The following is a 54,580-nucleotide window of genomic DNA, read 5'->3' as shown; positions in this document are numbered from 1 at the left end:
TAATGGCCTTCGACCGGGCCGAGATAGGGCATCTGCACTTCGAGGCAGCGCTTGTAATCGATCTCGTCGGCTTCGACGATGCCGGCAGTTGGGTTTTCCAGCGCCCAGACCATGCCGGCGAGAACGGCTGAAGTGACCTGCAGGCCGGTGGCGTTCTGATAGGGCGCGATGCGGCGCGTTTCTTCGAGCGACAGGCGCGAGCCGTACCAGTAGGCGTTCTTCTCATGGCCGTAGAGCAGGACGCCGAGTTCGTCGATGCCGTCCTCCAGTTCGTCCTCGTCGAGAACGTGGTGGACCGGCTGCGGCGTGCCGCCATTGCCGAACATTTCATGCAGCGAGAGCACCGCGTCGTTGGCCGGATGGTAGGCATAGTGGCAGGTCGGGCGGAAGGTCACTTCGCCGTCCTTGTCGCGAACCGTGAAGTAGTCGGCGATCGAGATCGACTCGTTGTGGGTGACGAGGAAGCCGTATTGCGGGCCGGGCGTCGGGCACCAGGTGCGCACGCGGGTATTGGCGCCCGGCTGCTCCAGATAGATGGCCGCCTTGTTCCCCTTCTTGTGCTTCTTGGCGTTCTTCGGCATCCACTCTTCATGCGTGCCCCAGCCGAGTTCGGCCGGCTGCATGCCCTCGGAGATGAAGCCTTCGACCGACCAGGTGTTCCAGAAGACGTTGAGCGGCTTCGGGTGCTTGGTGCGCTGGGTGTCGCGCTCGGCGATGTGGACGCCCTTGACGCCGAGCTTCTTCATCAGCTTGGCCCAGCCTTCGCGATCGTGCTGGTCCGGTTCGTCGAACTTCAGGCCGGTGTCGTTGGCGAGGTTGACGAGCGCCTGCTTGACGAACCAGGAGACCATGCCCGGATTGGCGCCGCAGGTGGAGACGGCGGTGGCGCCGCCCGGGTTCTTCGCCTTTTCCTTGCGCACCGTTTCGCGCAGCGCATAGTTGGTGCGGTCGGCATTGCTCATGCCCTTGTCGAAATAGAAGCCGAGCCAGGGTTCGACGACGGTGTCGACATAGAGCACGTCATGCTTGCGGCAGAGCTTGATCAGGTCGAGCGAGGAGGTGTCGACCGAGAGGTTGACGCAGAAACCCTGGCCTTTGCCTTCCGTCAAGAGCGGCTTCAGCAGCTCCTTGTAATTGTCCTTGGTGACATATTCCTTGATGTGGCGGACGCCGTGCTTCTTCAGGATCTCCATGTCCGAGGGCTCTTCGCGCGGGTCGATGACGACCATCCGGCTCTTGTCGAATTTGAAGTGGCGCTCGATCAGGGGCAGGGTGCCGCGACCGATGGAGCCAAAGCCGATCATCACGATCGGACCGGTAATTTCGGCATATACCGGATAGTTCTGTTCCGTCATTCTTTTCTCCTGTGGAAGGGGACGAAGGCGTTCAGCCCGAAGAATTCTTTTGAAATTGCCGCAGAAATTGCGAGGTGACCGGCTCTAACCATAAAACCGCGTCACAATAAAGAGTGTTGAGGGGGAAAGCTCAAATATCGGGCGGGTGAGAGGTCAACGAGATCGTCTGGTCGACTCCTGCCAAATCAGCGTTTGAGGATTTCCAGTCCTTCGACCGTCGTCGTCACGGCAAGTTCGATGATGTCGTATGCGGCGACGCCGTGGAGGGTGAAAGGATCGGCGGCGACATAGGCTTCGATCGCGGCGCGGTCGCCGATTGCGAGGATCGCGCCGCCGGTGCGCGGCACCTTGCGGCCGGAGGCGAGGAACCAGCCCTTGGCGTAACCTTCCTTCACCCAGGCCATGTGCGGCTCCATGTGTTTGTCGGCTTCCTCGTTGGATTTGCGGTAGGTGAGGGAGAGGATGAACATGATCAGTTCCTGATGAGATTGGCGCGGATCAGGCCGCGCAGCGAGTTGCCGAGGTAAAGCGTGCCGGCGTCGAGATCGGCAAGGCTGAGGCGGCCGACGCGGGCCTTGCGCGCGCAGATGAGTTCGGTGCGCAGCACGCCGGCGAGCAGGCCGCAAGAAATGGGCGGGGTGCGCAGCATGCCCTTGCCATCATCGAAGAAGATCGAGGTGATGGTGCCCTCGCAGATTTCGCCGCGCTCGTTGAAGAGGATGACTTCATCGGCCTCGGCAGGGGTGTATTCGGCGCGCGCGGCCTCGTAGGCGGCACGGCGCGTGGTCTTGTAGCGCACCAGCCTGTCGGCGGAGTTCAGACGGGTCTCGGCGAGACGGACGGTCCAGATGGTGTCGGGCGGCAGCGGAACGAAGGCGGCGCTCGTCACCTCGATGCGGCCTTGGGCGTCGAAGGTCAGGCGGACGCGCAGCGGACCGGTGGCGCCTGCAACGGCTTCGTCAAGCCTTGCCACGGCATCGATCGGCTGCGGGAAGCCAAGGCGGCGGGCGGAGCGGGAAAGCCGGGCGAGATGCAGCCGCAGGCGGATAAAGCCGTCGCCGGGCTGCCAGCGCAGCGTCTCGATCAGCGAAAAATCGTTCATCGCGCGATCCATTGATCGCCGACGGCGAAGCGGGCCTTGAGCAGGCATTCCTCATATTCGGCCTCGGCGGTGGAATCGAAGACGATTCCGCCGCCGACATTGAAGACGGCCCGGCCGCCGTCAAAAAGCGTGATGGTGCGGATGGCGACGGAAAACCGCATGGCGCCGCTCGGCGAAATCATGCCGATCGCGCCGCAATAGGCGTCGCGCGGTCCATCTTCCAGCGCGTGGAGGATTTCCATCGCGCGGATTTTCGGCGCGCCGGTGATCGAGCCGCAGGGAAAGAGGGCGGAAAAGATGTCGCGGATCGAAAGACCAGGGATGAGCCTGGCCTGCACATGGCTGACCATCTGGTGGACGGTCGGATAGGTCTCGATGTCGAAGAGCTTCGGCACGTCGAGCGTGCCGACCTCCGTAATGCGGGAGATATCGTTGCGCAGCAGATCGACGATCATGCGGTTTTCGGCCTGCGTCTTGATATCGCGGCGCATGGCCTCGACGATTTCGGCATCCTCAGTGGCGGTGGCGCCGCGTTTCGCCGTGCCCTTCATCGGATGGGTCTCGATCCAGCCCTCTTCGTCGGTGCGGAAGAACAGTTCGGGTGAACGCGACAGGATGAGCGGACCGCCGAGATCGATCAGAGCGCCGTATTTGACCGGCTGGCGCTCGATCAGCGACCAGAAGGCGGCAAGGGGATCGCCATTCCAGCGGGCCTCGACCGGCATGGTAAGGTTCGCCTGATAGGCATCGCCGAGCCGCAGGTGCTCGTGAAGACGGTCGAAACGCTCTTTATATAAGGGGAAATCCCAGGCCGCCTTGGGGACGGTGAGAAATTCTTCGTTTTCGAGGCGCTGTTTCGGTTGGGCGAGCGGGTGTGTATCTGCCTGTGGCGCGTGGAAGACGCCGAAGCAGAGCAGCGGGGTTTCGCGGTCCTCAGGGGTGAAGGAGGCGAGTTTCTCCTCGAAGAGATATCCGGCCTCGTAGGCGATATAGCCGGCAAGCCATTTGCCCTCGGCCTTGGCCTCTTCCATCCTGACAAGGCCGGCAAAGAACTCGGCGCGCGTTCGCGCGACGATGATCTCGGCCGGTTCGGCGAAAAGCATCACCTGGCCTGATGTGTCGTCGTGGAAGAGAATATAGGGTTGATCGGCCACGCAACGCTTTCGGTTTGTTCTGCTCCTCATTGCTCAGATGCGATTGGGAGCGTCAGATATTTTCCATCTTCTCCCCTCGGGGAGAAGATGCCCGAAGGGCAGGGTTGGAGCGAAGCGACGTCCTGAACGTATGCGAAGGAGAGGTTCTGCCGTGTGGCTCCCTCATCCGCCTACCGGCACCTTCTCCCCGAGGGGAGAAGGGACTCGCCTCTCTCAGACCTTATCCAAAGCCTCCAATTCGTCGATCAGCCCTTCGATCATCGACAGGCCCTGGCTCCAGAACGACGGATCGGTGGCGTCGAGGCCGAAAGGCTTCAACAGCTCCGAGTGATGCTTGGTGCCGCCGGCCTTCAGCAGTTCGAAATACTTCTCCTGAAAACCCTTCTCGGCCTTCTGGTAGACGGCGTAGAGCGAATTCACCAGGCAATCGCCGAAGGCATAGGCGTAGACATAAAAGGGCGAGTGGATGAAATGGGGGATATAGGCCCAATAGGTCTCGTAGCCTTCAGAAATGCTGATCGCCGGCCCCAGGCTTTCGGATTGGACGGAGAGCCAGAGTTCGCCGATGTCGTCGGCGGTGAGTTCACCAGCCTTGCGGGCGGTGTGCAGCTTGCGCTCGAATTCGTAGAAGGCGATCTGGCGCACCACCGTGTTGATCATGTCCTCGACCTTCTGGGCGAGCATCGCCTTGCGCTCGCGCTTGTCGCCGGTCTTTTCCAGAAGCGCGCGGAAGGTCAGCATTTCGCCGAAGACCGACGCGGTCTCGGCAAGCGTCAGCGGCGTCTGGCACATCAGCGCCCCTTGCGCGCCGGCGAGAACCTGGTGCACGCCATGGCCGAGTTCATGGGCAAGCGTCATAACGTCGCGCGGCTTGCCCATGTAATTGACGAGCACATAGGGGTGGGCCGAGGGAACCGTCGGATGGGCGAAGGCGCCGGGCGCCTTGCCGGGGCGGACCGGGGCGTCGATCCACTGCTCGTCGAAGAAGCGCCGGGCGATATCAGCCATCTCGGGGGCGAAATTGCCATAGGCCGAAAGCACCGTATCCTTCGCCTCGGGCCAGGGAATAACGGCGCTGGAGGTTTCCGGAAGGGGGGCGTTGCGGTCCCAGAAATTCATCTGTTCCATGCCGAGCCATTTCGCCTTCATCTTGTAATAGCGGTGCGAAAGGCGGGGATAGGCTTCACGCACGGCCGCAGCCAGCGCATCGACGACCTCGCGCTCGACGCGGTTTGCGAGATGCCTGGAGTCGGCGATATCCTCGAAGCCGCGCCAGCGGTCGGAGATATCCTTGTCCTTGGCAAGCGTATTGGTGATCAGCGTGAAGATGCGGATATTCGCCTTGAAGGTTGCCGCTAGCGCCATGGCCGCCTTGCGGCGCACTTCGGGATCCTTCTCCTGCAGCATGTTCAGTGCCACCTCGAGCGGCACTTTTTCGCCATCGATTTCATAGCGCAGTTCCGCCATGGTTTCGTCGAAGAGGCGGTTGAAGGCGGCCGCCGATGTCATCGACTTTTCGAGGAAGAGCTGTTCCAGCCGGTCGTCGAGCTGGTAGGGCTTGTCTTTCCGCAGATCGACCAGCCAGGGACGGTAGTGGCCGGCGACGGGGTCTTTGGCCATGCTGGCATCGATCACCGCGTCGTCGATGCGGTTGAGTTCGAGCGCGAAGAACAAGAGGTGGCCGGAAAATTCGGTGATCTTGGTCTGCACGTCGCCGTAGAGCTTGCCATTGGCCGGATCGGTGGTGTCGGAGAAATAGGTGAGGCCGGCAAAGGAGCCGAGGCGGCCCATGATATCGTCCAGCGCCTCATATTCCTTCAGCGCGGCGCCGATGCCTTCGTCGCCGGTTTTCGTCGCCGCCTCGGCGAGTTTGCCCTTCCATTTTTCTTCAAAGGCGATCGCCGCCTTGCCGGCCTTTTCCATGTCGGCGACGAAGGCGGTCGAAGTGGCGGAGGGATAAAGATCCTGCAGCTTCCAGACCGGCAGATCGCCGAGCGCCGGATCGGAGGGCCCGGCTGGCGCTGCTGCCGACAAAAGAAGGCGGGCGTGCGGGAGCTCGATTTTCATGGGGCAATTCCTCTCCACTTTCATAACAGGTCTGCTTGAATAAGCGCGAGAAGGCCCGGCATCAAGGGCCTTTCGGCGCAAGAAAGGCGTCGGTTCGGCACGAAAATGACCCGTTCCAATCGTTAAAATGCAATTGTTTCTCAAAACTGGATGTTCAAGCCTTGCTGTCAGAGTGCGCTTCATGGTTTCGCATGAAGTGAGGCGACAATGACCGGTTACAATGAGCTCAAGGGAGTAGGGCAAATCCTCGTGGTCGAGGACGACCCGGTGCAGCGCCGCCTGCTCAAGAACGCAATCGAGCGTCACGGCCATGTCGTGCACCAGGCGGAAAACGGCCGTATCGGTCTGGAAATGGTCAAGCGCGACAGCGGCCTTTTCAACGTCATCGTGCTCGACCTGATGATGCCGGAGATGACCGGCCTCGAATTCCTCGACGCGCTTCACGAATTCGGCACCCAGATCCCCGTCATCGTGCAGACGGGCCAAGGCGGCATCGAGACCGTGGTGCAGGCAATGCGCGCCGGCGCCTTCGATTTCGTCGTCAAGCCGGTCTCGCCCGAACGCATCGCCACCTCGATCTCGAACGCGATGAAGCTCGACCAGCGCGAGGTGAAGGCGCGGGCCGGACGCCGGTCGCGCTCGGGCTCGGTCGGCTTCGACGACATCGTATCGGCAAGCCCGGCGATGCTCCGCGTCATCGATCTCGCCCAGCGGGCGGCGCAATCCAACATTCCGGTCGTGCTCGAAGGTGAATCCGGCGTCGGCAAGGAGCTGGTGGCGCGTGCCATCCAGTCCGGCGGCGACCGTTCGAACAAACCCTTCGTCACGGTCAATTGCGGGGCGATCCCGCACAATCTCGTCGAGAGCATCCTCTTCGGCCACGAGAAGGGCGCGTTTACCGGCGCGACCGAGCGCCATATCGGCAAATTCATGGAAGCCGACGGCGGCACCATCTTCCTCGATGAGATCGGCGACCTGCCGCTCGAGGTGCAGGTGAAGCTGTTGCGCGCCGTGCAGCAGGGCGAGATCGAGACCGTCGGCGCGCGCACTGCGCATAAGGTCAATGTCCGGCTGATCTCGGCGACCAACAAGGATCTGATCGAGGAGGTCAAGAACGGCCATTTCCGCGAGGATCTCTATTATCGCCTCAACGTCTTCCCAATCACCATTCCGGCGTTGCGCAAGCGCAAGGAGGACATTCCGCATCTGGTGCGGGTCTTTGCAGACCGCTTCTCCAGCGAGCAGAAGAACGGCCGCCGCATGACGGTGAATTCAGGCGCGCTGGCGCTGCTGACTGCCTATGACTGGCCGGGTAATATCCGCCAGCTCGAAAACGCGATCTTCCGCGCGGTCGTTCTGGCCGAAGGGCCGGAGCTGACCGAGGGGGATTTCCCGCAGATCGCCGCCCAGCTTCCGGAATACGAAGTCGTGGATCACCTGGCGCTGGTTGCCGACAATACCGGCCTCGATCCCGACGACAGCTATGGTGAGGAGTTCAGGGCGTCGATCTCGGGAGAGGTGCACCACCGTCTGTCCGAAACTTCCGAAAACGCCATCGCCAGCGTCAATCCCGCCGGCGACGTGCGCAAGCTTGCCGATGTCGAGGAGGAACTCATCCGATTCGCGCTCAAATTCTATCGCGGGCAAATGAGTCAAGTGGCGCGCAAACTTGGCATCGGCCGATCCACACTTTATCGCAAGCTCAAAGATTACGGCATAGACCCCGATAATCCCCAGAAAGATGCGGCTTAAGGGCTTTTTGTTAAGACTAAGGCAACCACGATTTGTTACTGATCATAAACCACTTGTTAGTGGCTCGTTCACTATGTAAAGAAAAGGTTGATCATGTGTGGCATTTTTGCCATCGTGTGACCGCATTTGACAGTCATCTGAGACAGTACGGGACATTGTCTGTCTGACGGGGATCGAGTTGCCGAATCTGAATGGGAATTACAAGCCTTGGCGCTTGAGCTGGCGTTTGTGCGCCGACATCTGCGGAAAGGCAGCAAGGACGGCAGCGGCCGCCCTTCTTGCGCTCGCGGTTTCCTCACCGGTATTCGTCAGTACCCCTTCTGAAGCAGCGGGCGACACCCGCAGCCTCAAGCTCTATTTCATCCATACCGGCGAAAAGGCCGTCATCACCTACAAGCGCAACGGCAAGTTCGACCCCAAGGGTTTGGAGCAACTGAACCGCTTCCTGCGCGACTGGCGCAAGAACCAGCCGACGAAGATGGATCCGCGGCTGTTCGACCTGATCTGGGAAGTCTATCGTCAGAGCGGTTCGAGGGATTATATCAACGTCGTCTGCGGTTTCCGTTCGCCGGGTACCAACGAGATGCTGCGCGGCCGTTCGCGCAATTCGGGCGTCGCCGAAAAGAGCCAGCATATGCTCGGCAAGGCAATGGACTTCTTCATTCCGGACGTCAAGCTCGCGACATTGCGTGGGATCGGCATGAAGATGCAGGTCGGCGGCGTCGGCTTCTATCCGAAATCGGGTTCGCCCTTCGTGCATATGGATGTCGGCGGCGTTCGCGCCTGGCCGCGCATGAGCCGCGACGAGCTGGTCCGGCTTTTCCCGAACGGCAACACCATTCATATTCCGGCTGACGGCAAGCCGCTGCCGGGCTATCAGCAGGCGATGGCCGACTATAAGCGCCGCGTCAGCGGCACGCAGATCGAGATCGCCAGCGCTTCCGAATCGGCGCCGAAACACAAGACGCTGTTTGCTGCGCTGTTTGGCGGCGGAGCGGACGAGCAGGAAGACGATTCGGACGATTCGACGCCCGTTGCCGTCGCCAAGGCGACGCCGCCGAAGGCCGAGCCGGCGCCTGCCGAGCCGCAGCAGACCGAAGTCGCCGATCTGAACGCGCCGGTGCCCCAGGTTCGCCCGGCATTCAGCAACCAGCCTGCCGGCAGCGACGTGGCGAGTGCGCTCATCGCGCCGCCTTCGGGTAACGCCGCGCAGCAGGCTCTTGCAGCGGCCCTTCCTGCCGACCAGGCCCAGCCGCAGCAGTTTGCCGATCTCAGCGCCTATAGCATTCCGGTTCCCTCGCTTCTCGGCCCGCGCCGCGCGCCTGGCGACGCCGAGGTTGCGTCGCTGACGGGCGATAACGGTCTGCCGGTTCCGACGCCGATCGAACGCCCTGCCGTTGCCGAGAACCTTCTTGCCGCGGCCGATGCCGATCCGGAAGCCGAGGCCGACGAAGCCGATCAGGATGCCCTGTCTCCCGCCGTCGCCGATGCGCTCGAGCAGCAGCGGAACGAGGGGGAAAGTCAGATCGCGTCGAAGGCGCCTGAGATGACGGTGGAGCAGGCGATCAATGCTGCGATGACGCAAAAGCCACCTGCCGCAAAGCCGCCGCTCGAACTCGCAGCCTTGGCGCCGATGACCAAATCAGCAAGCTTTGGCGACGGCTTCGACGAACCGGCCGCCGAAAGCGCCGTGACCCAGGCACTTCCTGCCAAGGGCCGTCGCCCGACTCAGAAGGAAGCCGCCGCAGCCGATGCCGGCCGCACCACGGTTCGTACCGAGCCGAAGCTGACGGAAAAGATGATCTCGCAATGGGCACTGACCAATGCCCGCCTCGAAATGGCCTCCAAGCAGGTCAAGGCGCCGCGTTTCGTCAGCCAGACTATGCGCGCCCAGCCGACCGCCGTCTATGCCGAGGGCTTCAACGTCAAGACCGCTTCGGTCGATCCTGCCCGCTTCAGCGGCACGGCTGTGAACTTCATGGAAGTGCGCAAGTTCAACACGAACTGAGCCTGCGGAACATCGAAGTATCGGAAGCTGCCGATGCGATCTGCAGCCACTAGCCAATTGTGGATTCCATCGACGCAACGCGCCCGGCCCACTCGGGGAGGCACATTGCGGCCATTGTCCTTGCCGAAACTATCCTCCTGAAGCATTCTGCACGCTCTATCCGCTCGAGGATCGAAGGGAGAGAGTGTCGTGACAGAGCGTGCTTTGCCAGCCGCGTCGGTGATTGGACGTGCGCACCGATCTGACGCTGAAGCCTTGTCCAACTTCGCGGTACGACTATTCCGCGATACCTACAGCGACGACACAGCAGCATCCGATCTCGAATCCTATATCGACGAGCATTTCAGCACGGAACGCCAGGCGGTCGAGATCGACGATCCTTCAGCCGCCGTTTTTGTCGCGATGGCCGATGATCTGATCATTGGATATGCGTATGTCGTCGTGCGCTCAGCCGATGGACGCTCTGCTCTTCTCAATCGAATTTACGTCGATGCCAGGTGGAGGGGACGCGGATTGGCTGGCGATCTTCTCGACCCCGTTGTCGGCGAGGCCGGGCAGCGTGGCGTTACACACTTGAAGCTGACGGTGTTCGAACGGAATAGTCGAGCCTTGGCATTCTACAAGCGGGTCGGATTTGCTGCGATAGGCAGCACGACATTCATGGTTGGCGAGGACCCGCAGACTGATATCGTGATGCAATTGGACCTGATCGGACGGCTTAACGGCGGATCAGCCTGAGAAAGAAAAGCCGCCGGAAGGTCCGACGGCTTTATCGATATCGGCGATGTAGCGGATCAGCCTTCCGGCGGCGATTCGATCATGCCGAGTGCGTGCAGGTAGGTGTCGAGGATGGCTTCCTCTTCCATGCGCTCCTGCTCGTCCTTCTTGCGCAGCGCCACGACCTTCTTCAGGATCTTGGTATCGAAGCCCATTCCCTTGGCTTCGCCATAGACGTCCTTGATGTCGTCGGCGATGGTCTTCTTTTCTTCTTCCAGCCGTTCAATGCGCTCGATGAAAGCGCGAAGCTGGTCGCGGGCGACGCCATGAGCATCAGACATCGTGTTCTCCTGGTTGGGGATGATCAATTTTGAAGGCACGTGACTGCCGCGAAGCGGCGTCACGGTCAAGCCCGTTGTCGGCTGCCTAAGCTATTTGTGTGGGTTGTTCAGTTCAAAAGCAGCCTTTTGCACAGGCGAGGCTTCGTTCTGGTGAAGATTCTTCCAATCCTCATAAGGCATGCCGTAGACCATCTGGCGCGATTCGTCCCTGGTCATCGGGACACCTTCGGCCTCGGCGGCTTCGCGATACCAGTTCGACAGGCAGTTGCGGCAAAAGCCGGCCAGGTTCATCAGGTCGATATTCTGAACGTCGCTGCGGTCCCGAAGATGTGCGAGGAGGCGGCGGAAGGCGGCGGCCTCGAATTCGGTCTGCTGTTTCTTGCTGAGCGTGCTCATCTCGCTCTCCTTTCTACCAATCGGGGCCAATCCTTCAATAAGGACCCGTGCGCGAGAGATGGACGTCGTATTCGTGCAAGGTCGGATCGGCATTCATCGCCGCAAAGATCGGCGCCAGGCGTTCGGCCCATGCTGAGATGCCGCCCTCGTCTGCGATCAGATCCTGGCGCACCTCGAGCAGCGTATGCGGGATGCCTGTCATCATGCAGTGGCGGTACATGGTATCGCCCTTCAGCGCGCCGTCATAGGGTTCGTTGTCGCCGACGATGAGATCGGGATCGGCGCGCAGCAGGTCGAGCAGCGGGCCGACGGCGCGGTGATCGCTGTCCCAGAGCACGGCGGCGTGCCAGGGGCGGGGAACGCCCTTCCAGGCCGGCGTGAAGGAATGCAGCGACAGCACCAGCGGCGCCCGGCCGGTGGCGTTCGCCACCCTGTCGATCGTCGCGGCGACGGCATGATGATAGGGTCGGTGGAAGATTTCGATGCGGTCGTTCCACTCCTGCGGCGTGATCGGATGATTGCCTGGTATGATCGCGCCGTCCGATATTTTCATGATCAGCGTCGGATCGTCCTCGCCGCGGTTCGGGTCGATCAGCAGGCGGGAGAAGCCGCCGAGCACCGCGGGTACACCGAGGCTCGCCGAGAGCTGCCGCGTCAGACCCTCGATGCCGATGTCATAGGCGATGTGACGGGCGAAGGCCGCCTCCGGCAGGCCGAGCCGGCCATAGCGCGCGGGAAGGCGGTTCATCGCGTGATCTGCGAGGATCACCATGCCTTTGTCATGTTTGCCGGATAGAATTTCGAAGGATTGGAAGTCGTCCATCAGGAATTACCGATCGTCATTGCACAGCCGGGCGCAGTGATCGCATGCGTCTGCGCCACGTTCAAGCGCCGCAGTCGGACAGAGGCTGAGCCGGACCCCCGACGGGCGGTTTGGGAAAGGAAATATAATCGATTAGCATTGCGTTGACTTTCGCTTGACGGCGGCGCAAGAAGACACGGATACGAATAACCGTGGAGCTATTTGGGAGCCGTGTTGATCCAAGCCGCGCCAAGTTTCCTCACGCGGTCCGGACCGCTGGTCCGTCTCGCTCTGTTCGCTCTTGCAGCTGTCATGCCGTTTTTTATCGCAGATGCCGCACGCGCCGATTTTCGCGTCTGCAACGGAACGCAAAATCTCGTCGGCGTCGCGATCGGCTATCGGGCCAAGGATGGCTGGATGACGGAAGGCTGGTGGCAGGTGCCGGCAACGACCTGCGCCACCTTGATCGAGGGAGAATTGCAATCGCGTTATTATTACCTCTACGCAGAGGACGCCGCCCGGGGAGGACGTTGGACGGGTGACGTGCAGATGTGCGTGGCGGAAAACGAGTTCAAGATCACGGGCGTGCAGGATTGTTATGCCCGCGGTTACCAGAAGATGGGATTCAAGGAATATGACACGGGCCGCCAGGGCAGCTGGATGGTCCAACTCTCCGACACCCCAGGGACGCAAGAAAGCCAGAATTGATGAAGCGTAATCGCAAAATTAAAATCCTCGCCACCCTCGGGCCAGCCTCCGCCGAGGAATCGATGATCGAGAAGCTGCACCAGGCCGGTGCCGATGTCTTCCGCATCAATATGAGCCATGCGAGCCACGACGTGATGCGCACGCTGATCCAGCGTATCCGCTCGGTCGAAGCCCGCTCCGGCCGGCCGATCGGCATTCTCGCCGATCTGCAGGGACCGAAACTGCGTGTCGGCAAATTCGTCGACAGCAAGGTCGACCTGAGGCCCGGCCAGACCTTCACGCTCGACAACAACGAAGCGCTCGGCGATCAGAACCGCGTCTATCTGCCACATCCCGAGATCCTGGAATCGGTGCAGCCCGGCCACCGCCTGCTGATCGACGACGGCAAGCTGGCGCTGCGCGCAGAAAAATGCGACGGCAAGAGCATCGTTTGCACCGTTATTTCGGGCACCCGCATCTCCGACCGCAAGGGCGTCAGCCTTCCCGACACGCTGCTCGGCGTCGGCGCGCTGACCGACAAGGACCGCGCCGATCTCGACGCCGTGCTTGCCACCGACGATGTCGACTGGGTGGCGCTGTCCTTCGTCCAGCGTCCCGACGACCTTGCCGAAGTGCGCAAGATCGCCCGCGGCCGTGTCGGCCTGATGTCGAAGATCGAAAAGCCGCAGGCGCTCGAGCGTATCGAGGAAATCATCGAGCTTTCCGATGCATTGATGGTCGCCCGCGGCGATCTCGGCGTCGAAATGCCACTTGAATCGGTTCCCGGCATCCAGAAGCAGCTGATCCGCGCCTGCCGCCGTTCGGGCAAGCCGGTGGTCGTCGCCACGCAGATGCTGGAATCGATGATCTCGGCGCCGGTGCCGACGCGCGCCGAAGTCTCCGACGTCGCAACCGCCGTCTTCGAAGGTGCGGATGCCGTCATGCTCTCGGCCGAATCGGCCTCGGGCGACTATCCCGTCGAAGCCGTCTCGACCATGGCGTCGATTGCCACCGCCATCGAGCGCGAGCCGCATTATCCCGGCATCATCTATGCCCAGCGCGCCCAGCCGGAAGCGACCGGTGCCGATGCGATCTCGCTGGCCGCCCGCCAGATTGCCGAAACGCTGAAGCTGTCGGCGATCGTCTGTTACACGTCGTCGGGCACGACAGGCCTTCGCGCCTCGCGTGAGCGTCCGCAGGTGCCGATCCTGGCGCTGTCGCCGATCATCAAGACGGCACGCCGCCTTGCCGTCGTCTGGGGCCTGCACTGCGTCGTCACCCATGACGCGACCGATCTCGACGACATGGTCAACCGCGCCTGCCGCATCGTCGCGGACGAGGGCTTCGGCAAGCCGGGCGACCGCATCATCATCTCGGCGGGCGTGCCGCTCGGCACGCCCGGTGCCACCAACATGATCCGCATCGCCTATATCGGCTCTGACGGCCAGAGCGGCATCTGATCCGATCGTATCCGTTCGAAGCCCGCCGCCTCAGTGAACTGAACCCCCGAAGGTTGATATCCAACTTTCCGGGTTCAGTTCACAGGAGGTGGCGGGCTTTTTCTTTGACGGGGCGGCATTGCCAAGGGCTGCGGTGCATGCAAGTTTCGATCCCTGGGTTCGGAGGATCATCATGGATATCGTCACGCTTCTGGCTTTCGCAGCCGTTTCCTTCGTCGGCATCGCCACACCGGGGCCTACGGTGCTGCTGGCGCTGACCAACGGTTCGCGGCATGGCCTGCGCCGGGCAATTGCCGGCATGATCGGCGCGGTGCTTTCCGATTTCGTGCTGATCGGCGCCGTCGCGATCGGGCTCGGCGCCTTGCTGGCGGCATCGGAATTCTGGTTCTCGATGCTGAAATGGGCAGGTGCCGCCTATCTCGCCTTTCTCGGCATCATGCTGCTGCGCTCGAAGGGCACGATCGATGCGGCGCTGAAGCCTGGGGCGCCTGCGGGGGCGGCGTCGCCCGTCTCGATCGGACTGAAGAGCTTCATGGTCGCGGCGACCAATCCGAAGGGCTATCTGTTCTTCTCGGCCTTTCTGCCGCAGTTCATCGATCCGGCCCTGCCGCAGGCAACGCAATATGCGTTGCTGGCGCTCACCTTTGCCGCGCTCGATTTCCTCATCATGTTCGGCTACGCCTTCTTCGGCTCGCAGGCGGTGCGTTTCCTGAAAACCTCGGGCGCCCTCTGGCTGGAGCGCGCCTGCGGCGGTGCGCTGCTGGCGCTGGCCGGCTCGCTCGCCCTCTACCGCCGGGCCACCGTTTGAGTTCAGGTTCGAGCCAGGGATAGGTGACCGACGCGATAGGCCAGCATGTGCTTGCCGCTCTCGGGGAGCTCTCGCCATAGCCTGAAGCGTACCTGTGTCCATGTCGTGGGCTCAAAACCGCAGAGGGAGGCAAGGGCGCGGCCTGTCGCAACCTCGGCTTCAGCCTCAGCGCTTTCGGCGCTGCGAATATCGGCAAGCGGTGCGTAAGGCTCGATTTGCAGGATCTCGCGGGTGGCAAACCTGGCTGCGGCGATATCGGGCGAGATTTCCGCCCGCCAGACGATCCAGGTTTTTACCTGCGGCCAGCCGAAGGCGCCGGCGAGCGTTTGGAAAGCGGGGGCGCAGAGGAAGTCGCTCGCCCCTTCCGGCTTTTGCCAGAGATAGAAGGGTGCGTAGAGGTTTTCACGGCTGGCGAATTCGCCTCTGCGGGCGCTGAGATAGGCCTTGAAGCTGAGATTGGGAAAGCCGTCGAGCAGCGGACCTTTGTCGCGGATTCGGTGGTCGATGATCGACATGTCGTAATCGGCGGGCAGGGTGAAGCCGTATTGCATGGCGATCATGGTCGTGCCTCCACCGGCTGCAGCCATTCGACGATGCTGCCGTTTTCCGTCGCCTGAATGCTGAGATAGCCGAAGGGGCTGTCGTCTGCGGCACCGTGCCAATGGCGCTCGCCGGGCGCAAACCAGACGGCATCGCCGGCGCGCAGTCCCTCGACGGGACCACCCTCGCTCTGCGCCAGTCCATGCCCCGAAAGCACGTAGAGCAACTGGCCTCGAGGGTGCGTATGCCAGCGGGTGATGGTGCCGGGTTCGAGTGTGGCGCGCATGGCAGTGTTTTCGCCGTCGGCGCCGCCTTCGAGCAGCATCTCGACCCAGAAAGGCGCGGTTGCGACACCCTCCGGCGAGCGGACCGCCTTTCCGGGGCGCCTGACGGTCATCGCCTTCGGGTTCGAAGCGCTCATCTTTGACCTCCTGCCACCCGCAGCCGCCAGTCGGGGTCTGTCATTTGGGCGATGCCGTTGCCGAAGGACCAATCATCAGGGGCGCTGGTGCTGATGACGACCATCACGTCCTCGGGCCGGAGACCCGGTGATTGGCTGAGCAGATCGGCCAGCCGCCGATAGAGCGTCGCCTTCATCTCGGCCGTGCGGGGACGACCGATGGTGATCGAGATATAGACGAAATCGTTGGAGCGCGGATCGGCGAGATAGCTGCGGTCGAAGATCAGCTCGTTTTCGTCATGCTGATGGATGGCCTGGAAGCGGTCGTTTTCGGGCACGTCGAAGGTCTCGACCAAGGCGCGCTGGATGGTGTCGGCGAGTGCAGCGAGATAGTCCGGCGATTTGCCTTTGCGAAGGGAAATGCGAACGAAGGGCATCAGGATCTCCATGGTTCAGGCCGTCATCAGCCTTGACAGCGGTACCATCGCACGGCACGATGATGCTGAAAATCAGAATATTCTGAACAAATGATCCTGAAAATTGGTACTGTACGATGCGGCGAACGATCTTCGATCTCGATGTGCTCCGAACCTTTTCGACCGGCATGGAGCTCGGCAATTTCGCCAAGGCGGCCGGAAAGCTCGGACGCTCCACCTCGGCGGTCAGCGCGCAGCTGAAGAAGCTGGAGGAGCAGGCGGGTACGCCGATCTTCCGCAAAGCGGGACGCGGGCTGGCGCTCACCGATGCCGGCGAGACGATGCTCGGTTATGCCAGGCGGCTGCTGGAGTTGAACGACGAGGCGGCTGCGGCCGTGCATAGCATCGAGCTGGAAGGCTGGGTGCGGCTTGGCCTGCAGGAGGATTTCGGCGAGACCCTGTTGCCGGAGGTGCTCGGCCGCTTCGCGCGGGCGCATCCGAAGGTCCGGATCGAGGCACGGGTGGTGCGCAATGTCGAACTGCTCGAGCGCGTCACCTCAGGCAAGCTCGATCTGGCGCTTGCCTGGAGCGACGGCGCGCTGACGGCGCATTGCGAGCGGATCGGCGAGGTGCCGATGCGCTGGATCGGACCTGCCGAGGGATCGCCTGGCTGGCATGCGGCAAGCGGCGAGCCGATGCCGCTCGCCTCGCTGGAGGCGCCGTGTCTGATGCGCAGCGCGGCGACCCGGGCGCTTGACGCGGCCGGCATTTCCTGGCGGCTCGCCTTCGTCAGCCCCAGCCTCGGCGGCCTCTGGGCAGCGGCGGCGGCGGGTCTCGGCATCACCATCCGCACACCAATCGGCCTGCCGGCAAAGGTCCGGCCGCTGGCGCCGGAGACGATCGGCCTGCCTGATTTGCCAAAGCTCGGTCTGGTCCTGCATCGCGCCGAAGCCGAACCGCAGCCGGCTGCGGCCCGGCTTGCCGAGCTCGTGCTGCAGTCGGTGCATGGCGCGCTCAGCGGGACGGCCTGACATCTTCGCATTGACCCTGCGGTCGCGGGGCTATAGCTTTGGCTTGTTATGAAAATGATCATTCTCAATATCGCCACGGCCTTCTTCTTGAGCCTTTAAAGCTCTGCCTTCGGGCATCGGAAGATGCGGTCGCTTACCAGCCTTCGCGGCTGGCGCGTTGCCGTTGGTGTAACCACCCTGCATCTGGCCAAGGAAAGAGCCTGCAGGTTTGGCGATAGAGAGATATTTCATGACATCAAATGTTTACCCGCCGGCGCTGAGCGCTGCGCAGATCGAGCAATTCATCGAGGATGGCCTTATCCGGATCGACGAGGCTTTTCCCCGCGAATTGGCGGAGGAAGCTCGTGCCATCATGTGGCGCGATATACCCTTCGATGCGGATGAGCCAAGAACGTGGACGCAGCCCGTCGTGCGGCTTGCCGGCTATGGCGGAGGACCGTTCGAGAAAGCCGTCAACACACCGGTATTGCATTCGGCGTTCGACCAGCTTGTCGGCAAAGGGCGCTGGGAGCCACGCAGCGGGCTTGGAAGTTTCCCGGTGCGATTTCCCCATCCGGACGATCCCGGCGATGCCGGCTGGCATGTCGATCTGAGCTTTCCCGGTGTGGCATCCGATCCGAACGAGCAACGCGACTTTTCCGCCTGGCGGGTGAATATCACCTCGCGCGGGCGGGCGCTGCTGATGCTTTTCCTGTTTTCGGATGTCAGAGAGGAGGATGCGCCGACCCGCATCCGTATCGGCTCGCACAAGGATATCGCGCGCCTTTTGGCGCCGGCGGGTGAGGCGGGTATGGCGCATCTCAGGTTCGAGCATGTCGGCGAAGACCGGCCGCTGGCCTTGGCGACTGGGCAGGCGGGCACGGTCTATCTGTGCCACCCGTTCCTTATCCATGCAGCGCAAATGCATCGCGGCAAAGAACCGCGCTTCATGGCGCAGCCCGGCCTGGCGCCTTCCGAACCTCTTCGGCTCGAACGGGAGGACGGCGCCTATTCGCCGGTCGAGATGGCAATCCGCCGGGCGCTTCACTCCATCTGACAGCTGATGAGGCATTCGGCTCGAAAGAGCCGGATGCCTCACGACTTGCATTTGTTATCGGGCGTCCCCCGGGCGGCGGGCTGCCTTGGCTGCCTGACGATGTCCTCAGCCGAAGCGTTCGAGTGCCATGGCGAAGATATCGGCATCGACGTTGCCGCCCGATGTGACGGCGACGATCGTGTCGCTTTCCAGCGCCTCGCCGTGGAAGAGGGCGGCGGCGAGTGCCACCGCGCCGCCGGGCTCGACGACGATCTTCAGCCTGACGAAAGCGAGCGCCATGGCGCGCAGCGCCTCCTCGTCGGTAACGACGATGCCGGCGCCGGCGAGGCGCCTGAGGATCGGGAAGGTAATATTGCCGGGCTGTGGCGTCAGGATCGCATCGCAGAGCGAGCCGGATATCGACGCGTTGCGTTCGATCCTGCCGGAGGCGAGCGAGCGGGCGGTGTCGTCGAAATCCTTGGGCTCGCAGGGGCGGACGCGAAAGCCGGGAGCGCTGGCTTCGAGCGCAAGTGCGATGCCGGAGGTCAATCCGCCGCCGCCGCAGGGCACGAGGACTTCGGCTGATGTCACGCCTTCCTCTTCCGCCTGCTCGGAGATTTCGAGGCCGGTCGTGCCCTGGCCGGCGATGACAAGCGGTTCGTCGAAGGGCTTGATCAGCGTCAGGCCGCGCTCGGCCGACAGCTTGGCGCCGATCGCGTCGCGATCCTCGTTGACACGGTCGTAGAGGACGACGTCGGCGCCGAAGGCGCGGGTGTTGGCGATCTTCAGCTTCGGTGCGTCGCTCGGCATGATGATGACGCAGGGGACATTGTGCAGCTTGGCGGCAAGCGCGACACCCTGGGCATGGTTGCCGGAGGAGAAGGCGATGACACCCTTCGAGCGTACCGCCGGATCGAGGCCGGAGACGGCTGACCAGCCGCCGCGAAACTTGAACGAGCCGGAATGCTGCAGGCATTCGGCCTTCACGAAAAGGCGCCTGCCGGCGATCTCGTTGAGGAAGGGAGAGGAGAGAAGCGGCGTGCGCCTGACGTGACCGCGCAGACGGGCGCGGGCGGCGACAATCATTTCGATGCTGACCATTCGGGAATCGTCCTGCTTGCGGGTTCGCTCATGCTTAGGGTGCGGCAAGCCGATTGTGAACGGCGACTTTGTCACCGTGACATGAATGGAGGCTGCGATTGCCGCCCACGCTCCGCCGGCCGTCAGTAGCCGCTTGCCGAGCCTTCCGCTGCGCGGCTGTCCATGGCGCCATTATACCGGGCACCGCCGCCCTTTTCGATGGCGGCGAGACTTTTGCCGCCGACGAGGATGCCGGCGGCTTGGCCCCAGAGCGGCGCGTCATTGCCGCCATCGAAGCTGTAGCCCATGGCGGCGAGGGTCTTTTCCGTATCGGGCGAAATTGCATAGGGTTCGAGATAGATCTTGTCGGGTTGCCATTGATGATGGATCCGCGGCGCGTTCACCGCCTGGCTGATATCCATGCCGAAATCGACGACGTTGAGGATCGCTTCCAGCGTGATGGTGATGATGCGCGAGCCGCCGGGGCTGCCGATCACCATGAAGGGCTTGCCGTCCTTGGTGACGATCGTCGGGCTCATCGAGGAGAGCGGCGTCTTCTTCGGTGCGATGGCATTGGCTTCGCCCTGCACGAGGCCATAGAGGTTCGGCACGCCGGGTTTGGAGGTGAAGTCGTCCATCTCGTTATTGAGCAGCACGCCGGTGCCAGGGGCCACGACGGCAGCGCCGAAGGAGCCGTTCAGCGTATAGGTGACGGCAACGGCATTGCCCTCGTCGTCGATGATCGAATAATGCGTCGTCTCGGTGCTTTCCTTGCCGCCGAGCGGCTTCAGGTTCGCCGAAATGCCGGCCTTGTAGGGATCGATCTTGGCGACGATCTCCTTGGCATAGGCCTTGTCGGTGAGCTTTGCGACCGGGTTCTCGACGAAATCGGGATCGCCGAGCGCAGTATTGCGGTCGACATAGGCGTAGCGCATGGCCTCGACCATCACATGCACGGTGTCGGCTGACCCGTAACCCAGGTAGGAAAGCGGATAGGCTTCGAGAACGTTGAGGATCTCGCAGATGATGACGCCGCCGGAGGAGGGCGGGGGCGAGGAGATGATGTCGTAGCCGCGATAATTGCACTCGACCGGCTTCAACTCGCGCACGGCGTATTGCTCGAAATCTTGCTTGGCGAGGATGCCGCCCTTGGCCTGGCTTGCCTTGACGATCTCCTCGGCGGGCGCAGCCTTGTAGAAGGCATCAGGACCTTTTTCCGATATGGCTGCCAGGACCGCGGCAAGATCGGGCTGCTGAAGCTTTTCGCCCGATGCATAAGGTTTGCCATCGGGTTTCAGAAAGATCTTCGCCGCCGCCTCGTCTTTGGCAAGGCGCTTGGCACTGCCGGCGAAGCTTGCGGCATCGCCCTGTTCCAGCGTGTAGCCTTCCCTGGCGAAGCGGAGCGCCGGCGCGATCAGATCCTGGCGCGGCTTTGTCCCATATTTCTCGCGTGCGGTTTCGAAGCCCATAACCGAGCCGGGTACGCCGACGGCGAGATAACCGTCCAGACTGGCGCGCGGCACGATATCGCCCTTGGCATCGAGATACATGGTTTTCGTCGCGGCAAGCGGGGCGCGTTCGCGGAAATCGAGAAAGGTCTTGGTGCCGTCCTTCAGGCGAATGGTCATGAAGCCGCCGCCGCCGAGATTGCCGGCCGAGGGATAGACGACCGCCAGCGCATAACCCACGGCAACGGCTGCATCGACAGCATTGCCGCCGCTCTTCAGCACCTCGACGCCGACATCGGTCGCCAGATGCTGGGCGGTGACGACCATGCCGTGCTCTGCCTCGACAGGCGCGGGCGAGGCCGCAAAGGCCGACGTCAGGCTCAGCGACAGTGCCGCTATGACGGAGATTGTCCCGATATGCAGGCGGCCCATGATTTCCCCTCCTATGGACAATGATGGAAAGCATATGGGGCTGCGGCAGCCTCAGGCAATGCAAGGGATTGGTTTTATGTGACGAGTTCCAAAGCCGGAGGAGTCATGCGCCGTGCAGGGCGCCTGACCCCAACGACGCCGCCGTCGCCACCGTCCGATCGGGGGAGGCGGCGGCGAGTCTCTCCTCGGCCCGGCGGGCGATTGCTTGCAGGTCCCGCGGCTTGCCGGCGATCTTCTCGATGGCGGCGATGGCGACATCGGTTGCGAGATAATCCGGCTTGTGGCCGACGCCGCGAACGGTGATGAGCTCAGAGCCTGTTATATCGCGGGCCAGGCCGCGTGAATGCAGGTGCTCCCAGACGATCGCGTCGCTGTCGCCCGTTATGATGACAGTCGGCGCAGTGATCTGCGCATAGAGCGGCGACTGTTGTTTCACATAGGCAAGCAGTTTTTTGAAATCGGCCGCGTTGTTGTGGAACGCGTCGGGTCGCAGCACCAGCGACGGACCGGTCTTTTTAATGTAATCGGCCGGGCGCGGATTGGGGCGGAAGACGTTCAGCGTGCCGCGCTCCAGCCGGCTCAGCCCAAGCGGCACGACGATCGCGTGGTTGAAGAGCCAGCCGAGGACCGGTACGGTTGCCACGTGGTAATACCAGTCGATGCCGCCCGGCCAGGGGTGGGTGGCGGGTGCCAGGAAGAGCAGGCCCGCCGTCTTATCGGGATGGCGCAGGCCGAAGGCGGCGGTGACCGCGCCGCCGAAGGAATGGCCGACGATAACCGCCTTTTCGATGCCGCGTTTTTCCATCAGCTTGGCGATTGCATCCGCCTGACCGGAGGGCACAGCGTTATCGGGACCGCCGCGTTCGGAATAACCGTGACCGGGACGATCGACGAAGAGCATTTCCGCCCGGCCTTCGAGTGCGGCGCGAAAGGCGACGACCTGGTCGAGAAGATTGCCGCTGGCGCCGTGAATGAAGACGAGCGCCGGCAGATCGGCGTTTTCGGGACGCTCGATATGGACGGCATTCATGCGATAACCGCCGACATCCGTCATTTCGCCGATATTCGGATAGGTCTGTTCGAATTGCCGCGCCTTGTAGGAGGAGTAACCGATGGCGGCGGCGAGCGGGGCGAGAAGAGCGGAAACTTCTGCAAGCATGATTTTAACGGGCGATAGTTGCGGCTGTTTTGCCGAGAGCGGACGCGCTGCGTCTTTTCCCGTCTACGGTTCTAAATTGCGCGGCTTGGCCGGAGATCAAGATCACGCCTCGAGGATCACGTGCGATTGCCGGCAAGTTTTTCCGCAAGCGTGTTGGCCTGTTCCTGCGCGGTGCGTTCAGCGGGATAGATATCAAGAAAACGCTCCCAGGCCTTCAAGGTCAGCTGGTCGTTGCCGGAATTGCTGAGGATCGCCGCCAGGCCGGAGAGCGCGCCGAAATGGCGCGGCTCGAGATCGAGCACACGTTCGATGTCGGACATCGACTTGCGATAATTGCCCATGACGAAATTCAGCGTCGCGCGGCGGTTCCAGCTTTCGGCATAATCGGGTTTCAGCGCGATCGCCTCGTCAAGGAAATCGAGGGCGGCGGGATTGCGCTTTTCCTCGATCGCCTTGTCGGCCCATTGCATCAGCAGATTGATGGTGGCGCTGCCGGAATCGTTCCATTCCATGCGGATCTCATTGGCGATACCGCTGGCTTTGTCGGGTTCGCGCTCGCGTTTCAGCTGACTGAAGAGCTGGTCGAGGTGCTGTTTCGGCGAAGAATTGACATCCGCCTGCTCGACGATAACGTCCTTTTCCGCCGCAATGGCCGGAAAGGTGGACGTGAGGAGGGTGAGGGCGAGCGGCAGCGCCGCTGACGTCAAAGCAAAAAAGCGCATGGCGGACATATTAGCCCGCCAACGCCGAAGATCAAACAAATTTGACGTGATCACCGCAGTGACCCACCGGATATCCGCCGGAGCAAGCTCACGCGGGCAAGCGATCCGGACGCACGAAATCAGCCCTGACGAGCCTTGTAGCGCGGGTTCAGCTTGTTGATGATGTAGATGCGGCCCTTGCGGCGAACCAGACGGTTGTCACGGTGACGAGCCTTGAGCGACTTGAGCGAATTCTTGATCTTCATTTTTCTGATCCGCGATCTCTATGGGGAATTCACATTCGCCCGTATCTTTTAACAATCAAAAGCGCGCCGTCGGGCGCGCTGTTTAGGTGGGGAGCAGATACCGCGTCACCTTTTCCGTGTCAACCGCATGACGGTGTTTTTCCCAAGGCGCAAAGGTGTTTTCTCAGGCCGAAACCGGCGATTTCGGCGTCAAGGTGGTGACATGGCCCATCTTGCGGCCGGGGCGCCATTCGGTCTTGCCATAGAGATGAACCAGCGTATCGGGGCGCTGCAGCCAGTCGGGAACGGCCAGGATATCGTCGCCGATCAGGTTCTGCAGGACACAGTCGGAATGGCGTCCGGCGTCTCCCAAAGGCAGGCCGGCGACGGCACGGATATGCTGTTCGAACTGGCTGACGACGCAGGCGGCCTCGGTCCAGTGGCCGGAATTGTGGACGCGCGGCGCCATCTCGTTGGCAATCAGGCTGCCATCGGCAAGCACGAAGAATTCGATGCCGATAACGCCGACATAATTCAATGCTGCGAGGATCGTTTCGGCCGACCGGCGCGCGGCGTCCGCCGTCGCCGGCGAGATCGTAGCCGGAACCGTCGAGGTGTGGAGGATGCCGCTGCGATGGACATTTTCGGCGGGATCGAAGCAGACGACCGTGCCATCGGTGGCGCGGGCGGCGATGATTGAGACCTCGCGCTCGAAGGCGACGAAACTTTCGAGGATCAGCGGCACGGCGCCGAGCGCGGCATAGGCGCCATCAGCGCTGTCGGCCACCGAGCGGAAAACCTTCTGGCCCTTGCCGTCATAGCCGAGACGGCGGGTCTTCAGCACGCCCTGGCCGCCGAAATCGTCAAGCGCCATTTCGAGATCGGCCTGGCTGTCGATCGCGTGGAAGCGGGCGGTTGTTATGCCGCAGCCATTGAGAAAACGCTTTTCGACGAGGCGGTCCTGGGCGGCTTCCAGCGCCTTCGGTGGCGGATAGACGGATAGGCTTGCCGAGAGCGTCTCAGCGGCTGCGACCGGCACGTTCTCGAATTCATAGGTGACGACATCGCAGAGATCCGCTAGTTCGGCCAATGCCGCCGGATCGTCATAGGCGGCGGTAATCTGCCGGTTGGCGAGCTGGGCGGCCGGGCAGTCCGCCTGCGGCTCGAGAATGACCGTGCGAAAATTCAGCCTGGCGGCAGCGATAGCCAGCATGCGGCCGAGCTGGCCGCCGCCGATAATACCGATCGTTCCTACAGTCATTGGTCGTCCATCGGGTATTCGGCGATGGCGGCACTCTGACGTTCGCGCCATTCATCGAGCCGGTCGGCGATCTCTTCGTCGGAAAGGGCAAGCACGGCGGCGGCGAGCAGTGCGGCGTTGACCGCGCCGGCCTTGCCGATGGCGAGCGTCCCGACAGGAATGCCGGCCGGCATCTGCACGATCGACAGAAGACTGTCCTGGCCGGACATGGTTTTCGACTGGACCGGCACGCCGAAGACCGGCAGCGGCGTCATCGATGCCGTCATGCCCGGCAGGTGGGCGGCGCCGCCGGCGCCGGCGATGATGACCTTGAAGCCCTCGGCGCGCGCGCCCTTGGCGAAATTCGCCATGCGGTCGGGCGTGCGGTGCGCCGAAATGATGCGCGCGTCATAAGGGATTTCCAGCGCCTCCAGCGTGTCGGCGGCGTTCTTCATGGTCTCCCAGTCGGACTGGCTGCCCATGATGATGGCGACGGAGGGTCTGTCTGTCGTCATTGTTATCCCCCTCAGGCGATGATGTCAGGGATGATCTGATCTTCCAGCTTCGAAAGCCTGTCCTTGATGACGAGCTTCTTCTTCTTCATGCGCTGGATCCGCAGAGCATCGCATCCGATCTGGATCATGGCGTTGATCGCGGCGTCGAAATCCTCGTGCTCCTGGCGCAGCCGCGCCACGGTGAGCCTGATTTCCGCCTGTTCCTGATCGGCCATATGCATTCCCCGTTATCGTCCTCGGACCTTGTCCGACCTGCCGATGATTTCCGCAAGCTCCTATCACCAAATACAGGTAACGGCTAGTTAGTCTTGATCATGAAATTGCCATCCGGTCTTCATCTTTTGGCCTTCGACAAGCCTTCAAAAATATGTCACAGTCCGCCGCGTTGACACCTTGATCCCCGACGATGTTGGCCGGGGAGGGTAAGAGGAAGGAAGGGTCAAATGACAGTTCAAGCTCATCTTGAATCACTCCAGAAAAAGCATGTCGCTCTCGAGGAGGAGCTGCACGCGCTCAGAACAGCTCCCTCCATCTCCGATACGGAAATTGCCGAATGCAAGCGCCGCAAGCTGCGCATCAAGGACGAGATTATGCGTCTCAAGTCATCCGTCCACTGATCTTCCCAAGGGTCGCCGGTCGATCATCTTGCGAAAGAAAAGGTAAATCCATCCATTCCGCCTAAAATCAGCAAGAACCGGTGATTTTACACCAGAATTGCGCCAGCCCGATGCCAGCGGCATTGCGGCTGGCGCTTTTGCGAGCGCCACGGCACAACGCATATATCAAAGTGCTTATGCCGTTGATCTGCCTGCCATTTCGGTCAACGCTTGATCATCGAAGACAGGGCAAATGCCGTCAGCGTGTCGCGCACCCCTTGCAGCGCCGAAACCTCCTGCCAGATTTCGCGGATACGGTCTGCCGCGCTTGCTTCAACCCGCACGACCAGGTCGAATTCACCGCTCATAACGTCGCAGGAAATGACCTCCGGTATCCCTTTGAGCGTCTGGATGACGTCGCCGCCGCGCATGCGGTCGTGGCGATACACGAAGATCATCGCTGTGATGGCTGCGGCCCGCGTTTTTCCCTCACCCACGACAATCGTATAGCCCTGAATCAGGCCGTCGCGTTCCAATCGCTCGATGCGTTGGCGAACGGCGTTGCGCGACAGGTGGACCTTTTCGGCCAGTTCCGCGTGGGGAATCCGGCCATTGCGGGTTAGCTCGGTTAGAATGCGTTCGTCGGATCGGTCGAGGATACGCTTCATGGCCGTATTTCCTCAATGCAGTCCTTGGCGGAGAGGAAGACCCGCTGTGTGGCGGATTCGAGATCGGTTAGCCTGCCATCCTGCGCAAACACGGTGGCGGCCGCTGCCATGACGAAAGCCGGCACGGCCCGCCACTCCGCTTCGCTGAGGAACCTGATGTCTTCGTAGCCAGCGAGCAATGCGCTGACCAGCGTCCTCTCAAGAGTGCCGCTTGCGGTCACAGCCCAATGCAATATAACGGCAGCGAGTTCGGCGATCAGAACATCATCATGGCGCAAGCGGAAATTGATGACGCCGCTCACCATCTCGTCGACGAAGAAGACGTTGTCGCGATTGAGTGCGCCGTGCACGGGACCTTTCGGCAGCCCAAGTGACGCTCGTTTCGCCGGCCGCCCCAGCGCCTGGTGGATTCGCGCGACACAGGTCCCAAGCGCACGGCATTTGGCGGGAGTGACTTCGCTCAGTCGAGAGCCTGGCATAAAACCGACAACCGCGACAAGCTTGTCCGACACGGTAATCGTCGCCGCACCGGCATCAGTGCGGAAGGTTGCCGGACAGGGAATGCCGGCGCCAGAGAGCGTTTCCATCGTGCGGAAGGCAAGTTCGAGGTCGAAGGGGTCGGCCCCGTTTTCGAATAGGGTGACGATGAACTCACCCCGCCCGGAGCGGAAAAGGTAAGTCGTTTCGGCGTCGCCATCGGCAATGCCGATAACCGATGTAAGATTGCCCAGGCGATAGGTCGTCGCGATCCGGCCGCAATCTGCCTCCGACAGATCCGTGAAAACAGCCATTTTTGCTTTCCTTCAGTGTTGTACCGACTCGTAGGCCCCGATGTTTTTGATGCCGAAGATCGTCTCGATCTGAGCTGCAGGCAAACCGCTGTCGCGCTCGACCGCCTCTCGCAACGGAATTCCTTCGGCAAGCGCAGTACGGGCAAGCGCGGCCGCCCGGGCGTATCCAACGAAGGGATTGAGGGCTGCGGCAAGAATGAGAGCGCCATCATGAAGCGCGCGGCAGCGCTGGGAATCTGCCTCGATCCCGTCGATACACCGAGTGCGAAGCGCATCCATTCCCCTCACCAACAGCCGCATGGATTGCAGGATGTTGAGCACGATAATCGGTTCCATGGCATTCAGCTGGAGTTGCCCCGCGCTGGCAGCGAGTGTGACCGTCAAGTCGTTGCCAATGACCTGGAAGCTGATCTGGTTCACCAATTCGGGGATCACCGGGTTGACCTTGCCCGGCATGATTGACGAGCCCGCCTGCATGGCCGGAAGACGGATCTCGCCAAAGCCGGCGCGCGGACCACTCGACAGCAGGCGGAGGTCATTGCAGATCTTCGAGAGTTTCACCGCCATACAGTCAGCCGGATTGCAGTGGGATAGACGTCGTTGGTCGATTGGCAAAGGTTTACGTGATCATTTGGATTGACCGCGTCGTAGCTGCCAGCCTGCCGGCCGATCTCCTGAAGCGCCAGATTGGCGATGACTTCGTTGACGTTCATGTTGGTCGAGGTGCCCGCGCCGCCTTGCATCATATCGATCGGAAAGTGTGGCGCCAGGATTTCACCGGCGATCAGCCTGTCGCAGGCCCGATCAATCGCGCCCGCGATCGCGGAGTCGAGCAACCGCAGCTCCAGATTGGTGGCGGCCGCAGCTTTCTTGACCATCGCGAAAGATTGGAGAAACCCGGGAAAATCCTGCAGTTTGATGCCGGAAATGTCGAAATTATCCATTGCCCGAAGCGTATGAATGCCGATCAGAGCATTGGCCGGCAACTCCCGACTACCCAAAAGATCTGTCTCGATGCGCGTTGTCGCCATGGTCCCGCTCCTCCTTTCTCTCCGCTCAGTCTGAAATAGCCTGATCAAGATCGACGATCAGATCGTCGGTCGCTTCCAGCCCGACCGACAGGCGGAACACGCCATCGCCGGCAAACCGGCGGTAATCCTCAAGCTGCTTGCCGGTCAGCTGATAGGTGGATTTCATCATCTCCTGTGTGTCGAGCAACACGACGATCGAGCGCTGATGACCGAGCGAGAAGGTATAGTGGGCAACCTTGAGGCGCTCGGCGAGTTGTCGCGCCATCTGGCCGGGATTCTTCACCCGGAAGGTCACGATCCCCCCGAACACATCCATCTGGTGCTTCGCCAGATCATGCTGAGGATGGGAAGCAAGTCCGGGATAAGTCACGGCCTCCACAGCGGAATGGCCCTGAAGGAAGGCCGCGATCTTCGCGGCCGACTCCGAGATCATGCGGATGCGGGGAAACAGCGTATCGATGCCGCGCATGATCAGCCAAGCGTTCATGGCCGGCATCGACGCACCGAGATAGACGCCGGCGCGCGACCGGATTTTCTCCACCAATTCCTTACGTCCGCAGACGACCCCGCCCAATGCGTCGCCATGGCCGTTAATGAACTTCGTGAGCGAATGGATGACGAGATCCACGCCTAGCAAGAGCGGCTGCGTGGCCACAGGGGTGGCAAGCGTCGAATCGACCGACATCAAGGCCCCGTGTTTTCGCGCAAGCTCGGCAATGGCCGCAAGGTCGGTCAGACGCAGGATCGGATTGCACGGACTTTCGCAATGGACGAGCCGCGTGTTGGACCGGAAGGCGGCCGCCACGTCTTCAGGGCGCGACATGTTGACCGGCGTAACCTCAATGCCGTAGTCCGGCAATATACGCCGGGCGAGCTCGTTGGCGCCGGCATAGCAAACATCGCTCAGGATCAGATGGTCACCCTTCTTGAGAAAGGTGAAGAACGTGGCTCCGATCGCCGCGACGCCCGTCGCCGTGGCCATGGCGTCGTCGGCTCCTTCGAGCGCCGCGAGTCGCTGTTCCAATTGGCGCACGGTCGGGTTGGTCCAACGCGCATAGAGAAAGGGCAGCGCCGTCAGGTCGTCGACGCCATCGGCGGAAAATGGGCCGCCACCAGGTATGAACACATTGTTGACCGACATGGAAATGTTCGGGGCGATCGCTTTCGTCGCCGGGTCGATAACGAGCCCGCCGTTCAGAGCCAGGGTTTCTCGACTGGGCCCCGCGTTTGCGGCAGGCACTACCCTGCGCTGGTCGATGCCGCACGCGGGCAGATCTGACGGTCTTGTTACGGTCATGCATTCTCCGATAAATTTCAAACGAGAGCGTCAGCGCCTCGCCGGCACCTGGCTTTCGACAATGCGAAAGGCGCGCGTGATGACGATGGTGAGGCAGAGATAGAAGATGGTGACGACGATCAGAGGCTCGTAGACGAGCAGCGTGTCCTGCCTGATCTTGTAGGCGACGGCATAGAGATCCATCACTGTGACGGTGAAGGCGAGCGGCGTTGCCTTCAGTTGCAGCACCACCTCGCCGGTGATCGTCGGCAGGGCGATGCGGATCGCCCGCGGCAACCATATGCGTCGCAGAAGCGTCAGGTGGGTCATGCCAAAGGCGCGACCGGCTTCCAGTTCGCCTTTCGGCACCGCAAGCAGCGCACCGCGCAATACCTCGGCCTCGTAGGCTGCGTAGTTGAGCGTGAAGCTGACGGCAGCGAAGAAGAAGCCCTCGCGCACGATCGGCCAAACGAAACTTGAGCGCAGACCCGGGATCATCGGCAGCAAGGATCCGACACCGTAGTAGAGCAACCACAATTGAATGAGCAAGGGTGTGCCGCGCAAACAGGTGCAGTAACTTTTGGCGCACCATCGCAGCCAGTAGGGTCCGCCGATCTGCGCGAGCGCAAGACCAATCGCCAGGACGAACCCGAGAGCGACCGAGATGACAAGCAGCAATACGGTCTGTGTCGCGCCCGCAACCAGAAGCGGCCAATAGTTGGAAACCCATGAGAAATCCACTGTCTATCCCCTCAGGCTGATTTCGGCTGTCCACGCCGGAAACGGGTTTCAAGACCTCCGAAGACGATATTGGAGATGAGGGTGATCACCAGGTAGAGCACGGCTGCGGCCAGGAAAAACAGGAAGTAATGCTTGGTGTTGCCGGCGGCGAGCCGCGTGGCCAAGGCCAACTCCTGGTATCCGACGACGGCAATCAGCGCGCTGTCCTTGGTTACCGACATCCACAAATTGGCCATGCCGGGCAGGGCGTTCGGCATCAGCGCCGGCAGCACGATACGCCGGAAGCGCAACCAGGGCCGCATGCCGAAGGCGCTAGCGGCCTCTATCTGGCCAATGGGAATGGCAAGGATCGCGCCGCGCAACACCTCAATCATGTAGGCGCCCTGGACGATGCCCAGCACGACGACCGCGGCAAGGAAGCCGTTGATCTCGATCGATGGAAGGCCGAGCGTGGACAACACCCTGTTGATGCCGTCCGTCCCGGCGTAATAGAGGCCGATGATCAGGATCAGCTCGGGAATGGCGCGCACTGCCGTCGTGTAAAAATCCAGCAAGGTGACGACGGCGCGGCTTCCCTTGAGTTTACCTGTTGCACCCGCCAGCCCGATCAGTATGCCGAACACGTACGCACCGAGCGAAATCAGGATGGTTGAGGCCGCGCCCGAAAGCAGCACCCCACCCCACCCCGGCGGATATGGGGAAAGCAGTTCCACAATGGATGAGCTTGTCGCCATGAAAACAGCTCCTCGGCGTTCGAGCGAGGTCCCTGCGGCTCGAACGCTTTTTCTCTCTGAGAAGGTATTGGGTTGATAGACGCAGTGAGGCGCCTTAGCCGCTCCAAAGCACTCCGTTCATTCGCCGTAGGGATCGAAGTCGAAATATTTTTTGGAGATTTCAGCGTATTTTCCGCTGGCCCGAACGGCGGCGATGGCGGTGTTCAGCCTTGCCAGAAGCTCAGTGTCCTCCTGACGCAGGCCGCCGCCGATACCTTGTCCCAAAACCTGCGGGTCATCCTTGACGTTGCCCTTGTCCTCGCAACAGCCCTTGCCAAAATCGGTCTGGAGAAAGCTCATCAGCGGGATGGAATCACCGAAGACGTAATCGATGCGGCCGACGGCCAGGTCCTGAAACGCCTCGTCAAGCGTGGCATAGGTCTTTTCCGAGGAAACGCTCGCATAGTATTTCTTGTAGTAATCCGCCTGGATCGTGGAAACCTGGATGCCGATCGTCTTGCCGGCGAGATCTTCGGCCGCGGTGCCGGTCTTGCCGTCCTGCGCGCCGATCAGCTTGCTCGGCGTGTTGTAGTACTTGTTGGTGAAAGCGACCGTCTTCTTGCGCTCGTCGGTGATCGACATGGAAGACCAGATAACGTCGAACTTCTTCGATTGGAGGCCGGGAATTAGGCCATCCCACGACATGTCGACGACCGAGCAGGTTTCCTTCATTTCGGAGCAGACGGCATTCATCAGGTCGATTTCCCAGCCGACCCAATTCCCGCTCGCGTCCTTCGTAAAGAACGGTGGGTAGGCTTCGTTCATGATGCCAAAGCGCACCTCAGCGTCCGCACCGGCGGCTGAGGCGAGAAGAGTGGCTCCGGCAATGAGGCAGATTGCAGTTTTCATGTCAGTTCCCTTTCTTTTTGATCGGCGAGCAACGGCGCTCAATTGCGTGAAGAGCTTGTGAATTCGCGACATCGGATGCTGCTGGGGGCGCCGAAGATCTGCTCCGGCCTGCCCTCTTCCTCAACGCGCCCCTGGTGGAGAAACATCACATGGCTGGAAACATCGCGCGCGAACTTCATCTCGTGCGTGACGAGCAGCATCGTCCTGCCCTCGTCGGCGAGATCACGAATGACTTTGAGCACTTCCCCCACCAGTTCGGGATCAAGTGCCGAGGTCGGCTCGTCGAACAGCATCACGGAGGGATCGACGCACAGCGCCCGCGCAATCGAGGCGCGCTGCTGCTGGCCGCCCGACATGAAGGCCGGATAGGCGTTGCGCTTCTCATAAAGGCCGACCTTTTGCAGCAGCGCCTCCGCCTTTTCCGTCGCCTCTTTGCGGCCCATGCCCAGGACATGGATCGGTGCTTCGACGACATTCTCCAAGACGGTCATATGGGCCCAGAGGTTGAAGCTTTGGAACACCATGCCGAGGCCGCTGCGAATGCGCTCCACCTGCCGCCAATTCGCAGGGTGGGCGCGGCCATCCGATCCCGCCTTCAAGACCACTTCCTCGCCATTGACGACGAAGCGCCCTCGATCGGGAATCTCCAAAAAGTTGATGCAACGCAGAAAGGTGCTTTTCCCGGAGCCGGAGGAGCCGATCAGCGATATGACGTCCCCCTTTCTCGCGGTAAGGGAAACCCCTTTCAGCACCTGATGAGCGCCGTAGCTTTTGTGCACGTCATCGACCCGCAAAGCGCAGGAAATATCCTTCGTCATCCACTTCGTTCCCCACTTTTGCGTGGCTTATTGTCAAGGAGTTTAGCCCCGTTTGATGGGGTTCGGCCGCGCAGTTTGCTGTTCTTGCGGCGTTCCTCCGCGTATATTTGGGAACACCGCAGTTTTCCGGCTCATGCGCGATTGATGCAGACTACTTTCGGCTGCGTCATATCCTCATAGGCAAAGCGTACGCCCTCCCGCCCCATGCTCCCATGCTTGAAGCCGCCGAAGGGCATGGCGTCAAAACGATAGTCCGAGGAATCGTTGATCATCACCCCGCCGGCTTCGATGCCGGCCGCAGCCTCCAGCGCATCGGCGAGGTTGGCGGTGAATATTCCGGCATGCAGGCTGTAATCCGGCTCGTTCGCCATGCAAATCGCGTCGGCAAGCGTTTCGAAGTGCTCAAGCATAACCACCGGCGCGAATATCTCTTCCCGCCAGAGTCTGCTTCGGCGAGGAACGCCCTCAAGCACCGTCGGGGTGTAGAGCGCGCCGTCGCGCTGGTGTCCACACAACAGCCGGGCTCCGGCTCCGATCGCCTGTTCGACGGCGGTTTGCGCGCGCTCGGCCGCGACCGGCGAGATCATCGGGCCAACATCCGTCTCCTCTCGACTCGGGTCGCCGGCGCTAAGCCTGGCGGTGCCGGCCACGAACGCCTGGCGGAAGCGCTCGTAGCAGTCGGCCTGGACAAGAATGCGCTGCACGCCGATGCAGTTTTGACCGGCCGCCCAATAGGCACCCGAAATGCACCCCGCCGCCGCCTTGTCGATATCGCAATCCGCCATGACGATAACAGGCGCGTTGCCGCCGAGATCCATGGCCAGCTTCTTCAGCCCGGCAGACCGGGCAATGGCCTCGCCGGTCGCAAATCCGCCGGTAAACGACACCATTCGAATATCCCGAGCAGAAACGATGGCGTGTCCGAGATCCGCGCCGCCGATGGCGACGGTGACGACCGTTTCCGGAAGACCCGCCGCAACCAGCGTCTCGACGAGCTTTAGAGCCGAAAGCGGCGTTAACTCCGAAGGCTTCAACAGGACCGAATTGCCGCCGGCAATCGCCGGGCCGAGCTTATGCGCGACGAGGTTCAGAGGATCGTTGTAGGGTGTGATGGCGGCGATCACGCCAAGCGGTTCGCGTGTGAACCAGCCCTGACGGGCCTCAGAGCCCGCATAGGCGTCGAACGGCACGATCTCGCCGGCATTGCGCTTGGCCTCTTCCGCAGACAGCTTCAGCGTGTTGATACAGCGTAAGGTCTCCTTGCGGGCTTGGACAATTGTCTTGCCCGCCTCGCTGACGATGGTGCGGGCGAAAGCTTCGCACTGTTCTTCGACAAGCCGCGCCGTCTTTTCCAGAATCTCTGCCCGACGATGCCGGGGTAATGCTCGCGACAACGCGGCTCCATGTCTGGTGCGGGCAAGAAGTGCGTCAATGTCGTTCGGGCCGCTGGCCGAAACGATATCGACGAGGGAACCATCGTAAGGGCTTAAAACGGCGATCTCTGGGGTGGTCGAGGCGATCTGGCGCTGTACAGCAGTCATTCTGCAGCTTCCTTGTTTAAGCGGGCCGGTGCGGTGCGGTGGATGGCGACAATGTCGGAGAGAAGCGCATAGGCCGTCTCGACCCGCCCGGCTCCCGGGCCGGTGACGGTCACGGCGCCGAGCAAGCCGGTATTGAAGGAAACCGCATTGATGGCACCGCTCACCCCTGCAAGTGGATGGTCGAGAGCCAGGCGCCGGGGTGCCACGGAGGCCTCGATCCGACCGTCCTCCCCACGGATTGCCGAGCCTATCAACTTCCAGCGGCATCGATCCTTGGCCGCCGACTCGAGGTCGGCGACAGTCAACGACGAGATACCGCGGCAGGAAACGTCAGCCGGCGCCAGCGTGGCGCCCAGCAATTCGTTCGCGAGAATGACCACCTTGAGCCGCACGTCATAGCCCTCGACATCCGCCGTCGGATCCGCCTCGGCATAACCAAGCGCCTGCGCCTCACCGACGGCTTCCGAGAAGCCAAGCCCGCTTTCCATGCGCCCCAAAACGAAATTCGAGGTGCCGTTCAGAATGCCTTCGAAACCGTTGAGCCCAGAACCGGCGAGTGTTGCTTTCGCCATGCGGATGACGGGGGTGCCGCTCATCACCGTCCCTTCGTACTCGAAGGAAACATGATTGCGGCGGGCGAGCGCCTTGAGATCGGCAGCGGCAAGGGCGACCGGGCCCTTGTTGGTGGTGATCACGTGCCTGCCGCTTTCAAGCGCCCAGCGGCAATGGGAAACAGCTGGTTCGCCGTCATCAGGATTGGTGAAGGTGGCTTCCGCGACGATGTCGGCGGGCGCTTGCCTGATGACCTGCTCGTTATTCGCTTCCGCTGATCCGCCGGAAAGCTTTGCGAACCCGCCCTTCTCAAATCTTGTCTCGATGAGCATGCCTGCGTCGATGCCGTTTGCTGATACGACGGAGCCGAGATTGAGGTCGGTAACGGCGACGATGTTGAGCTGAAAACCGAGCTCGGTTCGCCAGCGATCGTTCTGCTCAGCCACGAGTTCGGCAAGGGCGCGGTTGACCCCGCCAAATCCGATAAGCGCGATATTGTATTGTACCATCTCGGTTCCTCATCATGGGCGATGAGCAAAGGATGACGGTGCAGAAGGTCATCGGGAAGCTTGCAGAACGACCAAATTGATGGCCACTTTGCCACTCATCGGTCACGACGCGCAGATTTCCCGCGATGAATCGTGCTCGATGAAGGCGATAGCTGCAAATGGGCGGAAATATGCAGTTTCACCGCGCAGATTCGACATAGTATGCGCAAAGACAACCGACGGCGATGATCATGGAACCGATTGACCAGCTAGACCGCAAGATCCTGGACATTATCCAGATCGATTGTCAGATGAAGGCCGAGATCATAGGCGACCTCGTCGGCCTCTCCGCTTCTGCCGTGCAGCGGCGTCTGAAACGGATGCGCGATTCCGGAATCATCACGGCTGAGATTGCCCTGGTCGACCGCAAGGCGGCCGGCACCCCAATGATGTTCATCGCGGGGATGGAAATCGAGCGGGAGAACTATGACGCTCTTTCCAAGTTCCGGGTCTGGTTGGCGAAGCAGGCGCACATTCAGCAGGTCTACTACGTGACCGGTTCAGTCGATCTGGTCGCGATCATCACCGCGCGCGATGTCGGACAATATGATGAAATCACGGCTAACCTGATGTCCGAGAATCCGCAGATCAAAAGCATTCACACGAATGTCGTGTTGAAGGATATCAAAGTCGGAATGTTTGTTCCCATCGCGGATTAGGACCCGGTTCTATTCCCTCGTTCCGGTCCCGCGGCATCCGGAAGCATGCATCAAGCCCAGAACTGATCCAGCCATAAATTGAGCTTATCGAAACCGCGGTTGTTGACCGTGTAGATGCGTTTCGTGCCTTCGGATGTCACCGAGACGAGGTTGCTGTCGAGCAGCGCCTTCAGGTGCTGCGACACGGCCGGCCGGCTGATCGGAAGGCCCTCGGCAAGCTCGTTGACCGTCCGCGGAGCGCGACGCAATTCCTCCAGCAGAAACCGCCGGTTCGGATCGGCAATCGCAGAGAAAGGGTCCGTGTTCGACATGCCGGGAAAACTACGTCAAACCGGCCGTTCCAGCAAGGAAATTGTGCGTTGCAGCGTACTACAGCACCGTGCTTCTTTTCAGATGCGCTCAGGATGCTGTTACACTTAGAATTGCTGCAGGGCGGGCTCTACCAGCCAAGACCCTCTCGCACGATGAGGAAGGCGGCGATCAAGGCCATCGCATACATGAAGGGATAGAAGACCGCCGGCTTCATGCGGCGCACGCACCAGGCGCCGGCAAGAGTGGCGAGCGGGGCGAAAGGCAGGAGCGTCGCGGAGGTTGCAAGGTTCTGGGTGTCGAGCTGGCCGAGTGCGAAATAGGGGATCAGCTTGATGGCGTTGAGGATCGCGAAGAAGCGCACGCTGGTGCCGGTATATTCGCGCGGCTGCAGCTTGAGCGGCAGGGCGTAGATCTGGAAGGGTGCGCCGCCGGCGTGGGCGACGAAGCTGCCGTAGCCGGAAAACGTGCCCCAAAGGTTGGCGGCGACCGGCCGCTGGCCGCGCGGCGGGACGATCCTGTCGGCGCCCGGGCCGTAATTGTTCCAGAAATAGCGCAGGCAGAAGAGGATGGTCACCGCACCGATGACGATGCGCAGCACATTGCCCGGAACGAGCGCCGAGGTTGCCCAGCCCAGCGCGATGCCGAAGACTGCGCCCGGCAGCATGATCTTCAGCGTCGCCCAGTCGCCGTGCTTGCGCCAGATGACGAGCGAAATCATGTCCATGAAGACCAGGATCGGCAGCAGGATCGCCGCTGCCTCGACCGGCGAGACGACGAGGGCGAGGAAGGGCAGGCCGATCAGCGACAAAGCGTCGCCCATGCCGCCCTTTGCGAGGCCCACCAGCAGAACGGCAGGCACGGCGGCGTAGTAGAATGACAAATCCTGCGGCATGCTTTCGACGTCCTCCTCTTGCAAGCCTCGTCTAACGGAACTACTCACACAAAACGAGTGCGGATCCCTCGTCTCAAAGGGAAATTCGCAGGAAACGGAAAGACCTGATGACCGAACCGGAAAACCGCTGCCGCCTTGTGCTGATCGCACCCGATATTGCCGATGCCGATGAACAGGCAAGGATCGTCGCCGATGCGCTGAAGGGCGGCGACGTCGCCTCGGTGATCGTGCCGCAATACGGGCTCGACGACGGCACCTTCCAGAAACATGCCGAGAAGCTGGTGCCGCTGATCCAGGATGCCGGGGCGGCCGCGCTGATTGCCGGCGACAGCCGCGTGGCGGGGCGGTCAAAGGCCGATGGCCTGCACCTTTCCGGCAATGCCGAGGCACTTTCGGAAGCGATCGAAAAACATGCGCCGAAGCTGATCGTCGGCGGCGGCAACGCAGCCGACCGGCACAAGGCGCTCGAGATCGGCGAAGTCAGGCCCGACTATATCTTCTTCGGCAAGCTCGACGGCGATATCAAGCCGGAGGCGCATCCGAAGCACCTTGCGCTCGGCGAATGGTGGGCGTCGATGATCGAGATTCCCTGCATCGTCATGGGCGGCACCGATCCGGTCTCGGCGCTCGCCGTCGCCGAAACCGGAGCGGAATTCGTGGCGCTGCGGCTGGCGGTCTTCGGCGAGCCCAGCCGGGCGCCGTCTATCGTCGCTGAAGTCAACGCCTTGCTTGACGAAAAAGCGCCACGGTTTGAGGATTGAAATCGCGCTCATGCCGATCCCGACCGCCCGCCTGTTGAAATTTATCCTTGCCAGCATGGCCGCCTTCGTTGCGGCCGGGCCGGATGTCGTCGTGGCGCAAGCCAGCGACAGCGTCATCAGCCAGCCGGGCTCGGCGCCGGCTTCGACCTTCCGCACCGACCGACCCTCTGGCTCGGTCATACGGCCCTCCGATGGTGTCGGCGTGTTCGACCGCATGGGTGCGAAACTGCCGGACCTGCCGCCGGAGAAGGATTACAAGGGACCCGTCGACGAGGCTTACGGCGCCTTCCAGCGCGGTTATTACCTGACGGCAATGGACAAGGCGCTGCCACGCGCCCAGCTCGGCGATGCAGCGGCGCAGACGCTGATTGGCGAAATCCTCTCGCAAGGGCTTGGGGTAAAGAAGGACGTGAAGAATGCCGCCTTCTGGTACGGCAAGGCGGCCGAAGGCGGCGATGCGGCGGCAATGTTCAAATATGCGCTGATCCTGATGGAAGGCGAGGGCGTGCCGCGTGACAAAGTCAAGGCCGACGACTACATGCGCAAGGCGGCCGAGGCTGGCAATCCTTCGGCGGAATTCAACTGGGCGCAGCTTCTCATCGCCGACAATCCCGGCGAAAAGGGGCTGAAGCTCGCCCTGCCGTTCTACGAGAAATCGGCCGAGCAGGGCATTGCCGATTCGCAATATGCCGTGGCGCAGATCTATGCGACGCTGAAGGACCTGCCTGAGGAAAAGAAGCAGCTTGCCCGCGAGTGGATGGTACGTGCGGCGCGTGCCGGTTTCGACACGGCCCAGCTTGATCTCGGCATCTGGCTCGTTAATGGAGTCGGCGGGCCGAAGGATTACGTCAAGGGCTTCGAATGGCTGAAACTTGCCGCCAATGGCGGCAATGTCGCGGCACAGAACAAGCTCGCCCATCTTTATATCAACGCCATCGGCACGGCGCCCGATCCGGTCGAGGCGGCGAAGTGGTACGTCCTGTCGCGCCGCGCCGGGCTCGCCGATCCGTCGCTCGAGGATTTCTATCTCGGCATCGAGGACGATCAGCAGAAAGCGGCGATCGAGGCCGCCAACAAGTTCCGGCGGCGCTGAATTAAGCGCCGCGCGTCCCGGCCGGGAACGGCTTTAAAACAGCGCGTCGGCGAAAAGATCCTCGTCGCTTTCGACTTTGGCAGGTTCGGCTAGAGCAGGGGCAGGAGCGCTGTCCTCGCTCGCCGGGATGATGTCGCGATGAATGCTGCGCTCCTGAACCATCGTATAGTGCTTGAAGATCTTGCGGTCGAGCGGCGCTATCGTCTCGGTGAGATCGGAGATATCGGCGACCTCGGTGCCGGCCGCCTCATCCAGCACATCGGCGCAGCGGGCAAAGACTTCGCCGAGATCGCGCTGGAAATCGAGCTTGCCGATCAGCAGGCCGATCTTGGCGGCGACCTCGCGGCCGTTCTCGGCAAGCACCTTCAATTCGTTTTCCATGACGTCGGCTGCGGAGTGGATGTTGCCGACGGCTGACGTCAGGCTCTCTCCCAGGCCGCCGGCCTCGGCATCAATGGCGGGGGCGATGCGTCCGGCAGCGGCTTCGAGCACCGGCAGGCCGGTGACGATGGCATCGGCGGATTCGTCGAGCTTGCCGGCGAAAATGCGCAGCTCGGCCGTGACGACGTTGATCGACCTGCCTTCCTCGCCGAGACGGCTGCAGCGCAGGTTGGTGTTCAAAGCCATATAATGGATGTCGGTCTTGACGGCACGGATATTGGCGATCGCTTCGGAGAGCTTGGCGGCCGTGCCGATCGTCGACTGGCTGACCTGGTCGGCCTGCCGGCTTGCCGTGTCGACCTGCTGGACGATTTCGTGGGCGGCCGAAACGCTGGATTCCAGCGCGCGCATGAAATTGCCGCCGGATTCGCCGCTGGCGCCGCTCATCTGGTCGCGCAGTTTGAGGATCTCCCGCATGTCGTGATCGAAACTGGCGATCGTCGTGACGACGTTTTCCGATTCCCGCTGGAAATTGGCGCACATGTCGCTCATCTGTGCCGCGGTCAGGTGGTGAATGACATTCTGAAGACGCTTGCGCGCGCCGGCATCGAGCTTCGCGCCCTCTTCGCCGGCAAAGAATTCCTCAAGCAGCGAAAGGGTGGCCTGCACATGCTCGATGCGCTGACGGGTGATATCGCCGATCTGCAGGGCAGAGAGCGTCGAAGCGACCTTGCTCTGGACGCCGCGGGCAATCGCGCCGACCTCGCGGGCGACGACGCCGAGATGCTTGCGGTGTTCAGCGATCTTGGCGGCATCGTCGCGCAGGGCGGCGGCGACGGCCGGAACGGTATCGGCATAACCCTTGGAGACGCTGGCGCCGAAGGAGGCGGCGAGTTTGACCTCCTTGTCGAGACTGTCGAGATGAGTGGCGAAACGGTTGACCTCATCGGTGCCGGAATAGATTCGCTCCAGGATCTCCTGTGCGAAGCCGGCGAATTCGGCAATGCCGGCGCCGGTGATCTTCACGGTCACGGCGAAAGTTCTGAGATAACGCATCGTCTCCTGCATGTCGGAGACGTATTTGCGTAGTTCCCTGCCGGTCTGCGCCAGCGAGAGGAGTGCCTGCTGACGATTTTCTTCGGTGACCGGCAGCGCCGTCAGGCTCTGAACCGTGGCACGGAGATCGGCGCCGGTATCGCTCGATTCCCCATTGTCGAGCGCCGCGGTGACACTCTCCAGAGAATTCAACAGCCGGTTGAGAACATCCATCACCGAGAGCAGCACGGTGCCGCCTTCCAGAAAACGTTCCTCGACCCGGCTGCGAGCGGATTCCAGGGTGCGGCCGATGTCCCGGCCGGATGTGTGGGCTGCAGCGATCGGCGATACCAGAGCGTGTGCCAACATTTATACCTTTTCTTAAAACACAGGCTTATTTGACTCTATTTCTACGGGCAGGATGGAAACGTCCGGTAAACGCGCCAGACTCGTCAGCGTTGTGATTAACGAAAGATGTGGATGGGCGCCGGCCCGGATCTCATCGATGGTTAATATTGCTTAACCTATTGCTTTTACTTTATTTGTTTCTAAATTTTGAGAAGAAAATACAACTTTTTCCGGATGAGAAATTGGGAGTCCCAGGACTCGTTATACGACAGTTTCATACAACCGCTGTTTACCCGGCATTAACGCTGCCGTGAGAGTCCTTTAAAGGTCGTCAAGTATTTCTCCGGCCGAGGGGGCTGCATTGGATACTCCTAAACAATATTGCGAATCTATAAATTTGCTTGACTCGCTCAGTATTCGCTCGGCATCCGAACTATATTCAAAGTTTACTGATGCATTTCGCGTCCACGATACAATCACAGTTAGCATTCCCGAAAGTGCCGAAGCGGATCTGAGTTTCGTTCAGCTCATCGAGTCCTCGCGCCGCCAAGCAAAAGCTGAGGGGAAGACATTCAAACTTTCTAGGCCTGCAAGCGGTTCGCTCCTGAAGGTACTTGAACGCGCAGGTTTCATCGAATCCTTCGATCAAGAAGATTCCAAGTTTTGGTTGCATAAAGAGGTATAAAGTTATGAGTGCAAACATCCTGACTGTTGACGATTCCGCCAGCATCCGCCTGACCACCAAGGTCACACTCACCAATGCCGGGTACAGCGTGACCGAGGCCGCCGACGGGGCCGAGGGCCTGGCGACGGCCAAGGGCAGCAGCTTCGATCTCATCGTGACCGATCTCAACATGCCTGTCATGGACGGGCTGACGATGATCGAGGAACTGCGCAAGCTGCCTGGGCAGGCCGGCGTTCCGATCATCTTCCTGACGACGGAGTCGGACGCCGATCTCAAGGCGCGCGCCAAGGCCGCGGGCGCGACGGGTTGGCTGACCAAGCCGTTCGATCCGGAAAATCTCGTAAAGATCGTGAAGAAGGTTCTCGGACGATGAGTACGCTCGATCCCGTTGCCGTGTTCCGCATGGAGGCTGCCGAATGCCTTGAAGCGATCGAGGCGGGTCTTCTCGACCTGACCCACCAGCTCGACAACAAGGATCTCGTCGATGCCGTGTTCCGCGGGCTCCATACGCTCAAGGGCTCCGGCGCGATGTTCGGTTTCGAGGCGCTCGCCGCCTTCACCCATCATTGTGAAACCGCCTTCGACCGCGTCCGCAAGGGAGAGGTCGCCGCGACGAGCGAACTCGTCGCTGCCGTTCTTGCAGCACGGGACCATATGCGCGCCCTCGTCGATCAGCCTGATGCCGATCACGGAGATACCGGCAGCAAGCTTCTGACGCAGCTGCAGGCTGCCGTCGGCGGCAAGCAGGCGGCGCCTCCTGTTGCACCGGCCGCTGTTCCCGCATCGGCGGCCGCGCTTGCGATATCGGCGAAGAAGAAAAACAGCTGGCGTATCCGCTTCAGCCTGCCCGCCAATTCCATGGCCAACGGCACCAACCCGCTCGGCCTGCTGGACGAGTTGCGTGATCTCGGCGAATGCACCGTGCGCGCCAACACCTTGGCCATTCCGCCGCTCGGCGAACTCACGCCGACAGAACTGCACATTTCCTGGGACGTGATGCTGACCAGCGAGCAGGACCGCTCGGCGATCGACGACGTCTTCATCTTCGTGCTCGACGATATGGAACTCAGCGTCGAGGAGATCGACACTGCTGCGACAACCGTCGCTCCGATCGAGGAAAAGACCGCAGCTGCACCCGTTACTACGGTAGCGGCCGCCGTTCCGGAGTTTCGTCCGGTCGAGGCGGTCCCAGTCAGGCGCGAGGCGCCTGCGGCTGCCAGCCAAGCGAAGACGGCCGAGAATGTCCGCGTTCCGGCCGAACGTCTCGACGAACTGATGGACCGCGTCGGCGAGCTCGTCATCGCGCAATCTCGCCTCAGCCAGCTGGCCAGCGCCAGCGCCGATATCGGGCTGCGCTCCGTGTCGGAAGAAATCGAACGCCTCTCCGGTGAATTGCGCGACACGATGATGGTGCTGCGCATGGTGCCGGTCACCACTCTCTTCTCCCGTTTCCGCCGCCTCGTCCACGATCTCGCCCGCGAGACCGGCAAGGTGATCGAGCTGGTGATGGAGGGCGAGACGACCGAAGTCGATAAAACAGTCATCGAGCGGCTGGCAGATCCGCTGGTGCACCTGGTGCGCAATTCTATCGATCATGGCCTGGAGATGCCGGCCGATCGTCTCGCCGCCGGCAAGACCGAAGCCGGCACGGTGGTCCTTTCGGCTCGCCAGGCCGGCGGCGAGGTGATTATTTCGATCAAGGACGACGGTCGGGGGATCAATCGCGAACGGGTTCGCGCCAAGGCGGAATCCTCCGGGCTTATCCATCCCGGCCAGTCTCTTTCCGACTCCGAGCTGCTGCAACTGATCTTCGCACCCGGCTTCTCGACGGCCGCGGCAATCACCAATCTGTCCGGCCGCGGCGTCGGTATGGACGTGGTCAAGAAGACGGTCGAAGCGCTTCGCGGCGCGATCGACATCGTCAGCGTGCCGGGACAGGGTTCGGAAGTGTCGCTGCGCATCCCGCTGACGCTTGCCATCATCGACGGGCTGTTGGTGCGTGTCGGTTCCGGCCGCTACGTCATCCCGCTTTCGGCAGTCGAGGAATGCCTCGAACTGTCGCTCGAGGAGGATCTGCGCTCGCGCGGCCGCAGCTTCATCTCGCTGCGCGACAGCCTGGTGCCGTTCCTGCGCCTGCGCGATCTCTTCCGCACCGGCACGAAGCCCGACGTCCACCAGAAGGTCGTCGTCATCTCGACCGGCACGGAACGTGTCGGCCTCGTCGTCGACCAGATCATCGGCGACCACCAGACGGTGATCAAGTCGATGTCGAAACTGCATAACGACGTCGCGACCTTTTCCGGCGCGACCATTCTCGGCGACGGCAGCGTCGCCCTCATTCTCGACGTCGGGCACCTGGTTGCCGCGGGTCAGCAGCAGGAGGCGCAATTGCGGGTAGCGGGATGAGTGCAGCAGCAACAGCCGAACGTTTCGACAACCACTGGAGCTATGCCGAGGAAGTCGAGGTGCTAACCTTCGATCTCAACGGCGAGACCTTCGCGCTTGAGGCGGTCATCGTCCAGGAAATCCTGGACCTGCTTCCGGAGACCGCGGTGCCGGGAAGCCAGCCCTTCGTCGCCAGCGTCATCAACTTCCGCGGCAAGGTCATTCCGCTCGCCGATCTGCGCCTGGCCTTCGGGATGGAGGCGGCGGAGGCGACGATCGACAGCCGCATCATCGTCATCGAGATCGATCTGCAGGGCGAACAGACGCTCGTCGGCCTCAGAACCGACAAGGTGAACGAGGTGACGACACTGGCAAAATCCGCGAGCGAGGCGCCCCCGAGCATCGGCATGCGCTGGCGCGCCGACTATATCAACTGCCTGGTGAAGAGGGGCGGAGAGTTCATCATTCTCCCCAATCTTCAGGCAATTTTTTCGTCGAGACACAAGGCGGCGGGAGCCGCCAATTGACGCTGGATGAATTCAAACTTGGGGGTTTGACGATGCGATTGACAATAAAGACCAAACTGGTGACCGCGTTCACCTTCATCATTCTGATGCTGGTCGGCACCGCCGGCTACGGTGTCGTCAGCCTTGGATCGCTGAACGACACGATCGGTAATCTGCTTGCCGGTCCGGCAGCCCGTCTCGACCTCGCGCAGCAAATCAACATTGCCCAGCTCGAGGCCATCCGTCAGCAAAAGAACCTGCTGACTGCCCGCACCCCCGACGAGACGGCCGGTGCAATCGCCAAGGGCAATCAGGCCCGCAAAGACTTCGCCGATGCCTTCGGCCACGTGCTGACGCTGGCAACGGAAGAAGGCAAGGTGCGCTGGGCGCGTATCGCCGAACTTTCCAAGACCTTCAATGCAGCCGACGACCAGATCCGCGACTTTGTGAAGGCCGGCAATGCCGAAGGCGCAAATACCGTCTCCGTCACATCAGCCCGGGCCGCTGCCAACGATATCGACGCGACGCTCGGCGAAATCCTGGCTCTCGAGAAGCAGCGCATGAAGGCTGCGGACGAAAGCGCCGACGCGCAGTATGCGACCACACGGACAACGATGATGGCAGTGGCTACCATTGCCCTGTTGGTTGCGGCGATTACCGCCTTCTGGATCGCCAGCACGATCAGCAAGGGCCTCAGCCGCGCCAATACCGTGGTACGCGAAGTGTCGGAAGGCGATCTTACGAAGATGGCCGATATCACCAGCCGCGACGAAATCGGCGAGCTTCTCGGCAACGTCAACATCATGATCGAACGCCTGCGCGGCGTCGTCGCCGATGCTTTGTCGGCTGCCGACAACGTCTCCTCCGGCAGCCAGGAGCTTTCGGCAAGCTCCGAGCAGGTGTCGCAGGGCGCCAGCGAACAGGCTGCTTCGGCCGAAGAGGCTTCCGCCTCGATGGAGCAGATGGCCGCCAACATCAAGCAGAACGCCGACAACGCGGCGCAGACCGAAAAGATCGCCCGCCAGTCGGCCAAGGATGCGGAGATGAGCGGTGAAGCGGTGACGCGCGCTGTCGACGCCATGCGCACGATCGCCCAGAAGATCGGCATCGTCCAGGAAATTGCCCGCCAGACGGACCTGCTGGCGCTCAACGCCGCCGTCGAAGCAGCGCGCGCCGGTGAGCACGGCAAGGGCTTTGCAGTCGTCGCCTCCGAGGTGCGCAAGCTTGCCGAACGCAGCCAGTCGGCGGCCGCCGAAATCAGCGCCATGTCGGGTGATACCGTCAAGGCTGCAGCCGATGCCGGCGACATGCTCGGCCGCCTGGTGCCGGATATCCGCAAGACGGCCGAGCTGGTTTCGGAAATCAGTGCGGCCTGCCGCGAACAGGATATCGGCGCCTCGCAGATCAACGAAGCGATCCAGCAGCTCGACAAGGTGACGCAGCAGAATGCCGGTGCCTCCGAGCAGATGTCTGCGACTTCGGAAGAACTCGCGGCGCAGGCCGAAGAACTGCAGGCCTCGATCGCCTTCTTCAAGGTCGATACCGCAGGCAGCGCGCGGTCCGGTGTCGGCAAGGCACAGCCGAAAACTCCGGCCAAGGGTCTGCATCCCTCGGCCGCCGTCCGCAAACCCGCCCCGCAGGCCTACGGCCAGGGCCGTGGCCAGACGATTTCGGCCCAGCAGCAGCGTCTCAAGGGCTTTGCTCTGGACATGTCGATGGGCGGTCCGGATGCCGGCGACGACGACTTCAGGGAGAGCGCGTAAGCGCTCCCCGGGGGAAAGCGCGTAAGCGCCTTCGCCCATGTGATCCCTCGGGTTGCTCCGGCGACCCGAGGAGGGAATATCCCCAACGCGTGTAGGCGTTGGCGCTGCGATCGATAGATGTCGGCCACCGGGAAGCGAATGAGTCGTTTTCCCCTTTCAGACACATCCTTCCAAGCTCGACGTCCCGCCAAGGGGACATGTCTCTCTCCATTCGTTTTGACCGCAAATCGGGGGTATCGCATGCGTTTCACCATCAAACTCAAACTGGGTCTTGCCTTCGGCATCTTGACGCTGCTGCTGATCGGCATCGCGGCGTATGGAAGCGTCAGTCTCGGCACCTTGAACGAGGCGAGCGGCGCCATGATCGATGGCTCCGTACGCCGCCTGGAACTGGCGCTGAACGCCAATATTGCCGAAGTCGACGCCATCCGCGCTCAGAAGAATGCGCTGCTTTCCACGGATCCCGAGGCGGCCGCCGGCTTCTACAAGGAGGCCGACCAGAAATTGCAGGCGATGTTCGATGCCGTCGATGCCGGTCTTGCGATCGCTTTGCCGGAAGGCAAGCCGCATTGGGAAAAGCTGCGGACGATCGGCGGGAAATTCCGTGAGAAATCCGCCGAGCTGCAGCAACTCGATGCCAGAGGCGACAAATCCGGTGCGCTGGCGCTTTCACTCGGCGACCTCAGGACGATGACCGACGACATGGGGGGCGCTATCGCTGCCCTCACCGAGATCCAGCGCAAGGGGATGCAGGCGACCGACCACGCCAATACCGAGCTTTACAACTCGACCAAGTTGATCCTCACTATCGCTTCCGGCATCGCCGTGCTCGTCGCGCTCGGCGCCGCATTGTGGATAACGCTCGGAATCAACAACGGCCTCAGGAAGATCACGACCGTCGCAAACGCCGTCGCACTCGGCGATCTCAACCAGACGGTCGATGTCAGAACCAATGACGAGATCAAGGATTTGATCAATACGGTCAATACCATGACCGCCAATCTGCGCGCCACGGCGGCCCTTGCCGACCAGATCGCCACGGGCGATCTCAGCACCGATGCCAAGCCGCTCTCGGACAAGGATACGCTCGGCATCGCGATGCAGAGCATGATCTTCAACCTCCGAACCACCGCCGGCGTCGCCGACCAGATCGCCAACGGCGACCTGACGGTGTCTCCGAAGCCGCTTTCCGACAAGGATGCGCTGGGTATCGCCCTGGAGCAGATGGTCGAGCGGCTGCGCGGCGTCGTCGCCGATGCGATCTCGGCTGCGGAAAATGTTTCGGCCGGTAGCCAGGAACTGTCGGCAAGCTCCGAGCAGGTATCGCAGGGCGCCACCGAACAGGCGGCTTCGGCAGAAGAGGCCTCCGCTTCGATGGAAGAGATGGCCTCCAATATCAAGCAAAACGCCGACAACGCCGCTCAGACCGAAAAGATCGCTCGCCAGTCGGCCAAGGATGCGGAAGCCAGTGGCGATGCGGTGACCCGTGCTGTCGACGCCATGCGGACGATCGCCCAGAAAATCGGCATCGTTCAGGAAATCGCGCGTCAGACCGATCTGCTGGCTCTGAACGCCGCCGTCGAAGCGGCCCGTGCCGGCGAGCACGGCAAAGGGTTTGCAGTCGTCGCCTCCGAGGTACGCAAGCTGGCCGAACGCAGCCAGTCGGCTGCTGCCGAAATCAGTGCCATGTCGGGTGATACGGTGACGGCTGCCCAGGAAGCGGGCGAAATGCTCGGCCGACTGGTGCCCGACATCCGTAAGACGGCCGAGTTGGTTTCCGAGATCAGCGCGGCCTGCCGCGAGCAGGATATCGGCGCTGCCCAGATCAATGAAGCGATCCAGCAGCTCGACAAGGTGACGCAGCAGAATGCCGGCGCCTCCGAGCAGATGTCTGCGACTTCGGAAGAACTCGCCGCGCAGGCCGAAGAACTGCAGACGTCGATCGCCTTCTTCAAGGTCGATATGGCGGGCGGACGCCGTGAGCGCCCGCCGGCGGCAAAAGCCACCGCCCGCAGCCGGCCTCAGGCCGCGCCGCGCAAGCCGGCCACCAAGTCACCGGCCAATACGGTTGCTGGCCAGCAGGCCCGCGTGAAGGGGTTTGCCCTCGACATGTCGATGGGCGGTCCCGACACCGTGGATGACGAGTTTCGGGAGAGCGCGTGAGCGCTTCCTGGGGGACGCTTAGGCGTTCCCCTTCGCAACTGTTGTGGGCCGGCTGGCACGGCCCGCGACGCAGGCTTTCGGCGCTTGGGGAAGCGATATCGAAGCCTATTCATTTCTGCCATCGGCTTTCGCCAGATGGAATTTATTTGCTGCATGATGCCGCGACACTTGGACCATATTTATTGCTTCGCTCTCTGAGAGGAATATTGAGATGCGTATTACGATCAAACTCAAACTTGCGGCTGCATTCGGCTTTGTTATTTTGTTGCTGGTGGGCAGCGCGGTTTATGGGATCATCAGCCTCAGCTCGCTGAACGACGCTGTCAGTGACCTTATCTCCGGTCCTGCAAAGAGGCTGGAACTGGCTCTGGAAGCGCAAACTGCCGAGCTCGACGCCGTCCGCTGGCAGAAGAACGCCCTTCTGGAAATGGATCCCGAAATCGCCAGGAAGGACTATCAGAACTCGGCGAAAAGCGTGGATGAGATGCTTACCCTCGTAACGAGCGGTCTACAGCTCGCAACCGCCGAGGGCAGGCCCAATTGGGACAGGCTGGTCGACCTTGCCAAACGCTTCGACGAAGGCTCCAGCAAAGTCGCCTCCGCACAGGCGAGCGGCGACAGGGCAGGTGCCGTGGCGCTTTCCTCGGGGGAGGTTCGCGCCCTCGTCGTGGAAATGGAGGACGTTTTTGGAAGACTCGTCGCGCTTCAGCAGAAGTCGATGGCGCAAGCCGATAACGACACCGATGTTCTTTATAGTTCGACGAAGAACATGTTAATCGGCATCGCAATCGGGGCTTCCGTCATTGCTTTTGCGGCTGCGCTGTGGATCGCACTCGGCGTCAACAACGGCCTGCGCAAGATCATGAATGTCGCCAGCGCTGTCGCGATCGGCGACCTGAACCAGAAGGTTGAGATCAGGACCAACGACGAGATCAAGGACCTGGTCAACATGATCAACACCATGACGGATAACCTTCGCGTCACCGCCGACATCGCCGCCCGGATCGCCGACGGCGACCTGACGGTGTCCCCGAAGCCGCTTTCCGAGAAGGATACGCTCGGCATTGCGCTCGAGCAGATGGTCGAACGGTTGCGCGGCGTTGTTGCCGATGCGATCGTGGCCGCGGAAAATGTTTCAGCCGGCAGCCAGGAACTGTCTTCGAGCTCCGAGCAGGTATCGCAGGGCGCCAGCGAACAGGCGGCTTCGGCCGAAGAGGCTTCCGCCTCGATGGAGCAGATGGCCGCCAACATCAAGCAGAATGCCGACAATGCCGCCCAGACGGAAAAGATCGCCCGCCAGTCGGCCAAGGATGCCGAGATGAGCGGCGAAGCAGTCTCGCGTGCCGTACAGGCGATGCGGACCATCGCCGAGAAGATCAGCATCGTCCAGGAAATCGCCCGCCAGACCGACCTGCTGGCGCTCAACGCCGCCGTCGAAGCCGCGCGCGCCGGCGAGCATGGCAAGGGGTTTGCGGTCGTCGCTTCGGAAGTGCGCAAGCTTGCCGAACGCAGCCAGTCGGCCGCCTCGGAAATCAGCTCGATGTCGGGCGATACGGTCAAGGCCGCCCAGGACGCCGGCGAGATGCTCGGCCGCCTGGTGCCTGATATCCGTAAGACGGCCGAGCTGGTTTCGGAGATCAGCGCCGCCTGCCGCGAACAGGATATCGGTGCTGGCCAGATCAACGAAGCGATCCAGCAGCTCGATCGGGTGACGCAGCAGAATGCCGGCGCCTCCGAGCAGATGTCTGCGACCTCGGAAGAGCTCGCGAGCCAGGCGGAAGAGCTGCAAACGTCGATCGCCTTCTTCAAAGTCGATACGGCGGGCGATCGCCAATCCCGCATGCCGGCCGCCAGGATGACTGTCCGCAATCAGACGCCCGTCGCCGGCCGTAGCCCCGGCGGCAGGAAGCTCGCCGCCAACAGTGTCGCTGGTCAGCAGGCGCGGGCAAAGGGTTTCGCACTCGATCTCTCCATGGGCGGTCCCGATGATGGCGACGCCGAATTCAAGGAAAGCGCATGATCATGGCCACGACATCTCTGGAAGCGCAATTCGTGACCTTCAGCCTCGGCGAGGAGATTTTCGCCGTGCCGGTCGAGGTGGTACGGGAAATCCTCGACTATGCCGAAGCTTTCAAGATTCCGAATGGTCCCGACTATCTGCTCGGCCTGCGCGATGTGCGCGGGCAGGGCGTGCCGACGATCGATCTTCGATTGAAGCTCGGCATGACGAAGACCGAGCCGACGCCGCATACCCGGGTGCTCGTCCTCGACGTGCCGATGGAAAGCCGGCTCCTGACCCTTGGCCTCGTCGCCGACCGCGTCTTCGAGGTCACGCCCTTCCGGCGTGACCAGATCGAGGCGGCGCCCGACATCGGCGTGCGCTGGCGCTCGGACTATATCGCCGGCGTCGTTCGCCGTGAAAACGGCTTCGTCGTCATCATCGATCTCGCGCGGCTGCTGTCGCGCGAGGACGCCTCTGCATTGCAATCGGCGGCCTGACCGCGCGTCAACCCGGAGTACTGCGTCTCATGAGTATGGCAGCAGCGGTGGAAACCCAATTGCCGGGCGACCGGATCAGCAAGCGCAATTTCGAGCGGCTTGCCCGGTTCATCTACGACTATAGCGGCATCAAGATGCCGCCGACCAAGCTGACGATGCTCGAGGGGCGGCTGAGGCGCCGCCTTCGGGCAACCAATCATGCGACCTTCGACGATTATTGCGACTTCCTGTTCAATCAAGACGGTCTTGCCCAGGAAACTATCTACCTGATCGACGTGGTGACGACGAACAAGACCGACTTCTTCCGCGAAGCCAAGCATTTCGACTATATGCAGAGCGTGGCATTGCCGGCGATCGCCGGCAGCGGCGTTCGCACCATTCGTACATGGAGTTCGGCCTGCTCCACCGGAGCCGAACCCTATACGATGGCAATGGTGCTGGCGGAATTCACCGAAGCCCGCAACGACGTTTCCTACAGCGTGCTGGCGACCGATCTTTCCACCGACGTGCTCCAGACGGCGCAGCGGGGCATCTATCCGGAAGATCTCATCGCACCGGTGCCGCGCGACCTGCAGCGAAAATATGTGCTGACGGCCAAGCAGCCGGATCGGCGGGAGGTGCGCATTACGCCGAAACTGCGCAGCAGGATCGGCTTTGCCCGTATGAACCTGATGGACGAGAAATACCCGATCGGCGAGCCGATGCATGTCATCTTCTGCCGCAATGTGCTGATCTACTTCGACAAGCAGACTCAGGCCGGCGTGCTCAACCGTCTCTGCGGCTGCCTGGCGAAGGGCGGCTACATGTTCATCGGCCATTCCGAATCGATCTCCGGCTTCGATCTGCCTTTGAAGCAGGTCTCGAACACGGTGTTTCAGCGCATTTAGAGGCTTCATGGCTAAGAAAATACGCGTTCTCATCATCGACGATTCCGCCAGCATCCGTCAGACGCTGACGCATGTGCTGGAGCAGGATCCCGATATCGAGATCATGGCGGTGGCATCCGACCCCTTCGTGGCGGCGCGCAAGCTGCTGGAGGAAATCCCCGACGTCATCACGCTCGACGTCGAGATGCCGCGCATGGACGGCATCACGTTCCTGCGCAAGCTGATGGCGCAGCGGCCGATCCCCGTCGTGATGTGCTCGTCGCTGACGGAAGCGGGCTCGGAAACACTGCTCCAAGCGCTGGAGGCCGGTGCCGTTGACGTCATTCTGAAATCGAAGATCGGGGCCGCCGACGGCCTCGCCGAAGATGCCATGCGTATTCGCGAAGTCGTCAAGAGCGCCTCGCATGCGCGGCTTTCCAACGTGCGTCGCGCCGCCGGCACCATCCGCTCGGCTTCGGCAGAGGGGCCGGCCAAGAAGCTGACGGCGGATGTAATGCTGCCGCCGCCGACCGGGCAGGCCATGGCGAAGACGACGGAAATGGTCGTCTGCGTCGGCGCCTCTACCGGCGGCACCGAAGCGTTGCGCGAGTTCCTTGAGGAATTGCCGGCCAATGCGCCCGGCATGGTGATCGTCCAGCATATGCCGGAGAAATTCACCGCCGCCTTCGCCAAGCGGCTGAACGGTCTCTGCGAGGTCGAGGTCAAGGAGGCGGTCGATGGGGACCCCGTGCTGCGCGGCCATGTGCTGATCGCGCCAGGCGACAAGCACATGCTGCTCGAACGCCAGGGTGCGCGTTATCATGTGAGCGTCAAGACCGGGCCGCTGGTGTCGCGACACCGGCCTTCCGTCGATGTGCTCTTTCGCTCGGCGGCGCGCTCGGCCGGCTCGAACGCCATGGGGATCATCATGACCGGCATGGGCGACGATGGTGCCCGCGGCATGCTGGAAATGCATCAGGCCGGTGCCTACACGGTGGCGCAGGACGAGGCGAGTTCCGTCGTTTTCGGCATGCCGAAGGAGGCGATCGCCAAGGGCGGCGTCGACCGTATCCTGCCGCTCGATCAGATCGCCCGCGAAGTGCTGATGACCCAGCAGAAGTTCTGAGACTGTTTGAGTGACGGTCCGGTATTAGTACCGGTTTCCGGCAGAGGATGGCAGCCATGCGCGCCGGCCCTTGAAATTTCCCTGATTTTGTGGTCTTGAGGCCGCCAATCTTTGCAGCGCTGCCTGTCATGCAAGTTCAGGGACACTTCCCGCCCCTGGCAGCGCGCACCCCGTGTCAGTCCCAAGGAAATGCGCCGATGGCCCGTTCAGCTCTTCTCAATGTCATGGTTCAGGCTGCCCTCAAGGCAGGAAAATCGCTGGGACGTGATTTCGGCGAAGTGCAGAACCTGCAGGTTTCTGTCAAGGGACCGGGCGACTTCGTTTCCACCGCCGACCGCAAGGCCGAAAAGATCGTCAGGGAAGAGCTTCTCAAGGCGCGCCCGACCTATGGCTTCCTCGGCGAGGAAAGCGAGGAGATCAAAGGCACGGACGGCGCGCATCGCTGGATCGTCGATCCGCTCGACGGCACCACGAATTTCCTGCACGGCATCCCGGCCTTCGCCGTCTCGATCGCGCTCGAGCGTAACGGCGAGATCGTTGCCGCGGTCGTCTTCAATCCGGCAACCGACGAGCTCTATACCGCCGAGCGTGGCGGCGGCGCCTTCCTCAACGACCGGCGCCTGCGCGTCGCCGCGCGCCGTGCGCTATCGGATTGCGTCATCGGCTGCGGTGTACCGGCGCTCGGCAAGCGCAATCACGGCAAGTTTCTGGTCGAGCTTCGCCACGTGATGGGCGAAGTGGCGGGCATCCGCCGTCTGGGGTCGCCGACGCTCGATCTCGCCTATGTCGCCGCCGGGCGTTTCGATGGTTTCTGGGAAGCCGAGCTTGCGCCGTGGGACATGGCAGCCGGCATCCTGCTCATCCGCGAAGCCGGCGGGTTCGCCACCGATTGGGACGGCGGGACGGCGATTCTGGAGAGCGGCGCGATCGTCGCCGGCAACGAAGCCATCCACAAGGCGCTGATCGAAGTCGTCAAGCGGCCGATCCCTGCCAAGTAAGCGAAGGAAAAACCGGCTGTTGTAAAGTCACGGTTTTCGCCTCGGCATACTTCAATTCGGCACAATGTTGCTCTAGTCTCCGCCAGCAATGACTCCGGAGGCAGCGGACCCTATGGAAAATGTGAATGTGGCGGAGATCGGCTCCACCGAAAAGACGGCCGGCGGTTATGCCTACAGGCTTTCGAGCCCCATGCCCTTCCTCTGGACGATGCTGCTTTTCCTCGTCATCGTCGGTTTTATCGCCGCCATCCTCTTCCGGCAGACGCAGACCGCCTTCATGCACAATCCGGGCCTCAACGGCCTGATCGTCGGCGTTCTCGCAGTCGGAATCATTCTTGTTTTCAACCATGTGCTGGCGCTTCGCCCCGAAGTGCGCTGGTTCAACTCGTTCCGCGCCGCCGGCAGCGCCGACAAGGTCAACCGCAATCCGCGGCTGCTCGCGCCGATGCGGGCGCTCATCGGCAGCCGCAAGTCCTCGGTGGCGCTGTCGACGACGGCGCTGCGCTCGATTCTCGATTCGATCGCCACCCGTCTCGACGAATCGCGGGATGTCTCGCGCTACCTGATCGGCCTCCTGGTTTTCCTCGGCCTGCTCGGGACCTTCTGGGGTCTGATCGGCACGATCGGTTCGATCAGCCTCGTCATCCAGTCGCTCGATGCCGGCTCGAACGGCACGGGGGACGTGCTCTCGGCGCTGAAGGAAGGGCTTTCGACGCCGCTTTCGGGCATGGGCCAGGCCTTCTCCTCCTCGCTGCTCGGCCTTTCCGGTTCGCTCATTCTCGGCTTCCTCGACCTTCAGGCGGGCCGCGCGCAGAACCGTTTCTACATGGAGCTGGAAAACTGGCTGTCTTCGGTCACCGATGTCGGTTCCGACCTGGCGCCGGCCCTCGACGCTGTTTCAGGCGCTTCCTCGGACGATATGCGCGCGCTCTCCGATTATCTGCGCAAGGTCTCCGAGGAGGGAGGCGCCGGCAGCCAGCGCTCCGTCGCCGCCATGGCGAGCCTTGCCGAAGGCATTCAAGGCCTGGTCAAGAACATGCGTAACGAGCAGCA

General features: G+C 61.8%; 56 protein-coding genes and 1 pseudogene (2 of these 57 cut by a window edge). 24 read left to right on the top strand and 33 right to left on the bottom strand.

Going from position 1 to position 54,580, the window contains the following annotated elements; all coding sequences use genetic code 11:
• The 5 genes from BBJ66_RS26150 to BBJ66_RS26130 form a co-directional block, all read right to left on the bottom strand.
• Positions 1-1,355 carry the 5' portion of a homospermidine synthase gene (locus BBJ66_RS26150; RefSeq protein ID WP_049734688.1) on the bottom strand. The gene continues 97 nt to the left of window position 1, outside the view, so only the first 1,355 of its 1,452 coding nucleotides appear in the window; its start codon is at positions 1,353-1,355; its stop codon lies beyond the left edge, outside the window.
• 185 nt (positions 1,356-1,540) lie between these two features.
• On the bottom strand, positions 1,541-1,825 hold the full coding sequence (locus tag BBJ66_RS26145) for a YciI family protein (RefSeq protein ID WP_071090888.1): 285 nt from the start codon (positions 1,823-1,825) through the stop codon (positions 1,541-1,543).
• A 2-nt stretch (positions 1,826-1,827) separates the two neighbouring features.
• Positions 1,828-2,457 (bottom strand): aminotransferase class IV family protein, encoded by a 630-nt coding sequence (locus BBJ66_RS26140; protein WP_071091214.1) that lies wholly within the window; start codon positions 2,455-2,457, stop codon positions 1,828-1,830.
• Positions 2,454-3,641, bottom strand: coding sequence for an aminodeoxychorismate synthase component I (locus BBJ66_RS26135; RefSeq protein WP_071090885.1), 1,188 nt, complete (start codon positions 3,639-3,641; stop codon positions 2,454-2,456). The genes BBJ66_RS26140 and BBJ66_RS26135 overlap by 4 nt, the downstream gene beginning before the upstream one ends.
• A 183-nt stretch (positions 3,642-3,824) precedes the next feature.
• Entirely contained in the window at positions 3,825-5,678 is a 1,854-nt protein-coding gene (locus BBJ66_RS26130) for a M3 family oligoendopeptidase (protein WP_071090881.1), read from the bottom strand.
• A gap of 207 nt (positions 5,679-5,885) precedes the next feature.
• Here BBJ66_RS26130 and BBJ66_RS26125 point away from each other — a divergent pair, with 207 nt between their 5' ends.
• From BBJ66_RS26125 to BBJ66_RS26115, 3 genes are all read left to right on the top strand, one after another.
• Positions 5,886-7,430 carry a sigma-54-dependent transcriptional regulator gene (locus BBJ66_RS26125; protein ID WP_049734684.1) on the top strand — a complete coding sequence of 515 codons (1,545 nt, stop codon included), beginning with the start codon at positions 5,886-5,888 and terminating at the stop codon, positions 7,428-7,430.
• A gap of 178 nt (positions 7,431-7,608) precedes the next feature.
• Positions 7,609-9,438: a DUF882 domain-containing protein gene (locus tag BBJ66_RS26120; protein ID WP_049734683.1), complete on the top strand. Its 1,830-nt coding sequence runs from the start codon at positions 7,609-7,611 to the stop codon at positions 9,436-9,438.
• A 189-nt stretch (positions 9,439-9,627) separates the two neighbouring features.
• Positions 9,628-10,176, top strand: coding sequence for a GNAT family N-acetyltransferase (locus tag BBJ66_RS26115; RefSeq protein ID WP_244511748.1), 549 nt, complete (start codon positions 9,628-9,630; stop codon positions 10,174-10,176).
• A gap of 56 nt (positions 10,177-10,232) precedes the next feature.
• Here the strand turns inward: BBJ66_RS26115 and BBJ66_RS26110 are convergent, their stop codons facing one another.
• The 3 genes from BBJ66_RS26110 to BBJ66_RS26100 form a co-directional block, all read right to left on the bottom strand.
• Positions 10,233-10,496, bottom strand: coding sequence for a DUF2312 domain-containing protein (locus tag BBJ66_RS26110; protein ID WP_003585771.1), 264 nt, complete (start codon positions 10,494-10,496; stop codon positions 10,233-10,235).
• A 90-nt stretch (positions 10,497-10,586) separates the two neighbouring features.
• Positions 10,587-10,892 carry a DUF1244 domain-containing protein gene (locus BBJ66_RS26105; RefSeq protein WP_071090878.1) on the bottom strand — a complete coding sequence of 102 codons (306 nt, stop codon included), beginning with the start codon at positions 10,890-10,892 and terminating at the stop codon, positions 10,587-10,589.
• 34 nt (positions 10,893-10,926) lie between these two features.
• A complete protein-coding gene (locus BBJ66_RS26100; protein WP_071090875.1) occupies positions 10,927-11,715 on the bottom strand; it encodes an N-formylglutamate amidohydrolase in 789 nt (262 codons plus the stop codon).
• A 201-nt stretch (positions 11,716-11,916) separates the two neighbouring features.
• Between BBJ66_RS26100 and BBJ66_RS26095 the strand changes: the two genes are divergently transcribed.
• From BBJ66_RS26095 to BBJ66_RS26085, 3 genes are all read left to right on the top strand, one after another.
• Positions 11,917-12,402 carry a DUF1036 domain-containing protein gene (locus tag BBJ66_RS26095; RefSeq protein ID WP_088937611.1) on the top strand — a complete coding sequence of 162 codons (486 nt, stop codon included), beginning with the start codon at positions 11,917-11,919 and terminating at the stop codon, positions 12,400-12,402.
• Complete coding sequence (pyk, locus tag BBJ66_RS26090; RefSeq protein WP_049734679.1) at positions 12,402-13,841, top strand: pyruvate kinase; 1,440 nt, start codon at positions 12,402-12,404, stop codon at positions 13,839-13,841. The genes BBJ66_RS26095 and pyk overlap by 1 nt, the downstream gene beginning before the upstream one ends.
• 172 nt (positions 13,842-14,013) lie before the next feature.
• Positions 14,014-14,649: a LysE family translocator gene (locus tag BBJ66_RS26085; protein ID WP_049734678.1), complete on the top strand. Its 636-nt coding sequence runs from the start codon at positions 14,014-14,016 to the stop codon at positions 14,647-14,649.
• Positions 14,650-14,651: 2 nt separating this feature from the next.
• On the opposite strand, the gene BBJ66_RS26080 is transcribed toward BBJ66_RS26085, so the two are convergent.
• Genes BBJ66_RS26080 through BBJ66_RS26070 form a run of 3 tightly spaced genes read right to left on the bottom strand, consistent with a single transcriptional unit; the run spans position 14,652 to position 16,026 of the window.
• Positions 14,652-15,209 (bottom strand): DUF4865 family protein, encoded by a 558-nt coding sequence (locus tag BBJ66_RS26080; protein WP_049734677.1) that lies wholly within the window; start codon positions 15,207-15,209, stop codon positions 14,652-14,654.
• Complete coding sequence (locus tag BBJ66_RS26075; RefSeq protein ID WP_071090872.1) at positions 15,206-15,610, bottom strand: cupin domain-containing protein; 405 nt, start codon at positions 15,608-15,610, stop codon at positions 15,206-15,208. Before BBJ66_RS26075 ends, BBJ66_RS26080 begins: the two co-directional genes overlap by 4 nt.
• Complete coding sequence (locus BBJ66_RS26070) at positions 15,607-16,026, bottom strand: tautomerase family protein (RefSeq protein ID WP_071091208.1); 420 nt, start codon at positions 16,024-16,026, stop codon at positions 15,607-15,609. The genes BBJ66_RS26075 and BBJ66_RS26070 overlap by 4 nt, the downstream gene beginning before the upstream one ends.
• Before the next feature lie 116 nt (positions 16,027-16,142).
• Here BBJ66_RS26070 and BBJ66_RS26065 point away from each other — a divergent pair, with 116 nt between their 5' ends.
• Positions 16,143-17,036, top strand: coding sequence for a LysR substrate-binding domain-containing protein (locus BBJ66_RS26065; protein ID WP_071090869.1), 894 nt, complete (start codon positions 16,143-16,145; stop codon positions 17,034-17,036).
• A 30-nt stretch (positions 17,037-17,066) separates the two neighbouring features.
• On the opposite strand, the gene BBJ66_RS34650 is transcribed toward BBJ66_RS26065, so the two are convergent.
• Positions 17,067-17,267 carry a hypothetical protein gene (locus tag BBJ66_RS34650; RefSeq protein WP_128146138.1) on the bottom strand — a complete coding sequence of 67 codons (201 nt, stop codon included), beginning with the start codon at positions 17,265-17,267 and terminating at the stop codon, positions 17,067-17,069.
• Between BBJ66_RS34650 and BBJ66_RS26060 the strand changes: the two genes are divergently transcribed.
• Positions 17,266-18,072: a phytanoyl-CoA dioxygenase family protein gene (locus BBJ66_RS26060; protein ID WP_071090866.1), complete on the top strand. Its 807-nt coding sequence runs from the start codon at positions 17,266-17,268 to the stop codon at positions 18,070-18,072. The two genes, BBJ66_RS34650 and BBJ66_RS26060, sit on opposite strands and share 2 nt — an antisense overlap.
• Positions 18,073-18,177: 105 nt before the next feature.
• Here BBJ66_RS26060 and BBJ66_RS26055 read toward each other — a convergent pair whose 3' ends face one another.
• From BBJ66_RS26055 to BBJ66_RS26020, 8 genes are all read right to left on the bottom strand, one after another.
• A complete protein-coding gene (locus BBJ66_RS26055) occupies positions 18,178-19,152 on the bottom strand; it encodes a threonine ammonia-lyase (protein ID WP_049734673.1) in 975 nt (324 codons plus the stop codon).
• 122 nt (positions 19,153-19,274) lie between these two features.
• Positions 19,275-21,011 carry a gamma-glutamyltransferase gene (ggt, locus tag BBJ66_RS26050; protein WP_071090863.1) on the bottom strand — a complete coding sequence of 579 codons (1,737 nt, stop codon included), beginning with the start codon at positions 21,009-21,011 and terminating at the stop codon, positions 19,275-19,277.
• 103 nt (positions 21,012-21,114) lie between these two features.
• Positions 21,115-22,170 (bottom strand): alpha/beta hydrolase, encoded by a 1,056-nt coding sequence (locus BBJ66_RS26045; protein ID WP_071090860.1) that lies wholly within the window; start codon positions 22,168-22,170, stop codon positions 21,115-21,117.
• Positions 22,171-22,286: 116 nt separating this feature from the next.
• Positions 22,287-22,901 carry a hypothetical protein gene (locus BBJ66_RS26040; RefSeq protein WP_071090857.1) on the bottom strand — a complete coding sequence of 205 codons (615 nt, stop codon included), beginning with the start codon at positions 22,899-22,901 and terminating at the stop codon, positions 22,287-22,289.
• Between the two features lie 110 nt (positions 22,902-23,011).
• Complete coding sequence (ykgO, locus tag BBJ66_RS26035; RefSeq protein ID WP_003582204.1) at positions 23,012-23,137, bottom strand: type B 50S ribosomal protein L36; 126 nt, start codon at positions 23,135-23,137, stop codon at positions 23,012-23,014.
• Positions 23,138-23,300: 163 nt separating this feature from the next.
• Positions 23,301-24,377 carry a 5-(carboxyamino)imidazole ribonucleotide synthase gene (locus BBJ66_RS26030; RefSeq protein ID WP_071090854.1) on the bottom strand — a complete coding sequence of 359 codons (1,077 nt, stop codon included), beginning with the start codon at positions 24,375-24,377 and terminating at the stop codon, positions 23,301-23,303.
• Positions 24,374-24,871 (bottom strand): 5-(carboxyamino)imidazole ribonucleotide mutase, encoded by a 498-nt coding sequence (gene purE, locus BBJ66_RS26025; protein WP_049734668.1) that lies wholly within the window; start codon positions 24,869-24,871, stop codon positions 24,374-24,376. Before purE ends, BBJ66_RS26030 begins: the two co-directional genes overlap by 4 nt.
• 11 nt (positions 24,872-24,882) lie before the next feature.
• On the bottom strand, positions 24,883-25,086 hold the full coding sequence (locus tag BBJ66_RS26020) for a YdcH family protein (RefSeq protein WP_003566445.1): 204 nt from the start codon (positions 25,084-25,086) through the stop codon (positions 24,883-24,885).
• A 228-nt stretch (positions 25,087-25,314) separates the two neighbouring features.
• On the opposite strand from BBJ66_RS26020, the gene BBJ66_RS26015 reads away from it, so the two are divergent.
• Entirely contained in the window at positions 25,315-25,488 is a 174-nt protein-coding gene (locus tag BBJ66_RS26015) for a YdcH family protein (protein WP_003566443.1), read from the top strand.
• A 203-nt stretch (positions 25,489-25,691) separates the two neighbouring features.
• On the opposite strand, the gene BBJ66_RS26010 is transcribed toward BBJ66_RS26015, so the two are convergent.
• The 10 genes and pseudogenes from BBJ66_RS26010 to BBJ66_RS25965 form a co-directional block, all read right to left on the bottom strand.
• Positions 25,692-26,135 carry an Lrp/AsnC family transcriptional regulator gene (locus BBJ66_RS26010; RefSeq protein ID WP_049734667.1) on the bottom strand — a complete coding sequence of 148 codons (444 nt, stop codon included), beginning with the start codon at positions 26,133-26,135 and terminating at the stop codon, positions 25,692-25,694.
• Positions 26,132-26,926: a phosphotransferase gene (locus BBJ66_RS26005; protein WP_071090852.1), complete on the bottom strand. Its 795-nt coding sequence runs from the start codon at positions 26,924-26,926 to the stop codon at positions 26,132-26,134. The genes BBJ66_RS26010 and BBJ66_RS26005 overlap by 4 nt, the downstream gene beginning before the upstream one ends.
• Before the next feature lie 12 nt (positions 26,927-26,938).
• A pseudogene (locus tag BBJ66_RS26000) lies at positions 26,939-27,957 on the bottom strand (lyase family protein).
• Between the two features lie 25 nt (positions 27,958-27,982).
• Complete coding sequence (locus tag BBJ66_RS25995) at positions 27,983-29,254, bottom strand: trans-sulfuration enzyme family protein (protein ID WP_071090849.1); 1,272 nt, start codon at positions 29,252-29,254, stop codon at positions 27,983-27,985.
• A 30-nt stretch (positions 29,255-29,284) separates the two neighbouring features.
• The gene (locus BBJ66_RS25990) at positions 29,285-29,974 is read right to left on the bottom strand and encodes an ABC transporter permease (protein ID WP_049734663.1); all 690 of its coding nucleotides are present in this window, start codon (positions 29,972-29,974) and stop codon (positions 29,285-29,287) included.
• An 11-nt stretch (positions 29,975-29,985) separates the two neighbouring features.
• Positions 29,986-30,708, bottom strand: coding sequence for an ABC transporter permease (locus BBJ66_RS25985; RefSeq protein WP_071090846.1), 723 nt, complete (start codon positions 30,706-30,708; stop codon positions 29,986-29,988).
• 117 nt (positions 30,709-30,825) lie between these two features.
• On the bottom strand, positions 30,826-31,596 hold the full coding sequence (locus BBJ66_RS25980; RefSeq protein WP_049734661.1) for a transporter substrate-binding domain-containing protein: 771 nt from the start codon (positions 31,594-31,596) through the stop codon (positions 30,826-30,828).
• A 38-nt stretch (positions 31,597-31,634) separates the two neighbouring features.
• Positions 31,635-32,414, bottom strand: a complete 780-nt coding sequence (locus tag BBJ66_RS25975; protein WP_071090843.1) for an ABC transporter ATP-binding protein — start codon at positions 32,412-32,414, stop codon at positions 31,635-31,637.
• A 131-nt stretch (positions 32,415-32,545) separates the two neighbouring features.
• A complete protein-coding gene (locus BBJ66_RS25970; RefSeq protein ID WP_071090840.1) occupies positions 32,546-33,955 on the bottom strand; it encodes an aldehyde dehydrogenase family protein in 1,410 nt (469 codons plus the stop codon).
• Positions 33,952-35,016, bottom strand: coding sequence for a homoserine dehydrogenase (locus BBJ66_RS25965; protein ID WP_071090837.1), 1,065 nt, complete (start codon positions 35,014-35,016; stop codon positions 33,952-33,954). Before BBJ66_RS25965 ends, BBJ66_RS25970 begins: the two co-directional genes overlap by 4 nt.
• A 230-nt stretch (positions 35,017-35,246) precedes the next feature.
• Here BBJ66_RS25965 and BBJ66_RS25960 point away from each other — a divergent pair, with 230 nt between their 5' ends.
• Positions 35,247-35,714, top strand: a complete 468-nt coding sequence (locus BBJ66_RS25960; protein WP_049734850.1) for an Lrp/AsnC family transcriptional regulator — start codon at positions 35,247-35,249, stop codon at positions 35,712-35,714.
• 50 nt (positions 35,715-35,764) lie between these two features.
• On the opposite strand, the gene BBJ66_RS25955 is transcribed toward BBJ66_RS25960, so the two are convergent.
• Positions 35,765-36,025, bottom strand: a complete 261-nt coding sequence (locus tag BBJ66_RS25955; RefSeq protein ID WP_003542830.1) for an ArsR/SmtB family transcription factor — start codon at positions 36,023-36,025, stop codon at positions 35,765-35,767.
• A 128-nt stretch (positions 36,026-36,153) separates the two neighbouring features.
• Entirely contained in the window at positions 36,154-36,918 is a 765-nt protein-coding gene (locus BBJ66_RS25950) for a sulfite exporter TauE/SafE family protein (RefSeq protein WP_049734657.1), read from the bottom strand.
• Between the two features lie 107 nt (positions 36,919-37,025).
• On the opposite strand from BBJ66_RS25950, the gene BBJ66_RS25945 reads away from it, so the two are divergent.
• Both BBJ66_RS25945 and BBJ66_RS25940 read left to right on the top strand, forming a co-directional pair.
• Positions 37,026-37,679: a thiamine phosphate synthase gene (locus tag BBJ66_RS25945; protein WP_071090834.1), complete on the top strand. Its 654-nt coding sequence runs from the start codon at positions 37,026-37,028 to the stop codon at positions 37,677-37,679.
• Positions 37,680-37,689: 10 nt separating this feature from the next.
• Positions 37,690-38,772 (top strand): tetratricopeptide repeat protein, encoded by a 1,083-nt coding sequence (locus BBJ66_RS25940; protein ID WP_071090831.1) that lies wholly within the window; start codon positions 37,690-37,692, stop codon positions 38,770-38,772.
• 33 nt (positions 38,773-38,805) lie between these two features.
• Here the strand turns inward: BBJ66_RS25940 and BBJ66_RS25935 are convergent, their stop codons facing one another.
• Positions 38,806-40,554 (bottom strand): chemotaxis protein, encoded by a 1,749-nt coding sequence (locus BBJ66_RS25935; protein WP_184343375.1) that lies wholly within the window; start codon positions 40,552-40,554, stop codon positions 38,806-38,808.
• Between the two features lie 343 nt (positions 40,555-40,897).
• On the opposite strand from BBJ66_RS25935, the gene BBJ66_RS33770 reads away from it, so the two are divergent.
• From BBJ66_RS33770 to BBJ66_RS25875, 12 genes are all read left to right on the top strand, one after another.
• Positions 40,898-41,221 (top strand): STAS domain-containing protein, encoded by a 324-nt coding sequence (locus BBJ66_RS33770; protein ID WP_083335620.1) that lies wholly within the window; start codon positions 40,898-40,900, stop codon positions 41,219-41,221.
• 4 nt (positions 41,222-41,225) lie between these two features.
• Positions 41,226-41,594, top strand: coding sequence for a response regulator (locus BBJ66_RS25925; protein ID WP_049734652.1), 369 nt, complete (start codon positions 41,226-41,228; stop codon positions 41,592-41,594).
• A complete protein-coding gene (locus BBJ66_RS25920; protein ID WP_049734651.1) occupies positions 41,591-43,627 on the top strand; it encodes a chemotaxis protein CheA in 2,037 nt (678 codons plus the stop codon). Before BBJ66_RS25925 ends, BBJ66_RS25920 begins: the two co-directional genes overlap by 4 nt.
• Complete coding sequence (locus tag BBJ66_RS25915) at positions 43,624-44,133, top strand: chemotaxis protein CheW (protein WP_049734650.1); 510 nt, start codon at positions 43,624-43,626, stop codon at positions 44,131-44,133. Before BBJ66_RS25920 ends, BBJ66_RS25915 begins: the two co-directional genes overlap by 4 nt.
• A 32-nt stretch (positions 44,134-44,165) precedes the next feature.
• Positions 44,166-45,875 (top strand): methyl-accepting chemotaxis protein, encoded by a 1,710-nt coding sequence (locus tag BBJ66_RS25910; RefSeq protein WP_049734849.1) that lies wholly within the window; start codon positions 44,166-44,168, stop codon positions 45,873-45,875.
• A 240-nt stretch (positions 45,876-46,115) separates the two neighbouring features.
• On the top strand, positions 46,116-48,038 hold the full coding sequence (locus BBJ66_RS25905) for a HAMP domain-containing methyl-accepting chemotaxis protein (RefSeq protein ID WP_049734649.1): 1,923 nt from the start codon (positions 46,116-46,118) through the stop codon (positions 48,036-48,038).
• Between the two features lie 211 nt (positions 48,039-48,249).
• Positions 48,250-50,058 carry a methyl-accepting chemotaxis protein gene (locus BBJ66_RS25900; protein WP_049734648.1) on the top strand — a complete coding sequence of 603 codons (1,809 nt, stop codon included), beginning with the start codon at positions 48,250-48,252 and terminating at the stop codon, positions 50,056-50,058.
• Positions 50,055-50,537 carry a chemotaxis protein CheW gene (locus BBJ66_RS25895; RefSeq protein WP_172599224.1) on the top strand — a complete coding sequence of 161 codons (483 nt, stop codon included), beginning with the start codon at positions 50,055-50,057 and terminating at the stop codon, positions 50,535-50,537. The genes BBJ66_RS25900 and BBJ66_RS25895 overlap by 4 nt, the downstream gene beginning before the upstream one ends.
• Positions 50,538-50,566: 29 nt before the next feature.
• On the top strand, positions 50,567-51,424 hold the full coding sequence (locus tag BBJ66_RS25890; RefSeq protein WP_071090827.1) for a CheR family methyltransferase: 858 nt from the start codon (positions 50,567-50,569) through the stop codon (positions 51,422-51,424).
• 7 nt (positions 51,425-51,431) lie between these two features.
• Entirely contained in the window at positions 51,432-52,529 is a 1,098-nt protein-coding gene (locus BBJ66_RS25885; RefSeq protein ID WP_071090824.1) for a protein-glutamate methylesterase/protein-glutamine glutaminase, read from the top strand.
• 197 nt (positions 52,530-52,726) lie between these two features.
• Complete coding sequence (locus BBJ66_RS25880) at positions 52,727-53,527, top strand: inositol monophosphatase family protein (RefSeq protein ID WP_064840645.1); 801 nt, start codon at positions 52,727-52,729, stop codon at positions 53,525-53,527.
• Between the two features lie 112 nt (positions 53,528-53,639).
• Positions 53,640-54,580, top strand: partial view of a MotA/TolQ/ExbB proton channel family protein gene (locus BBJ66_RS25875; protein WP_049734644.1) — the 5' portion only. It continues 163 nt past the right edge of the window; 941 of the gene's 1,104 nt are visible here — the first part of the coding sequence; the start codon lies at positions 53,640-53,642; its stop codon lies off the right edge, out of view.

It is taken from the genome of Rhizobium sp. RSm-3, from assembly GCF_001854685.1.
Taxonomy (GTDB): domain Bacteria; phylum Pseudomonadota; class Alphaproteobacteria; order Rhizobiales; family Rhizobiaceae; genus Rhizobium; species Rhizobium ecuadorense.
This window is presented reverse-complemented; position numbering and strand designations above follow the sequence as displayed.

What these genes read in the sequence shown, in the direction of transcription:
- BBJ66_RS26145 (WP_071090888.1), bottom strand. Translation starts at nt 1,825, where the DNA reads ATGTTCATCCTCTCCCTCACCTACCGCAAATCCAACGAGGAAGCCGAC.
- BBJ66_RS26140 (WP_071091214.1), bottom strand. Translation starts at nt 2,457, where the DNA reads ATGAACGATTTTTCGCTGATCGAGACGCTGCGCTGGCAGCCCGGCGAC.
- BBJ66_RS26135 (WP_071090885.1), bottom strand. Translation starts at nt 3,641, where the DNA reads ATGAGGAGCAGAACAAACCGAAAGCGTTGCGTGGCCGATCAACCCTAT.
- BBJ66_RS26130 (WP_071090881.1), bottom strand. Translation starts at nt 5,678, where the DNA reads ATGAAAATCGAGCTCCCGCACGCCCGCCTTCTTTTGTCGGCAGCAGCG.
- BBJ66_RS26125 (WP_049734684.1), top strand. Translation starts at nt 5,886, where the DNA reads ATGACCGGTTACAATGAGCTCAAGGGAGTAGGGCAAATCCTCGTGGTC.
- BBJ66_RS26110 (WP_003585771.1), bottom strand. Translation starts at nt 10,496, where the DNA reads ATGTCTGATGCTCATGGCGTCGCCCGCGACCAGCTTCGCGCTTTCATC.
- BBJ66_RS26105 (WP_071090878.1), bottom strand. Translation starts at nt 10,892, where the DNA reads ATGAGCACGCTCAGCAAGAAACAGCAGACCGAATTCGAGGCCGCCGCC.
- BBJ66_RS26100 (WP_071090875.1), bottom strand. Translation starts at nt 11,715, where the DNA reads ATGGACGACTTCCAATCCTTCGAAATTCTATCCGGCAAACATGACAAA.
- pyk (WP_049734679.1), top strand. Translation starts at nt 12,402, where the DNA reads ATGAAGCGTAATCGCAAAATTAAAATCCTCGCCACCCTCGGGCCAGCC.
- BBJ66_RS26085 (WP_049734678.1), top strand. Translation starts at nt 14,014, where the DNA reads ATGGATATCGTCACGCTTCTGGCTTTCGCAGCCGTTTCCTTCGTCGGC.
- BBJ66_RS26080 (WP_049734677.1), bottom strand. Translation starts at nt 15,209, where the DNA reads ATGATCGCCATGCAATACGGCTTCACCCTGCCCGCCGATTACGACATG.
- BBJ66_RS26075 (WP_071090872.1), bottom strand. Translation starts at nt 15,610, where the DNA reads ATGAGCGCTTCGAACCCGAAGGCGATGACCGTCAGGCGCCCCGGAAAG.
- BBJ66_RS26070 (WP_071091208.1), bottom strand. Translation starts at nt 16,026, where the DNA reads ATGCCCTTCGTTCGCATTTCCCTTCGCAAAGGCAAATCGCCGGACTAT.
- BBJ66_RS26065 (WP_071090869.1), top strand. Translation starts at nt 16,143, where the DNA reads ATGCGGCGAACGATCTTCGATCTCGATGTGCTCCGAACCTTTTCGACC.
- BBJ66_RS26060 (WP_071090866.1), top strand. Translation starts at nt 17,266, where the DNA reads ATGACATCAAATGTTTACCCGCCGGCGCTGAGCGCTGCGCAGATCGAG.
- BBJ66_RS34650 (WP_128146138.1), bottom strand. Translation starts at nt 17,267, where the DNA reads ATGAAATATCTCTCTATCGCCAAACCTGCAGGCTCTTTCCTTGGCCAG.
- BBJ66_RS26055 (WP_049734673.1), bottom strand. Translation starts at nt 19,152, where the DNA reads ATGGTCAGCATCGAAATGATTGTCGCCGCCCGCGCCCGTCTGCGCGGT.
- ggt (WP_071090863.1), bottom strand. Translation starts at nt 21,011, where the DNA reads ATGGGCCGCCTGCATATCGGGACAATCTCCGTCATAGCGGCACTGTCG.
- BBJ66_RS26045 (WP_071090860.1), bottom strand. Translation starts at nt 22,170, where the DNA reads ATGCTTGCAGAAGTTTCCGCTCTTCTCGCCCCGCTCGCCGCCGCCATC.
- BBJ66_RS26040 (WP_071090857.1), bottom strand. Translation starts at nt 22,901, where the DNA reads ATGTCCGCCATGCGCTTTTTTGCTTTGACGTCAGCGGCGCTGCCGCTC.
- ykgO (WP_003582204.1), bottom strand. Translation starts at nt 23,137, where the DNA reads ATGAAGATCAAGAATTCGCTCAAGTCGCTCAAGGCTCGTCACCGTGAC.
- BBJ66_RS26030 (WP_071090854.1), bottom strand. Translation starts at nt 24,377, where the DNA reads ATGACTGTAGGAACGATCGGTATTATCGGCGGCGGCCAGCTCGGCCGC.
- purE (WP_049734668.1), bottom strand. Translation starts at nt 24,871, where the DNA reads ATGACGACAGACAGACCCTCCGTCGCCATCATCATGGGCAGCCAGTCC.
- BBJ66_RS26020 (WP_003566445.1), bottom strand. Translation starts at nt 25,086, where the DNA reads ATGGCCGATCAGGAACAGGCGGAAATCAGGCTCACCGTGGCGCGGCTG.
- BBJ66_RS26015 (WP_003566443.1), top strand. Translation starts at nt 25,315, where the DNA reads ATGACAGTTCAAGCTCATCTTGAATCACTCCAGAAAAAGCATGTCGCT.
- BBJ66_RS26010 (WP_049734667.1), bottom strand. Translation starts at nt 26,135, where the DNA reads ATGAAGCGTATCCTCGACCGATCCGACGAACGCATTCTAACCGAGCTA.
- BBJ66_RS26005 (WP_071090852.1), bottom strand. Translation starts at nt 26,926, where the DNA reads ATGGCTGTTTTCACGGATCTGTCGGAGGCAGATTGCGGCCGGATCGCG.
- BBJ66_RS25995 (WP_071090849.1), bottom strand. Translation starts at nt 29,254, where the DNA reads ATGACCGTAACAAGACCGTCAGATCTGCCCGCGTGCGGCATCGACCAG.
- BBJ66_RS25985 (WP_071090846.1), bottom strand. Translation starts at nt 30,708, where the DNA reads ATGGCGACAAGCTCATCCATTGTGGAACTGCTTTCCCCATATCCGCCG.
- BBJ66_RS25980 (WP_049734661.1), bottom strand. Translation starts at nt 31,596, where the DNA reads ATGAAAACTGCAATCTGCCTCATTGCCGGAGCCACTCTTCTCGCCTCA.
- BBJ66_RS25975 (WP_071090843.1), bottom strand. Translation starts at nt 32,414, where the DNA reads ATGACGAAGGATATTTCCTGCGCTTTGCGGGTCGATGACGTGCACAAA.
- BBJ66_RS25970 (WP_071090840.1), bottom strand. Translation starts at nt 33,955, where the DNA reads ATGACTGCTGTACAGCGCCAGATCGCCTCGACCACCCCAGAGATCGCC.
- BBJ66_RS25965 (WP_071090837.1), bottom strand. Translation starts at nt 35,016, where the DNA reads ATGGTACAATACAATATCGCGCTTATCGGATTTGGCGGGGTCAACCGC.
- BBJ66_RS25960 (WP_049734850.1), top strand. Translation starts at nt 35,247, where the DNA reads ATGGAACCGATTGACCAGCTAGACCGCAAGATCCTGGACATTATCCAG.
- BBJ66_RS25955 (WP_003542830.1), bottom strand. Translation starts at nt 36,025, where the DNA reads ATGTCGAACACGGACCCTTTCTCTGCGATTGCCGATCCGAACCGGCGG.
- BBJ66_RS25950 (WP_049734657.1), bottom strand. Translation starts at nt 36,918, where the DNA reads ATGCCGCAGGATTTGTCATTCTACTACGCCGCCGTGCCTGCCGTTCTG.
- BBJ66_RS25945 (WP_071090834.1), top strand. Translation starts at nt 37,026, where the DNA reads ATGACCGAACCGGAAAACCGCTGCCGCCTTGTGCTGATCGCACCCGAT.
- BBJ66_RS25940 (WP_071090831.1), top strand. Translation starts at nt 37,690, where the DNA reads ATGCCGATCCCGACCGCCCGCCTGTTGAAATTTATCCTTGCCAGCATG.
- BBJ66_RS25925 (WP_049734652.1), top strand. Translation starts at nt 41,226, where the DNA reads ATGAGTGCAAACATCCTGACTGTTGACGATTCCGCCAGCATCCGCCTG.
- BBJ66_RS25920 (WP_049734651.1), top strand. Translation starts at nt 41,591, where the DNA reads ATGAGTACGCTCGATCCCGTTGCCGTGTTCCGCATGGAGGCTGCCGAA.
- BBJ66_RS25915 (WP_049734650.1), top strand. Translation starts at nt 43,624, where the DNA reads ATGAGTGCAGCAGCAACAGCCGAACGTTTCGACAACCACTGGAGCTAT.
- BBJ66_RS25910 (WP_049734849.1), top strand. Translation starts at nt 44,166, where the DNA reads ATGCGATTGACAATAAAGACCAAACTGGTGACCGCGTTCACCTTCATC.
- BBJ66_RS25905 (WP_049734649.1), top strand. Translation starts at nt 46,116, where the DNA reads ATGCGTTTCACCATCAAACTCAAACTGGGTCTTGCCTTCGGCATCTTG.
- BBJ66_RS25900 (WP_049734648.1), top strand. Translation starts at nt 48,250, where the DNA reads ATGCGTATTACGATCAAACTCAAACTTGCGGCTGCATTCGGCTTTGTT.
- BBJ66_RS25895 (WP_172599224.1), top strand. Translation starts at nt 50,055, where the DNA reads ATGATCATGGCCACGACATCTCTGGAAGCGCAATTCGTGACCTTCAGC.
- BBJ66_RS25890 (WP_071090827.1), top strand. Translation starts at nt 50,567, where the DNA reads ATGAGTATGGCAGCAGCGGTGGAAACCCAATTGCCGGGCGACCGGATC.
- BBJ66_RS25885 (WP_071090824.1), top strand. Translation starts at nt 51,432, where the DNA reads ATGGCTAAGAAAATACGCGTTCTCATCATCGACGATTCCGCCAGCATC.
- BBJ66_RS25880 (WP_064840645.1), top strand. Translation starts at nt 52,727, where the DNA reads ATGGCCCGTTCAGCTCTTCTCAATGTCATGGTTCAGGCTGCCCTCAAG.